This is a genomic window from Streptomyces sp. NPDC026417, assembly GCF_055567695.1.
Genome location: NZ_JBVHPY010000008.1, coordinates 49,452 through 105,900, shown reverse-complemented (window position 1 = coordinate 105,900; position 56,449 = coordinate 49,452). Strand labels below are relative to the sequence as shown.

Below are 56,449 nucleotides of genomic sequence, written 5' to 3'. Positions count from 1 at the left end.
ACGAACTTGAACCAGGTGCTGCTGCGCTGCTGCCGCTGCCCGTCATCGAGCAGCCGCATCCTCCTGAGACTGCCGACGGCGCGCTCGACCGCGGTCTCCGTCCACGGCGGCCCCAACGTCCGCACCAGGTCGGGGTGGTCACGCTCCCCGTCCAGCGCGCGCAGCAGCCGGACCATGTCGGCCCCGACTCGGATGTACTGCTGGGAGCCGCGCTGCACGACCCAGGGGGCGTCGTCCGCGATCGGTTCGTGGAGCTGCACGTCGGTGGCCAGCCGCGGCCGGGCCAGCAGGGCGCTCTCGCGCTCGGGCGTCAGCGTCGCACCGGAGCCCGCCCGGCCGCGCCTCATATGACATCCCGGGTGAGGAACAGCCGGCGGGCGGCATATCCGGCCACGGCCAGCCAGGCGCCGATGACGGCCAGGGCGACAGGTACCGAGAGCAGTTCGGGCTTGCCGTCCCGGTAGACCGAACTCATGGCGATCGTCAGGGTGAACCGGCCCACGGAGGGCAGCAGCCGCAGCAGCGCCTCGTCCACGAAGAGCGTCAGACCGAGCAGGGTCGCCACCGCGGCGGCCTGGTTGCGGATGATGGAGCCGAGCAGCACGCCCCAGGGCGCGCCCAGCACGGTGACCACGAAGACCCCCACCAGAGTCAGCGTCGTCTCATGGGTCCAGGCCGGTTCGAGGTTCGTCCCCGAGGACAGGAACACGACGGGAGACGCGGCGGCCAGGCCCGTGGCCAGCAGGGCGAACAGCACGCCCATGCCGGTGCCCACGAGCAGCTTCGCGCTCAGCAGCCGGCCCCGTCCTCCGCTGAGGAGCACCGATCTGCCGATGGCCCCGGAGTGATACTCCTTGGAGACGAACACCGCGCCGTACAGGGCGGAGAAGAGCAGCAGCATGAACCAGGAGCGCACCACCTGGTCGGTGACGGCCTCGATGGTCGTACGGCCCTGGGTGATGTCCTCCTCGGCCTGTGCGACGAATCCCGTGCTCGCCAGGAACCCCAGGAACACTCCGATGAGGGCCAGCGACCACCAGGCCCGTCCGGTGAACGCCTTCGACCATTCGGCCGCGATGAGGTTACGCATGGGCGACTTCTCCGGTTCCGGTCGTCTCGGTGAGTTCGAAGAAGCGGTCCTCGAGGCGGTGCCGCCCGTCCGAGGTGAGCACGCCGAGGGGTCCGCAGTAGCGCAGGGTCTGCTGCAGGATCACCACGTCGTCCACCGTCTGCTCCACCTCGGCGAGCAGATGGCTGGACAGCAGAATGGTGCGGCCCTCGTCGGCGAGGGACCGCAGGAAGGTGCGCAGCCATCGGATCCCGTCCGGGTCGAGGCCGTTGGCGGGTTCGTCCAGCACCAGCAGCTCGGGGTCGGCGAGGAGGGCGGACGCGAGGGCGTGGCGCTGCTTCATGCCGGTCGAGAAGCCCTTGAGCTGTTTGTCGGCACGGTCGTCGAGGCCGACACGCTCCAGCACCTCGTCGACGCGCCGACCCGGCAGACCGAGCATCCGGGCCCAGATCCTGAGGTCGCGGCGGCCCGAGACCCCCGGCATCGCACCGATGCCGTCCATGCTGACGCCGATCCTGTGGGCGGCGTCGGGCAGTTCGGCGTACGGCCTGCCGAAGACGGTCGCCCCGCCGGAGGTCGGCGCCGTGAGGCCCAGCAGCATCCGCAGGGATGTGGTCTTCCCGGCACCGTTGCGGCCGAGCAGGCCGACGATGCGCCCGGGCGTGACGTCGAAGGTGACGTCCCCGACGGCCGTGAACGCACCGAAGCGCTTGGTCAGGCCCTGGAAACTGGCTACGGCGGCACTGCTCATGGGGTCTCCGTGCGGGTGTTCACAGCGATCCGGCACACACAGGCGGTCAGACTGTGATTTCTTGACATGGCAATTCCTTCTCAGTCATCCCGGTGACATCGATGGCCGGGAACCGGGCCCCGAGCCCCGGAAGGAAATGAGACTTCCTTCCGGGGCCGGGGTTCACCTGTGCGCTGATCTCCGCCGAACGGGGATCAGGTGACGGCGACAGCGGTGGCGACACCGCCGTAGATGGCGCTGGCGGCGACCGAGACGGTCACACCGTCCTTGAAGTTGGACCAGAAGCCCGGGGCCTCCATGGCCTCCAGCTCCTGCATGCCCAGCTCCAGCGCGTCATTGGCGTCCTTCTCGAAGAAGTCCTGCATTGTTCAACACCTCCTCTGCTTCAACTCGTCGGGGACAGCGACCTGTCGACCGCATCCGGTGATCAGGTGGCGATGACGGTCGCGACGATGCTGTACGTGACGGCACCGCCGACACCCGCGCCGCTGACGTAGCCGGTCACGGACCAGAAGCCCGGGGCCTCCATGGCCTCCAGCTCCTGCATGCCCAGCTCCAGCGCCTCGGTGATGTCCTTCTCGGCAGAGTGGTTCTGCATTGTTGTTCCCCCCCTCGTGCATCTCGGATTGCTTTGTTCATCCGCAGTCACCGGGCAATGCGCCAGTGGCTGCGGAAGCTTGGTGGATCCGGTGGTCAGGCCCCGACCGGCGTCGCATCCGCCACCGCTCGGCCCAGCAGGCCCTCGATGTCGGCGGTGTTCAGCCCGTCGAGCATCGGCAGCCCCGCACCCCATGCCCGTACGCTGCGCCGGGCGACGGCGGTGAGTTGGTCCGGTTCCGCGGTGATCCGCCGTTCGACCCCCCAGGAGTCGATCAGCGCGGCGATGCCCGCCGCGGGGTCCTCGGGCAGCAACTGCGCACGCCCCGCGGAGGCCGGGTCCAGAGCGGCCGCCCGTAGCCGCTGCCACAGCGCGTCCAGCCTGCGAGCCGAGCCGAGCCGCGTGTCACCCGCCGCGATGGCGCCCCACAGAGGTGGCAGCAGTGCGGCGACCGCCGTCATCTTGCGCAGGCCGAGACCGGTCGACAGTTCGTTGGCGAGATACCAGCCCTTGCCCGCGTACGGCGACCGGCTCAGAACCACCCAGCCGGCGTGACTCAGGCCGCTGATCTTGGCGATCTCCGTCCGCAGTCCGCCGTCGGCCGCCCCGCCCACCGCACGGCGGGCCCTCAGTTCGTCACCGAGCCGTACCGCGCGTTCGGCCAGCGCCTGAGCCAGTGCGTCCTCGGTCGGCAGATCGTGATGGTCGCCGACGTACAGACCGCAGACCCTGAACAGGACCTCCAGCAGTCCCTCCGCGACGAGCTCCGCGGGCAGCGTCGCGGTCGCCTCCGGGTCGATCACCGCGGCGTCCGGCCGGAGGGCACTGCCCATGATCAGCCGCTTGCCCTGCGGGTACTCCAGGCAGGCGACCGCGCTCAGTTCGGACCCGGTGCCCAGCGTCGTGGGCACGGCGGCCAGCAGGGGTCCGGGGACCTTCGCGGGCGGCAGCAGGATCAGTCCGCTGCGCTGCGGCACCGTGAGCCGGGCGAGGGCGCCGGGACCGGTCCGCAGCACGACGGCCAGCTTGGCCTGGTCGAGCAGCGAGCCCCCGCCGACCGCAACCACGAGGTCCGTTCCGTCCAGCCGCCGGGACAGCTCGGTGATGTCGTGCAGCCGGCCGGTGCCGGTGATCACGATCGTCCGCACGGTCCGGCCACCGCGCTCGATCTGCTCCCGGGCCGAGGCGGCGATCGGGGCGTCGGCGACACCGCTGTCCAGCAGCAGAGCGACGGACCGTTCCGGCCGGGAGCCGAGCCATGCGGTGAGGCCGCCGTCGCCGTACATCATCACCGTGGGGCAGTGCCAGCCGAGGCTCATGCGGCGGCCTCCGCGCGCGCGGAGTTCGCCACGTACTTCGCGATTCCGGCGCGCACGCACTCCAGCAGCTCGGCCAGCTCCTCGTCGGTGTAGGTCAGTGCGGGAAAGAGCTGAATGCCGTTCACCCCCGGATGCACGACGGCGCCGGCCTCGCGGACCGCGGTGACCAGAGCGGGCACCTCGGTCTGCGGCAGCGGGGACCCGTCCGGCGCGGTCAGGCGGATGGAACGGAAGCAGCCCGTTCCGGTGGACCCGGCCACCCGGGGATGGCCGGCGGTCAGCCGAGCCAGCGCCGAGTCCAGCCGAGCGGCCAGCCGCTGCCCCCGGGCGACCGCGTTCAGCCGCCCCATCTCCTCGATGGTGGCGAGGATCGTGGCGCAGGTGACGGGGGTGCCCGCCTGCGTCTCCCCGTGGGAGAGCAGTGCGCCGGCGTCCGTGAAGGCGTCGGCCACCGCATGGGAGGTGACGACGGCTGCCGCGGCACTGGTGCCGTTGGTGAGGCCCTTCGACGTGACCAGCAGGTCCGGCTGCTCGGGCCACCCCTGTGAGGCGAAGAACCTGCCGGTCCGTCCGAAGCCGGTGGCCACCTCGTCGGCGACGAGCAGGAAGCCGTGCTCCTCGCGCAGCCGCAGGAGTTCGGCGATGTACTCCTCGGTGAGCGGGACGGCGCCGGAGCCGAGCACCGGCTCGACGACGACGGCGGCGACCTGCGCACCCTGGCGGGCCAGCAGAGCCCCGATCTCGGCGGGCTCGTTGGGCGTGACGTGCCGGACCAGCCGCTGGTCGACTCCGTACAGCTGCTGTCCCAGGTTGTCGCCCGTCAGTGCGAAGCCGCCGAAGGTCAGTCCGTGGTAACTGCCGCGCAGCCCCACCACTGTCCGGCGCCGCTCCTGGCCGCGCAGGGCGTGGTAGTGGCGGGCGACCTTCATCACGAGGTCGTTGGCGGCGCCCCCGGAGGTGGAGAAGAGCACCCGCTGGTAGTGGCCGGCGCCGCAGACGCCGATCAGGGCCTCCGCCGCGCGGCGGGCGTAGACGTTCTCGTAGCGGAAGACGCTCAGGTAGGAAGCGTCACGCAAGGCCTCTGCCGCCGCCTCGGCGATGGCCCGGTTCCCGTAGCCGATATTGGTGTTCCACAGCCCACTGGTACCGCAGAGCAGCTCCCGGCCGTCGGCGAAGCGGATCCGCACACCCTGCGCCGACACGGCGCACAATCCGTCGTCGCCCTGCTGTCCGGGGGCGAGCAGCGAGGGCCACAGGGCCGCCCCGGGGTTCGTGCCGGTCACGCCGTCACCCCCACTTCGAGCAGGACGTCGCGGTAGCGCCAGGCTCCGGGCAGCGGATGCCGGTTCAGGACCGTCAGGCCCGACCGCCGGAGTTCGGCCTCCAGCCGTTCGGCGGGCAGGACACCGACCGTGGTGGTGCAGACCGTGACAGGCCCCTCGGCGCCTGCATCGGCGGGGAAGATGGTGACGGTGCGGCTGTCGGCCCCGGACGGCCAGTAGTCGTGCATCCGGTACGTGCGCCCGCTGACACCGACCGCCTCGATCACGGCTTCCGGTTCTTCCTCCGCTTCCGCGGCGCTGCCGTGCCCGCTCGTCACGATGTCCACCGTCGAGAGCAGGAACCGGCCGCCCGCCGCCAGGTGTTCACGCACCGCCGCGTACAGGCCCGCCCGGCCTTCGGCGTCGAGAAGCGAGATGGAGGTGGTGCCCAGCACGATCACCTCGAACCGGCGGCCGAGCGCGAAGGAGCTCATGTCGGCCCGCACCGTGAGGCAGCGCTCCCGCAGCCGTGCCGGCGCCTGTGCCAGCCGCTCGTCGAGCAACTCCAGCATGCCGTCCGAGAGTTCCAGGGCGGTCACCGACCGGCCGAGCGCGAGCAGGGGGAGCGTCAGCCGGCCCGACCCGGCGGCGAGTTCGAGGACGTCACCCGGGATCCGGCGGAGCAGACCGACCAGTTCCCGGACCTCGTGCGTGTCCCGTACGGAGACGTCGTGGTAGACCGGTGAGCCGATCTCGTCGTACACGTCGTGCAGTTCGGCCCGCTCGCCGAGTGCGGCCAGCAGTCGGCCGGCCCGGCCCGGAACGTTCAGAGGTGTCAGTGCGACGGCCACGGTCTCACTTCCCCTCGGCGAGGAAGCGGGACGAACGGAGCGCGACGCCGGCGTCGGCGAAGAAGGCTTCCACCCGGCCGAGCCGGTCCCGGTCGGCGTCTGCGGCGCCGATCGAGCCGTGCACCAGCAGCGTCTCGACGAGGCCGCCCGCCTCCAGGCCGACCTGGAAGGTCCGTGCGGTGCCGGGGCTGTGCACATACGCCGCCTCGTCCGTCCACAGCAGCAGCGGAAGTCCGCTGTCGTCGGCGTCCGCGGCGTCGTCCGGGCCGGGCGAGGAAGGTACGAGGCGGTCCCCGAAGCCGGAGACACGTATTCCGTCCAATCCCCGGGCCCGCAGCTCCCGGACGGCCACGACGGCCGCCAAGTAGCGTCCGAGCCAGGTACGTTCGGAGAGCGCGGCGCAGCGCACGTCCTCCGGCACGATCGCACCGAGGGCCACCGGGCAGGGATGCGCGCTCCCCGCGTTGAGGCGGTTCCAGGCGGCGTCCACGGAGGCGAAGGGGTCGCCCAGCGCACCGAGGGGGCTGCCCCCGGGTGCGGTCGACAGTTCGCCTTCGGGCCCGACGTACAGCCGGGTCCCGGTGCCGTCCCCGGCCGGTCCGGCGCCCAGTGCGGAGACATCCGCGAGCTGGACCGCGGGGTCGGTGACGAAGGCCGCGAAGTCGCCCTTGTCGCGGGCCTTGTCGGCGTCGGCGAGGAAGGCTTCGAAGTCCGACTTCTCCGTGACGCGGATCAGAGTCGCACCGATCACGGACATGTAGGCGGAGGTCGCGTAGTCCTGGGACTGCAGGAAGAAGGAGTCGTCGAGGGACAGGTCCCCGCCGGGCTCGCTCAACGAGCCCTCGTAGCCCACGACGAGGGGGCCGCCGGTGCGCCGCTCCTCTGGAGCGGTGCCCGGGCAGAAGACCACCGTGTGCGGGCCGACCAGGTCGGAGCCGAGCAGGGATGCCAGGTGACCGGGGTGCTCCAGGACCACCGTCGCGGCGGCGTCGCACCGCTCCCCCGGCCGCCCTCCGGGACGACCGGGCAGCGCCCGGCCCACGCCCCAGGACATCAAGTGCCGCTTGGCCACGGACATGCGGGTACCGTCCATGTTCCCCACCCCCTTTTGCCTCGAGTCGATGTGTGTGTGCGTCATGAAGCGACCGCCGCGAGAATGCGTTTCAGATCGTCCATGGCAACCTTCGGGCCGTACACGTTGAACACCCCGGTCAGATTCAGGATGATCTCGTCCACTCCGGCACTTCGGTACTCCGCGAGTTGTTCCGCGACGCGGTCGATGTCGCCGTGCACGAAGGCACCGCCCTCGAGCATTCGTTTTGCCGCGGCGGGAAGGTCCTCGCCCGCGATGTCGATTCCGGCCTTTTTCAGCATGTCGATGTAGTGCGGGGCCTGCATGTGGCGGGAATTGCTGGCGATCACCATGTCGGCCGGATCCCGGTCGGCCCGTTCCAGCGCCACGGGAACGATGGCCGTGAGCCGGGGTGTCGCCCTACCCGCCTTTGCGGCGCCCTCTTTCATGGCAGGCAGCACCGTGTCCCTGAGGTAGGCGGGCGGTGTCAGCCAGGTGATGGCGACATCGGCCACCTCGCCGGCCAGCCGCGCCATGCCCGGCCGCAGCACGCCCAGCCCGAGATCGATGTCCGGCGCCACCGCCGGGCCCATCGTGGCGTGGCAGGAGAAGTACTCTCCGTCGACGTCCACCGTCCCGCCCTCGAGGAGTCCCCGGACGATCGTCAGGTACTCACGGGAAGCCGTCAGCGGGCTGGCGTACGGCGTGGCCATGAGGCCCTGCTGGAACGACCGGCCGCCGGGACCGAAGCCCGCGACCACCGACTCGCCCGTGGTGAGGGCCAAGGACCGTGCCTGGTGCGCCGCTTCATAGGGGTGCCGCAGCGGCATCAGCGTGACACCGAGGCCGGTCGGCACCCGGAAGCCGGCACCGGCCGCGGCGGCGAACCCCTGGAAGGGCTCGACCAGCATCGCCTGGCCCTGCCACAACCGGTGCGCGCCGGTCCACTCGACCAGGGCGGCGTACGGCAGCAGCTGTTCCGGCCTGCGCGGCAGGAACGGCATGAGTACCGAATACGCGGTCATGTGTCACTCCGACATCAAACTCGCCCGTTGAGCAGGCGCATTGAATTCCCCCGACAATGTCACGGCGGTTCGGAGAACGAGAACTCGCTGAGTTTCTCGTCGCCTCGGCCGGACAACACAAAGGTATTCGCTCTGCGTCTCCGGCGCCCCCGCCGGAAGGACAGTCTGTTCCCCGTCCCGGGACGGGGAACAGCCGAACTCCGGCTCTCGGACGCGCCCTTCGGCCCATTCCACCTTGAACACCGGGAGGCTGGTCGCCCATACTCCGACGCACCGGACCTTGGAAAGGCCACATCAGCATGCCGCCACGCATCAGCGTCATATGTCCCACATACAACCGCAGCAAAGCCATTCTGCCCACGCTCGAATCCGTACGGGCACAGACGATGCGCGACTGGGAAATGCTGGTGGTGTCCGACGCGAGTGACGACGACACGGATGCGGTGGTCTCTTCCGTCACCGCGCTGGACCGGCGCATCCGGCTGCTGCGGACCCGTCGTTTCGGGTCACAGGGCGGGCCGACGAACATCGCGCTCGGTGAGGCGTCGGGGGAGTTCATCGCCTACATCGACCACGACGACCACTGGGAACCGGATCATCTGCTCCGCCTGTGGGAGGCCTTCGACGACGGGGCCCGTTTCGTGGCCACCCGTACCCGCAAGGCGACCGCGTCGGGCACCGTGACGAGTACGGCGCACCCCCTCTCCCTGTGCTGGCACCCGGAGATCCAGCTGATGAGTCCCCTGTTCGAGAACTCCTGCGCCGGGCATGTCGCCGGACTCGCCGAACAGGTGGGCGGCTGGCGGGAGTCACCGGTCGGCCTGGAGGACTGGGACCTCTGGCTGCGGTTCGCCGACGCCGGCGAGCGGTGCACGACGCTCCTGGACCGCACGGTCACCCTGCTGGACGACCCCGGCACCAGGACCCACAGCCTGCCGCGCGCGTTCACGCACGAGATAGCCCGCTTCGACGACGCCCTGTCCGCGCGCGCGGCCTTCCGGGCACTGGCCGACTCCCGGAACCAGGAGCGGGAGCTGCTCGCCTCCAAGGCGGACTTGATTGCCTGGTACGGAGCGCTGGCCGACCAGGGCCGGCTGGTCCTGCCACGCGGCTGGCGGGGTGGGACAGGGGCCCTGGAGGCCGCGGTGGACTCGCAGCTGAGTGTGAACGGCACGGTGTGGAAGGGCCTGGCCATCGTCGACCGCGGCACGCATGTCTCGCTGTGTGTTCCGCTGTCGACGATGACCGCGGAGCACGCGGACCGCTACACCCGCTACTTCCGGACCACCATGCACCATCAGATGGCCTTCCTCGAGGACGTACTGCCCGACGGGAGCGTGCAGCGGTGACGCCCGGCGTGGCGACCGACCGGGCGGAACTCCTGCGGTGGATCGACGAGGCCGGGGACCGTCTCCACACCCGGACCGAGCAGGTTCCGCTGACCGACCTGGCCGACTGGGACACCGACCCCGCGGCCGGCGCGATCCGGCACCGCAGCGGCCGCTTCTTCTCCATCGAGGGACTGGATGTGCGGCGGCCGGGTCACGCGGTGCCCCAGTGGCAGCAGCCGATCATCCATCAGCCGGAGACCGGGATGCTGGGTCTCCTCGTCCGGCGGATCGACGGTGTGCCGCACTGCCTGGTGCAGCTCAAACCAGAACCGGGCAACTGGGGCGGACTCCAGATCTCACCGACCGTCCAGGCAACCCGCAGCAACTACACGGGGGTGCACCGGGGCGCCGGGGTTCCCTACCTCGACCACTTCCTGGACGCCGCCGCGCGGCACCGGGTCGTCACCGACGTACGGCAGTCCGAACACGGCTCGTGGTTCCTGCGCAAACGCAACCGGAACATGATCGTGGAGGTTGCCCAGGACGTGGCAGCGCTACCCGGCTTCCGCTGGCTGACCTTCGCCGAACTGCGCCGGCTCCTGGCTGTGGACGACCTGGTGAACATGGACACCCGCTCCGTGCTGGCCTGTGTGCCGCGGGCTGCCTCGGGCGGAACCTCCCTGCACACGACGCAGGACCTCCTCGGCTGGATCGCCCGGACCCGGGCCCGCTCCGCCATCACGGTCGAGCGGCGGCCGCTCCACCGGCTCTCCGGCTGGCGGCGCGACGCCGAGCGGATGGCTCACGAGTCCGGCAGATTCTTCGACGTCATCGGCGTCCGGGTGGAGGCCGTGGGCCGTGAGGTCGGCCGCTGGAGCCAGCCGATGATCGCCCCGCACGGAACCGGAATCGTGGCGTTCCTGACGACGCGGATCCATGGCACACCACATGTGCTCGTGCAGGTGCGTGCGGAGCCGGGTTGTGCGGACGGAGCCGAGCTGGCGCCGACCGTGCAGTGCACCCCCGCCAACTACGACCTGCTGCCCGCGACCGCCATGCCGGCGTTCCTCGACAAGGTGCTGCACGCCGATCCGGCGTCGATCAGATTCGACACGACCCTCTCCGACGAAGGGGGCCGCTTCCATCACTCCCGCAGCCGCCATCTCGTCGTCGAACTGGACGAGCGGGCCGAGCGGCCGGAACACCCCGGCTACCGGTGGCTGACCCTCGACCAACTGCACGAACTGCTGCACCGCGGCCGCTACGTGAACATGCAGACACGCAGCCTGCTCGCTTGTCTGCAGAGCCTGGCGCCTTCGACGGGCACCGGCTCATGGTGAGCCGCCCGCTGATCACCGTCCTCGGCGCATCCGGTTTCATCGGCTCCGCCGTCGCCGCCGCACTCGCCCGGCGCCCCGTCCGGCTCCGGCTCGTGGCGCGCCGCCCGGCCCGATGTGTCGTTCCGGGTGACCCCGGCCGAGTCGTGGCGGAGGTGGAGAGCCGCATCGCCGACCTCAGCAGGACCGGTGTCCTCTCGGAGCTGGTGGCCGACTCGGACGCTGTGATCCACCTCGTCGCGCACCTCGGCGGCGCGAGCACCTGGCGGACGGCCGAGGGGGACCCTGCGGCCGAGCGGCTCAACACCGGCCTTGTCCAGGAACTCGTCGACGTCCTGCGCACGGCACGGGACGAGGGCGCACCGCCGGCGACCGTTGTGTTCGCGAGCACTGTGACCGGCCATCAGGCCGCACGACCCGCCGGCGAGGACGCCCGTTCCACGACCCCGTACGAGCGCCAGAAGCTGGCCGCCGAGCGGATGCTCGCCGACGCCACGGCGGCGGGTGTGCTGCGGGGCGTCACGCTGCGGCTGTCCACCGTGTTCGGGCCCGCCGCGGCGCCTACGGCCGTGGACCGCGGCGTCGTGTCCGCCATGGTCGGGCGAGCGCTGGCGAACGAGCCGATCACCATGTGGCACGACGGCACGGTGCGGCGCGACCTGCTCTATGTCCGGGACGCGGCCGAGGCGTTCACAGCGGCCCTCGACCACGCCCCCGCGCTCGCCGGACGCCACTGGCTGGTCGGGAGCGGCCGCAGCATCCCCCTCGGAGAGGTCTTTCGCCGCGTCGCGGCAGCCGTGGCGGGCCACACCGGCCTGCCGCCCGTCCCGGTGGAACGGGTCGAGCCCCCCGCGTTCGCATCGACCGCCGATTTCCACGACGTCTTCTCGGACTGCACACCGTTCCGCTCGGTGACGGGATGGGCCCCGCGGGTCTCTCTCCACACCGCTCTCGCCCACACCGTCACCGCCCTGGCCGGCCCCCATGGAAAGGACCGCCCTCTATGACCACCTTCGTCTGGGACTACCTACGCGAGTACGAGGCCGAACGGGCGGACATCCTCGACGCGGTCGAGACGGTGTTCGGCTCGGGGCAGCTCGTGCTCGGCAAGAGCGTGGACGGCTTCGAGACGGAGTTCGCCGCCCATCACTCGGTCCGGCACTGCGTCGGTCTGGACAACGGCACCAATGCGGTCAAGCTGGCCCTCCAGGCTCTGGGAATCGGTCCCGGCGACGAGGTGATCACGGTCTCCAACACGGCCGCGCCCACGGTGGTCGCGATCGACGCGGTCGGCGCCACGCCGGTGTTCGTCGACGTGCGCGAGGACGACTTCCTCATGGACGTCGACCAGGTCGCCGAGGCGATCACCAGCCGGACGCGCTGCCTGCTGCCGGTCCATCTCTACGGCCAGTGCGCCGACATGGACGCCCTCGGAGCACTCGCCGACGTGCACGGGCTCGCCCTGATCGAAGACTGCGCACAGGCGCACGGTGCCCGTCGGCACGGCCGCCTGGCCGGCACCTTCGGCGACGCCGCGGCCTTCTCCTTCTATCCGACGAAGGTGCTCGGGGCCTACGGCGACGGCGGCGCCGTGCTCACGCCCGACGACCAGGTGGCCCGCCGTCTGCGCCGACTGCGGTACTACGGCATGGAGGAGCGGTACTACGTCGTCGAGACGCCCGGCCACAACAGCCGGCTCGACGAGCTCCAGGCCGAGATCCTGCGCCGCAAACTCGGCCGGCTCGACTCCTACGTCGAGAGCCGCCGTGCCATCGCCCGGCGCTACGACGAGGCCCTCGGCGACACCGCACTGGCCCTCCCCCGCGTCGCGCCGGGCAATGACCACGTGTACTACGTCTACGTGGTGCGCCACCCCCGCCGAGACGCCGTGATCGAGGCGCTGAAGTCCCGGGGCATCTCGCTGAACATCAGTTATCCGTGGCCGGTGCACACCATGTCGGGCTTCGCACACCTCGGATACGGACGCGGGGCACTCCCGGTCACGGAAGCCCTTGCCGGCGAGATCTTCTCGCTGCCGATGTATCCCTCGCTGCAGTCCGAGACGCAGGACACGGTGATCGACGCCCTGCGCGACGTACTGGCGGATCTGTCGTGAGGGCCCGCGCGCTCGCCGTCCCGGGGGCCGTGGAGTTCACTCCCTCCCCCTACCCCGACGACCGGGGCCTGTTCGTGTCCACCTTCGAGGAGAAGGTCTACGCGGAAACCCTCGGCGGGCCTCTTTTCCCGGTCCGACAAGCCAGTCACAGCGTCTCCCGCCGAGGAGTCGTCCGCGGCGTGCACTACACCGCCGTGTCACCGGGCACCGAGAAATACGTCCACTGCCCCCGCGGCGCCGCCCTGGACATCGTCGTGGACCTGCGAGTGGGTTCTCCGGCATTCGGTACCTGGGACTCCGTGCTGCTGGACGCGCGGGACTTCCGCGCCGTCCACCTCCCCGCCGGAGTGGGACACGCCTTCGTGGCCCTCGAGGACGACACCGTCATGTCCTATCTGATGTCGGCCGGCTATGTCGCGGAGCACGAACTCGCCGTGTCCGTACTCGATCCGGAGCTGGGTCTGCCCATCCCCGATCACCTTGCTCCCGTCCTCTCGGAACGGGACCGGTTGGCGATGACCCTCGCGGAAGCCGCCGAGCAGGGCCTGCTTCCTCGCTACGCACCCCCTCAGGAGACCCGATGACCAACTGCCGTGTCTGCGCCGGACCTCTGACCGAGTTCCTCGACCTGGGGGCCCAACCAAATTCCGACGCGTTCCCGAGGCCCGGCGAGATCGACGGTGAGTTCTTCTTCAGACTCGCGGTCGGCCGGTGCGGATCCTGCACGATGGTGCAGCTGATGGAGGAGGTCCCGCGGGAGCGGATGTTCCACCGGGACTACCCGTACCGCTCGTCGGGCTCCTCGGTGATGCGCCGGCACTTCGAGGACACCGCACGGCAGCTGCTCGCCACCGAGGCAGCAGGGGCGGATCCGTTCGTCGTCGAGATCGGCTGCAACGACGGCGTCATGCTGGCGACCGTCGGCCGGGCAGGGGTGCGCCATCTCGGTGTCGATCCGTCCGAAGGCGTCGCCGACACGGCACGCAGCAAGGGTGTCCGGGTGCGTACCGCGTTCTTCGAGGAGGCCACGGCGCTCGACATCGCCTCCACCGAGGGCCGGGCGGACGTCGTCTACGCGGCCAACACCCTCTGCCACATCCCGTATCTGGAATCGATCTTCCGGGGTCTGGACGCCCTGCTGAAGCCGGACGGGACCTTCGTCTTCGAAGACCCGTACCTGGGCGCGATCATCGAGCGCACGGCGTTCGACCAGATATACGACGAGCACTTCTACTTCTTCACGGCCCGCTCGGTGCAGGAACTGGCCCGCCGGCACGGCTTCGAGCTGGTGAACGTCCTGCGCCTGCCGGTGCACGGCGGTGAGGTCCGCTACACCCTCGCGCGGCGTGGCACCCGCGTACCGACGGCGGCGGTAGCCGACCTGCTCGCAGAGGAGGCCGCCGCGGGTCTGGCCGAGCCGGAGACGCTCGAGCGCTTCGCCGTCGCCGTCCGCCGCACCCGCGACGACCTGGTGGGTCTGCTTCAAGGGCTCCGCGCGGACGAGCGGCGGGTGGTCGCGTACGGCGCCACGGCCAAGAGTGCCACCGTCGCCAACTACTGCGGCATCGGCCCCGACCTGGTCTCCTCCGTCTACGACAGCACACCCGCCAAACAGGGCCGGCTGACCCCCGGTTCACACATCCCGGTCCGGCCCTCGGAGGCTTTCGGCGAGCATCTCCCGGACTACGCACTGCTCTTCGCGTGGAATCACGCGGAGGAGATCATGGCCAAGGAGGAGGCGTTCCGTGCCCGGGGCGGCAGGTGGATCCTCTACACCCCGGAGGTCCGCGTGCTCTGAGCGGGCCCGGTGCGGGAGCGCAGCATGCGGTGGACGGTGTCCGTCCGGTCCAGGAGGGTGGTGCGGACCACCGGGGGCGCGTCCTCCGCCGCGGTCCTGGCCGCGTCGAGGAAGGTCTCGTCGACGGCGTACACCGGGAACAGGCGGTGGGTGAAGACCATCGCCGGGGTCATGCCGCCGCGGGCGAAGCCGGGGACCAGCTCCAGGTAGCGGCGGGTGTAGGGGGCCAGGATGCCGTCCTGGCCGGGGCGCCAGAACGCCGCCGCGACCTGGCCGACGGCGGCGAGGGGGACCGCGCGGTCCACGGCCAGCCGCTGCCAGACCTCCGCCTTCGCCGCCGGGTCCGGGCTCGCCGCCCGGACCGTCAGGGCCCGGATCCAGGCATCGGGGTCGGAGTCGCGGTCCAGGAGGTGGGACAGCGCCGCGTCCAGGCCGTCGCCCTTGCCGAAGTCCTCGCTCCCATCGGCCAGTTCCGCCTGGCGGACGAGCAGGCGCCACTGCAGGTCCACGTCCTCCCCGGCCTGCGCCCGCAGCCAGTCCAGGTCCTCGGGGGTCGCCGCGGTGCGGGCCAGTCCGCGCAGGGCGACCCGGCGGCGGCCCGGCTGCCCGGCCAGGTCCCGGCAGGTGGCGGCCACCAGGGCGGTGAGCTCGGGACGGTCCGGGTCCGGGGCCCACAGTTCCGCGATGTCCGCCGCGAGCGCGAGACAGGGTTCGACCACCCCGTCCGAGGTCTCGGCCGCCAGCGCGGCCGTGACGCAGCGGCCCGCCTCGGCGGCGGTGACCTCGCCGGTGACCAGCATGTCCCACACCGCCGCCGTCGCGACACCCCGGGAGATCGGGGTGGGCAGCTCGCCCGCCGACGACAGCAGCGCGGCACGCGTGGCCGGGTCGGGGCGCGTCGTGGCGAAGGTGAGGTCGTCGTCGTTGAGGAGGACCAGGTCGGAGTCCGCGCCCGGAGGCAGGTCGAGGGGGGTGCGCTCGCCGGACACCTCCACCTGCACCTGCGCCCGGCGCCGCAGACGGCCGTCCCGGCGGGTGTACACGCCCACCGCCAGCACATGGGGACGGGGCCGGCCGGCCGGACCGTTCGCCACGAGCACGCACGTGTCGCCGTCCCGCTCCAGCGTGAGGCGGTCGGTGCCGGCCGTCTCCAGCCAGTCCTTCCGCCAGCCGTCGAGGTCGCGGCCGCTCGCCTCGGACAGCGCCCGGATGAGGTCCTGGAGCGTGGTCGTGCCCCAGGCGTGCCGGGCGAAGTACGCCGTCATGCCGGTGACGAAGGCGGCCTCGCCCACGTACGCCATGAGCTGCCGCAGGACGGAGGCGCCCTTGGGATACGTGATCGCGTCGAAGATCGACGCCGCCTGCGCCACGTCGTGGATGGGCTGGTGGATCGGGTGGGAGGTCGGCCCCTGGTCGGCGAGGTACGCCCGCAGCTTGCCGACCGCCAGATGTCCCGCCCAGGCGTCGGCGTACGACGTCGCGCGCTCGGCGGCCCAGTTGCAGGCGAACTCCGCGAACGCCTCGTTCAGCCAGAGGTCGTCCCACCAGCGCATGGTGACGATGTTGCCGAACCACATGTGCGCCAGCTCGTGCAGCAGGACCTTGGCGAGCAGCTCGCGCTCGGCCGGTGTGGGCTCGGCGCGGCGCAGGAAGTCGTCGGACCAGGTGACACAGCCGTAGTTCTCCATCGCGCCGCCGTATTCGGGCACGAAGACCTGGTCGTACTTCCGCTGCGGGAACGGCATCCCGAACGCCTCGGCGTAGAAGGCCAGTCCCTGCGCGGTGAGGGTGAAGATCTCGTCGGCGTCGCGGTCGAGGACCGGGGCCAGCGAGCGGCGGGCGTACAGGCCGAGGTCGTGGCCGCCCGCGTCGCGGCGGATCTCGTGGAAGGGGCCGGCGTTGACGACCGTGTTGTACGACGAGAGCGGCGGGGTGTCCGGGAAGGTCCAGCGGCGTACGGCGCCGGACTCCTCGACGCGCGGGTCCCCCGAGTTGCTCGTGACCGTCCAGGCGTGCGGCGCGGTCACCGTGAACGCGTGCGGGGCCTTGAGGTCGGGCTGGTCGAAGCACGCCCAGACGAAGCGGGCCTCGTCCGGTTCGAAGCTCATCCACACGTAGACCTCGCCGTCCGCGGGGTCGACGGCCCGGTGCACGCCCTCACCCGTGGCGGTGTCCGACTGGACGCTCTCCACGCGGAGGACGTTGTGCGCGGCCAGGTCCGGCAGGGGGATCCGTCCGTCGTCGGAGGGCGGCAGGGCAACGCCGTTCAGCGTGGCGCTCCGCACCTGCGCGGCGCAGTCCACGAACGTCCGCGCTCCGGGTTCGCGGCACGTGAACGTCACCGTGGACACGCACCGCACGTCCGGTCCCTCCGGCAGGGCGGTGAGGTCCACCTCCACGTCGTACCGCTCGACCGCGAGCAGCGCGCTCCGGCCCTCGGCCTCGGCCCGGCTCAGGCTCCGGGTGTTCGTCGGCGCCATGCGTCCTCCTCGGTACGGGTGCGAGCACCTGCGGGCAGAGTGCGGGGTGGGTCCTCGTCCGCAGCGTAGACGGCCGCCGCCCGTGGTGCGGGGCGGCGGCCGTCGGCGTACGCGATCAGGCCACGGCGGCGACCGGTTCACGAACGGCCGGCCTCAACACGGCCGGCTCACCGTCGCGTTCGTGGTCCTCCGCGTCCCGCAGGAGCGCGGCCAGGGCGATGCGGGCGCGCGCCACGCGTGAACGGACCGTTCCGATCGGGCAGTCGGTCATCAGAGCCGCCTCCGCGTAGGGCACACCCAGGAGTTGGGTGAGGACGAATGCCTCGCGCCGCCGGGCGGGCAGGGTGGCCAGCAGCTCCGCGAGGGCGATGCCGTCGTCGAATCCCGGGAGTCCGCGCGGCTGGGCGCGTTCCACGGCGTACTGCCAGTCGTCGGTGTCCGACAGCCGGGGCCGGGCCGCGGCGTGCCGCACGCTGTCGACCACCGCCCGGCGGGCGATCGACAGCAGCCAGGCACGGGCCGAGCAACGGCCCTCGAAACGGTGCAGGCTGCCCAGCGCCCGCAGGAAGGTGTCCTGTGCCAGGTCGTCGGCGGCCTGGGGGTCGGCGCTGAGATGGCCGACGTAGCGGCGGACGTCGCGTTGCAGGGCACGGACGAACTGCTCGACGGCTCGGGGGTCACCGGCCCCGGCGGCCAGCGCCCAGGCCGTTATCGACTGGTCGGTGGGCTCGTCGGACCGCTCGTCGGCCGGTCCGGTCTGCGGCGGGTGCGTCGGTTCGCCGTGCGGTGTGGGCAGGGCAGGAGTGATCACCTGGTGTCCTTCGCGGGTGTTCCGGGGTCCGGGCCCGCGCGCGTTCGGGCGGCGGGCCCGGTCAAGGGAGTCCGGCCGTACGGCGGTCTCGTCGAGGCGGTGTCCGTACGTGCCGTGGCCCGGGCCGGGCGGACGCTCCGCGCGTCGCGGCGGCCTCGGGGAACCGGCTGTTCAGATGACAGCGGTGCCCATGGGCGGACCCCGGGAGGTGAGCGCGTGAACGAGGATCGACTGCCGCGGGACGCGCACCTCGTGGCCGCGGCGGGGCAGCCGCGGCCGGTGCGGGGGCGCGGGCACCCGGAGCGGCACCCGCAGCGGTGCGACGAGGCGGGCCGCGACGGCCCGCAGGATGCGGAACGCGGCACGTTCGCCGTACGCGAGCCACAGGCCGCACACCAGGGCGGCGAGCAGGTGGGCGGCGAGCATGCCGAGCGGGGACATGCCGACGGACATGCCGAGCGGGGAACCACCGGCGGAGGCCGCCTCCCCCATGCCCGCCATGCCGTGCTCCATGGGCCCCATGGACGTCATGGACTCCATGGACGTCATCGAGCCCATGTCGTGGGCCGCGCCCGGCAAGTGGGAGCCGCCCGTCGCCGGCGCTGATCCGCACAGCAGGTACCGCAGCCAGCGGTCCGCGAGGGACGCCCCGTCCGGCGGTGCGGGGTGGGCCGCCGCCTGCGCGAGCGAGTACGAGGAGTGGAGTGCCGCCTGTGCCAGGACCGCGACCGGCACCACCGTGCGAAGTCCGCGTTCCCGCCCGGCCAGGCACCACGCCGAGGCGCCGGTCGCCACGGCGCCCGCCGCCGGCACCCACCAGGGCACGGACGCGCCCGACATGAGCACGTGGCCGAGGGTGGCGAGCAGCACGCAGACGGCCGCGAACACCGCGGCCCGAACCGTGCGAGAACACCACCCAGCAGTCATGGCGGCCTCATCCTCGCATCCGGACCCCCCACGTCGCGGACGTCCGACGCGTCGGATGTGAGTACGGACGTCCTGCCACGTCCGCTCAACGCGGCTTTCGGACCAGGCCTCTTGAGATCCGCACGGCATTTCGGCCACTCCGGCGCCGCGCACGTGGCCCGGCGGCTCGCTCGCCGTGGTGATCTCGTACGGTGACGTCGGCGGCACGGCACCCGCGCACCCCGGTGGCCGCACCGGGGGGCCGAGTCTCGTGGCGTCGCTCGTCGTTCCCCCGCGAAAGGTCGTCCCCGGTGACAGTCAACGCCCCGCGCCGGCAGATACGTTCGGTGGCCGTCGGAGCCGCCGGGGCTCGGCCCTGCACCCTGGTCGTGTGCCGGGGGTGCTGCTGCGGCGACCCGCGCAAGTACCCCGGGATCGACCACGAGTGGCAGGTGGAGCGGCTCCGGGCGGGCGCCGAGGCGTCGGGCGGACGGTTCGCCGTGCGGACGACGGACTGTCTCGGACCGTGCGATCAGGCCAACGTCGTCGTCGTGCAGCCCTCCGCGGCCGGACGTCAGCGGGGCGGCCGGGCGACCTGGGTCGGCTTCGCCATGGGCGACGACTGCACCGAGGAGCTGATCGGCTGGGCCACGGCCGGGGGACCGGGCATCGCCGCGCCGCCCGCGGCGCTGGAGCTGCAGTTCGTCCGGCCACCGGGCGAGACGCGGGCCCGCACCCGTGGACGGTCCCGCCGCTAGGCGGTCCGCCGCCGTACTTCCCCGGGGGGGGTTCCGCGCACCGTCCCCACGGCACCCCCGCACCCCGGCGTGCCGCCCGGGGGCTCCACAACGCCCGCTGTGCCGTGTGCACTTGACCGGTCGGCGGCCGGCCGGTGTGGAACCGGTGGGGCGCGTGCGGCAGTCTTCCTCCTCGTGGGGAGCCTTCCGAGCCAGAGCGAGTCGCCCGAGTCCGCCGCGCCCATGGTGGTGTGCGGCGACGACGGCCTCGCGCACCGGCTGGCCGCCGAACTGCGGGTCGTCTACGGCGAGCAGGTGACCCTCGTCGTGCCGCCCGCCGCCCGGCGCGTGCAGCCGCCCGTGGTGGGCCGGACCCGGGCGCCGGGCCTGTTCGACCGGGTGTCCGCCGCCGTCACCAGGGCCGCGGGCAACGGCGACGCGGGAGCCGCCCGCGCCACGCCCCACCGGGACGCGTCCGCCGCCCATGCGGCGGGGTCCAGGGACACCGGGGCCCGTACCGCGGAACCCACCGGTGCCGAGCGGGTGCTGGAGGCCGCCGAGGCCACCGAGGCCGTGCTCGCCGAGGCCGGCGTGGAGCGGGCCGCCGCCCTGGCGCTCGTGTACGACGACGACGAGACGAACATTAGGGCCGCGCTCACCGCCCGCCGGCTCAACCCGCGCCTGCGGCTGGTGCTGCGGCTCTACAACCGGCGGCTGGGCCAGCACATCGAGGCGCTCCTCGACCAGGCCTCGGCGCTGGCAGCGGCGGGCGCCGAGGGAAGTCCCGAGGGCTTCGACGGCTTCGACGCGTCCACCACCGTCCTCTCCGACGCGGACACGGCCGCACCCGCGCTGGCCGCGACGGCCGTGGCCGGCACCAGCAAGGTCGTCCAGACGGACGGGCTGCTGCTGCGGGCCGCCGAACGCCCGCCCCCGGAACCCGGCCAGGTCGCCGACCCCGGCCTGTGCACGCTCGCGCTGCTGTCCGCGACCGCCAGCGATCCGGCCGGCGCCGACGGCTCCGAGAGCAGCGGCGACCAGGGCCCCCGGCTCCTGCCCGACGAGGCAGCGGTGACCGCGGCGACCGGACGCGGCACCGTCGTGCTGGAGACGGTGTCGTACTCCGGTCCCTCGCTGCCCTCCGGGCGCAGTGTCGTCCCGTTCGCCTCCCTGCTGTCGCGCCGGCTGCGCTGGTCCTTCGCCGGGCTGGTCGCCTGCGTGGTCGCGCTGGCGGTGGCGTCGACGGCGGTCACCGGCGAGGAGCCGCTGCACGCCACCTATCTGACCCTGCTCGACCTGTTCGCGATCAACGATCCGGCCATCGGGAAACCGCTCGGCCGCCAGCTGCTGCAGCTCCTCTCCGGCCTCGTCGGGCTGCTGCTCCTGCCGGTGCTGCTCGCCGCGGTGCTGGAGGCGCTCGGCACGTTCCGCAGCGGGTCCGCGGTGCGCCGGCCGCCCCGGGGGCTGTCCGGGCACGTGGTCCTGCTCGGGCTCGGCAAGATCGGCACGCGGGTGCTGACGCGGCTGCGGGAGCTGCACATTCCCGTCGTGTGCGTCGAGTCCGACCCGGAGGCCCGGGGCCTCGCGACGGCACGGCGGCTGCGGGTGCCCGTGGTGCTGGGCGACGTCACGCAGGAAGGCGTCCTGGAGGCCGCGAAGATCCATCGGGCGCACGCGCTGCTGGCGCTGAGCAGCGTGGACACCACGAACCTGGAAGCGGCCCTCTACGCCCGGTCGCTCCGCCCCGACCTGCGCGTCGTGCTGCGCCTGTACGACGACGACTTCGCGACCGCCGTGTACCGCACCCTGCGGGCCGCGCACCCGGGGGCGCTGACCCGCAGCCGCAGCGTCTCGCATCTCGCGGCGCCCGCGTTCGCCGGGGCGATGATGGGGCGGCAGATCCTCGGGGCGATCCCGGTCGAGCGGCGGGTGCTGCTCTTCGCCGCCCTGAGCGTGGGCGGGCATCCGCAGCTGGCGGGGCGGACGGTGGGCGAGGCGTTCCGGCCCGGCGCGTGGCGGGTGCTCGCCCTGGACACGGCGGCGCCCGGCGAACGCCAGGCCGGCCTGGCGGCGCCGCCGGACGGCTCCCCCGGCGGTGAGCGCCCCTCCGGGCTCGTCTGGGACCTGCCGTCCACGTATGTCCTGCGACCCGAGGACCGGGTGGTGCTGGCGGCCACCCGGCGCGGGCTGGCGGAACTGCTGGGCCGCCGGCCCCGGGAGCGGGCGGAAGCCTGACCGGCCCCACCCGCTCCCTCGGCCCTGCCCCTCCGGCCACACTCCCCCGCCGGCAGGCGCCCGCCGGCATCTACCCCCGTGCGCTCCCCAGATGGCGCTCCGCGAAGTCCAGTTCCAGCCTCACCTGCTTGATGCGTTCGTCCACGACGAGCGATCCGTGGCCCGCGTCGTAGCGGTAGACCTCGTGGACGGCGTCGCGGGCGGCGAGCCGTGCGACGTAGTTGTCGATCTGGCGGATGGGGCAGCGCGGGTCGTTGACCCCGGCGGAGATGTAGACCGGGGCCTTGACCGCGTCGACGTACGTCAGCGGCGAGGAGGCCTCGAAGCGCTCGGGGACCTCCTCGGGGGTGCCGCCGAGCAGCGTGCGGTCCATGGCCTTCAGCGCCTCCATCTCGTCGTGGTACGCCGTCACGTAGTCGGCGACCGGGACGGCGGCGATGCCGAGGGTCCACGCGTCCGGCTGTGTGCCGAGGCCCAGCAGCGTGAGGTAGCCGCCCCAGGAACCGCCGGTGAGGACGAGCCGGGAGGGGTCCGCGAGGCCGGACGACACCGCCCAGGAGCGGACGGCCTCGATGTCCTCCAGCTCGATCAGGCCGACCCGGTGCTTGAGCGCGTCCGTCCACTCACGGCCGTACCCCGTGGAGCCGCGGTAGTTGACCCGGACCACCGCGTACCCGTGGTCCACCCAGGCGGCGGGGCCCGCGGCGAAGGAGTCGCTGTCGTGCCAGGTCGGACCGCCGTGGATGTCGAAGACGGTGGGCAGGGGCCCGGACGCCCCGGCCGGCTTCTGCACCAGGGCGTGGATGCGCCCGCCGGGGCCGTCCACCCAGACGTCCTCCACCGGCACCGAACCCGGGGACTTCATGCCCGGCGGGTCCAGGACCACGGCGCCCGTGGTGGAGCGGACCGCGGACGGCTCGGCGGCCGACGACCACAGGTACTCCACCGTGCCGTCCGGGCGGGCGGTGGCGCCCGAGACCGTGCCGGCCGGCGTGGGCACCGGGGCCAGCTCGCGGGTCGCCAGGTCGTACCTCCACAGCTCGCTGCGCGCCTCGAAGCTGTGCGAGACGAGGAGCGCGGAGCCGTCGGGATACCACTCCGCGCCGACGTCACCCGGCAGATCCAGCGCCAGGTCCGTCTCCTCGCCGGTGGTGACGTCCCACACCAGCGGCTCCCAGCGCCCGCGCCGCTGGTGCCCGATGAGCAGCCGGGTGTCCCCGTCGACCGGGGCGAAGCCGAGCACCTCCAGGCCGAGCTCGACGGTGCCGCCCTTGGTGTCGTCCAGCTCGGCGACCGGGGAGCCGTCGGGCCGCAGCACCCGCAGCGCCGAGTGCATCGCGTCGCCGTGCTCGGTGTGCTCGACGGCGATCAGCGAGCCGTCGTGCGAGAAGTCGCCGACCCCGGCGGACTCGCGGTGCCGATAGATCTCCACGGGGGCCTCGCCGGTCCTGGCGACGTGGATCGTCGAGCCGTCCTCGTCCGTCGAGCGGCCCACGACCGCCGTACGCCCGTCCCTGCCGACGGCCAGGCCCGACGGGTACGACGGCTCCAGGCCCGGGACCGCGGCCTCGTCGGGGCCGCCGCCGAAGGGCTGGCGGCGCCACACCCCGAACTCGTCGCCGTCCTTGTCGTCGAACCACCAGATCCACTCGCCGTCCGGCGAGAGCACTCCGTCCGTCGTGCCGTTCGGCCGGTGGGTGACCTGGCGCTGCTCGCCCGTGTCGCGGTCCCATGCGTACAGCTCGTACGTCCCGGTCGCGTTCGAGACGAACAGCGCGCGGTGCGGGGCGTCCTCCGCCCAGTCCGGCAGGGACACCCGCGGCGCCCGGAAGCGCTTCTCCCAGTCGGGCACGCCCACGCCGGCCGGCCCGGACCCGTGCTCCTGCGTGGTCCCGTTGCTCTCAGTCATGGCCCCATAGTGCCTGGCCCGCACGACAACGCGCCGCCGAGCCCCTCAGCCTGTGGAAAACTCCGCGCCGCCCCAGGAGCGGCCACGGGAGCGACGGACCCCGCGCCCTGCTCCGGCACGGCGGCACCGTACCGTGGACGGCGTGTACCGGTTTCTGCTGACGCCCCGCTGGTGGGGGATCAACGTCTTCGTGCTGTTGGCCATCCCCTTCTGCATCTTCATGGGGTCATGGCAGCTGAGCCGGTTCGAGGACCGGGTGCAGGACCACCGGACGGCGACCGATCAGGCCGCGGCCGCCGAGAAGCAGGCCGCCCGCCCGCTCGACGAGCTGCTGCCCGTGGACCGCAGCACGTCCGGCGCCCGGGCGACCGCCACCGGCCGGTACGGCAGGCAGCTGCTCGTGCCCGGCCGCGAGCTGGACGGCCGACGCGGCTTCTACGTGCTGACGCTGCTGCGCACCGACGGCGGCAAGGCGCTGCCCGTGGTGCGGGGCTGGCTGCCCGGCGAGGCCGACCCCGCGAAGGCTCCCGCGGCGCCCACCGGCGAGGTCACCGTGACCGGCACCCTGCAGGCGTCCGAGAGCCCCGGGTCGAACGGCGTGAGCGCGGCCGGCGGCCTGCCCGCCGGCCAGACCGGCGCGATCAGCACCGCGTCGCTCGTGAACCTCGTGCCGTACGACGTCTACGACGCCTGGATCACCCTCGACGACGCCGCCGGCGGGATGCGGGCGGTCCCCGCGACCGCGGCCCAGGGCACGGGTCTGGACCTGAAGGCGTTCCAGAACCTCGGCTACACCGGCGAATGGTTCGTCTTCGCCGGCTTCGTCGTCTTCATGTGGTTCCGGCTGCTGCGCCGCGAGGCGGAGTTCGCCCGGGACGCGGCGCTCGGCCTGGTCCCGGACGAGGAGCCCGCCGGACGGAACGCTCAGGAACCGGCCAGCAGCCCGGTCCAGTAGACCGTTCCCGAGCAGGCGTTCGACACCGTGGTGGACACGGTGGGAGCGCCGCCCTGCGCGGTGTGCGCCACCACTACGCTTCCGTCGACGGTGTCCTCCCGCACGAGCTGGGACGAGACCCCGGAGTCGGTCGTGGTGCCGCCGCTGCTGTCGCCGGTGCCGCCCGAGGGCGTCGGGTCGGGCGAGGGGTCGCCGCCCCCGCTCGGCGGGCAGGTCGCCGAGGGCACCCAGGCGAACTTGACCACGTACGACCCGCCCGGCTGGAGCACCAGCGAGCCGGCCTCCAGGGACGGGTCGGGCAGCGACGAAGCCGGGTCACCCGCGGCGTGCCGCACCGCCGCGATCTTGGACTGGTCCGTGGCGCCCAGTGCCGACACGCCCACGCTGCCGGGTCCGGTGACGGTGCAGCCGGTGGCGGAGACGTTCGAGACGGAGAAGCTGCCGTAGACCGCGCCGGTCGAGTCCGGGGAGCCCGCCGAGCCCACGGCACTGCCGAGCTGCGCGGCCGTGCAGGCCGCCGCGTCGGCCACCGAGGCGCTCGGACCGGCGCCGGCCGAGGCCCCGCTGTCGGCGCCCTTGTCCTTGTCCTGCTTGCCGTCGCCCTTCTTGCCCTTGTCCTTGGACGTGCCACCGGAGCCGGCCGTTCCGCCGCCGTCCTCGCCCTTGCCCTGGTTCACGCCGCCCTGCGTCGCCTCGGAGTGGCCCACCATGGACGGGTTGGCGTTCGAACCGTTGGAGTTCGAGACGTGCACCAGGGCCGGTACGGCGGTGCCGATGAAGAGCGCGGCAGCCGCCATGCCGACCACCGCCTGGCGCTTGCGGGCGCGCCGGGCGGGCACCGCCCGGCGCAGGTGATCCAGGGTGCCGTCGGTCGGTTCGATCTCCTCGACGGCGCTGTGCAGCAGCCTGCGCAGCGCCAGTTCGTCGGAGCCGAGCCCTTCGGGGCCCTGTTCTTCGGGGCCGTGAGTCACAGTTCCGTTCCCAGCGTGCGATTGCGTGTGATCGTGCTCGGGGCGGGGCTCGTCGGGCCGCCGCCGCTCCTCGTGCTCGCTCATGCCGGTGCCTCCATGGCGACGCGCAGCGCGGCGATGCCGCGCGAGCCGTACGCCTTGACGGACCCCAGCGATATCCCCAGCGTGTCGGCGACCTGCGCCTCGGTCATGTCCGCGAAGTAGCGCAGCACCAGCACCTCGCGCTGCCTGCGCTGGAGACCCTTCATCGCCTTGATCAGGGCGTCCCGCTCCAGCTGGTCGTACGCACCCTCCTCGGCGCTCGCCATGTCCGGCATGGGCTTGGAGAGCAGCTTCAGACCGAGGATGCGCCGCCGCAGCGCGGACCGCGAGAGGTTCACGACGGTCTGACGCAGATAGGCCAGCGTCTTCTCCGGGTCGCGGACGCGTTTGCGTGCCGAGTGCACCCGGATGAAGGCCTCCTGGACGACGTCCTCGCAGGACGCGGTGTCGTCGAGGAGGAGCGCCGCGAGACCCAGCAGCGACCGGTAGTGGGCGCGATAGGTCTCGGTCAGATGGTCGACGGTCGTGCCTGCCGCAGGACTGTCCTCAGCGCCGTCGCGCTGGTTCGGTATGCGGGCCGGCCGCGCTGCGGGCATGGGGGCGATCACCGGCATGCCGCCGGGCGCGCCGGGGCTGCGGGGTCGGCGGGGTGGACGCAGGGCGGTGCCCCTCGTCTGTACCGCGGTGAAATCGAGTACCTCTGCCACGCCAGTTGGACACGTCTGCCCCCGTCAGGGTTGTACGCGTCAGGCATCGCATTTGCGTCAGGCACCCCGTTTGACATGGTGTCAAATGCCCACATGCGTACCAGCTCTTCCCTCGTGCCCCGTTTGCCGTGAAGTTCGGACGCCCCCGAAGTGCGTCCGCAAAGACGCTCCCCGCCCTCCGCGCGGTTGCGGAGAACGGGGAGAAGAATCTTCGAACGCCGGAGCGGTCCGATTCAAGTGGTCCGGACCATTAACCCAGACACAGTTCCGGCACGATCTCCAGAGATCCTACAAACGAATCCCCCACCGGCCGGCGAATTTTGCGGCGACAGGGCGTCCGGGGCGCGGACTTACGCCCCCGTGATCTCCGCCGCCACCAGCTCCGCGATCTGCGCCGTGTTCAGGGCGGCACCCTTGCGCAGGTTGTCGCCGCAGACGAACAGTTCGAGTGCCGTGGAATCGTCGAGCGCTCGGCGCACCCGCCCGACCCAGGTCGGGTCCGTGCCCACCACGTCGGCGGGGGTGGGGAACTCACCGGCGGCCGGGTTGTCGAAGAGGACGACTCCGGGGGCGGTGGCGAGGATCTCGCGGGCCTTGTCCACGGTGACCTCGCCCTCGAAGCGGGCGTGGACGGTCAGCGAGTGCGTGGTCACGACGGGGACGCGGACGCACGTCACGGCGACCTTCAGGGCGGGCAGCCCGAGGATCTTGCGGGACTCGTTGCGGACCTTCATCTCCTCGGAGGACCAGCCGTCCTCCGCCAGGGAGCCCGCCCACGGCACCACGTTCAGCGCCACGGGCTCCGGGAACGGTCCGGTGTTCTCCCCCACGGCCCGCCGTACGTCGCCGGGCTGGGTCCCCAGATCGGTGCCCGCGACGAGCGCGAGCTGCTGCCGGAGCGTGTCGACCCCGGACCGCCCGGCGCCGCTCACCGCCTGGTAGCTGGAGACGACGAGCTCGCGCAGACCGAACTCGGCGTGCAGCGCGCCCAGGGCGACGATCATGGAGAGGGTCGTGCAGTTCGGGTTGGAGATGATCCCGCGCGGCCGGCGCCGCACCGCGTGCGGGTTCACCTCGGGCACGACGAGGGGCACCTCGGGGTCCATCCGGAAGGCACCGGAGTTGTCGACCACGATCACGCCCCTGGACGCGGCGACCGGCGCCCACTGGGCGGCCACCTCGTCGGGCACGTCGAACATGGCGACGTCGACCCCGTCGAAGGCGGCCTCGGTGAGCGCCACGACCTCGACCTCCTCGCCGCGCACGGCCAGCTTGCGGCCGGCCGAGCGCGGCGAGGCGATCAGGCGGATCTCGCCCCAGATGTCCGCGTGCTGGGACAGGATCTGGAGCATGACGGTGCCGACGGATCCGGTCGCTCCCACGACCGCGAGCGTCGGCCGCCCGCTCCGCGACCCTGACGGGGACATCAGCGGCCCGTGCCTCCGTAGACGACGGCCTCGTCGCTGTCGGAGTCGAGACCGAAGGCGGTGTGCACGGCGCGCACGGCCTCGTTCACGTCGTCGGCGCGGGTGACGACCGAGATGCGGATCTCGGAGGTCGAGATCAGCTCGATGTTCACGTTGGCCTGCGACAGGGCCTCGAAGAAGCCCGCGGTGACACCCGGGTTGGTCTTCATGCCGGCGCCGACGAGCGAGATCTTGCCGATCTGGTCGTCGTAGCGCAGCGAGTCGAAGCCGATCACCGACTTCGCCTTCTCCAGGGCGTCGATGGCCTTGCGGCCCTCGGTCTTGGGGAGGGTGAAGGAGATGTCCGTCAGACCGGTGGACGCGGCGGACACGTTCTGCACGACCATGTCGATGTTGATCTCGGCGTCGGCGATCGCGCGGAAGATCGAGGCGGCCTCGCCCGGCTTGTCCGGTACGCCGACGACCGTGACCTTGGCCTCGGAGGTGTCGTGAGCGACACCGGAGATGATGGCCTGCTCCACCTTCTGGTCCCCTTGCTTCGGCTCGTTGCTGACCCAGGTGCCCTGCAGCCCCGAGAAGGACGAGCGCACGTGGATCGGGATGTTGTAGCGGCGGGCGTACTCCACACAGCGGTGGAGGAGCACCTTGGAGCCGGAGGCGGCGAGCTCCAGCATGTCTTCGAAGGAGATCCAGTCGATCTTCTTCGCCTTCTTCACCACGCGCGGGTCGGCGGTGAAGACGCCGTCCACGTCGGTGTAGATCTCGCAGACCTCGGCGTCCAGCGCCGCGGCGAGCGCGACGGCCGTGGTGTCGGAGCCACCGCGCCCGAGGGTGGTGATGTCCTTCTTGTCCTGCGAGACGCCCTGGAACCCGGCGACGATGGCGATGTTGCCCTCGTCGAGCGCCGTCCGGATGCGGCCCGGCGTGACGTCGATGATCCGCGCCTTGTTGTGGACCGAGTCGGTGATGACACCGGCCTGGCTGCCCGTGAACGACTGGGCGCTGTGGCCCAGGTTTTTGATCGCCATCGCCAGCAGGGCCATGGAGATCCGCTCCCCGGCGGTCAGCAGCATGTCGAACTCTCGCCCGCTGGGCATCGGAGATACCTGCTCGGCGAGATCGATCAGCTCGTCCGTCGTGTCGCCCATCGCGGAAACGACCACGACCACCTGGTGGCCGTTCTTCTTCGCTTCCACGATTCGCTTGGCGACGCGCTTGATGCCCTCGGCATCGGCTACGGAGGAGCCTCCGTACTTCTGCACGACAAGGCCCACGTGCGCTCCTCGCTCAATCCGTCTCTGCACCGCACAACTGCGGTCGGCTCAGTTTAACGAGCGGCCGGTTTTCCCCGCCCCGGTATCGCATGGTGAGATGTCCCGCTCACCACACGACCACCGGATCGGCCGGGCGGCCCGGCCGCTCCAGGACGGCACCTGCCCGATGCCGGGCAGGTCACTCGCAAAGTGCGCCGTGTCACAAGTGGCGGCGGCGACGGGGGCGGCCCGCGCCCGCGGCGGACGCGCCGCGGGCGCGGGCACCACCGCTCACTTGACCTCGCGCAGCCCCAGCGGTCCCGCGATCTCCTCGGCCATGACCCGGCCGGCCTCCTCGGCCAGGGCGTCCTCGCTGAGGTCCTGGTCGGTGTCGAGGCCGTCCAGCTCCTGCAGGGGCTGGTTCAGCCGCACGTGGGCCACCAGGGACTGCAGCGCGCGCAGCGTCGCCGACGCGGTGGAACCCCAGTTGGAGAAGTAGGAGAACTGCCACCACCAGAGCGCCTCGGTGGTGCGGCCGGCCCGGTAGTGGGCCATGCCGTGCCGGAGGTCCGCCATCACGTCGGCCAGGTCGTCCGAGATACGCGCGGGGACCGGGGCCTTGCGCGGCTCGTACGGATCGAAGACCTCGGAGTAGACGTCGACCGGGTCGAGCATGGCCGCGAGCCGCTCGCGCAGCTCGTCCACGTCCGGCTCCGGGCCCATGTCCGGCTCGTAGCGCTCGTCGGGGAGGATGTCCTCGTGCGCGCCGAGACGGCCGCCGGCCAGCAGCAGCTGGGAGACCTCCAGCAGGAGGAAGGGCACGGCCGAGTCCGGCTCGTCCCCCTTGGCGACCTCGGTCACGGCGACGAGGAAGCTCTCGATCTGGTCCGCGATCTGAACCGCGAAGTCACCGGGATCGGGGGTCGTCGCATGCAGCGTGGCGTCAGACATCTAGGAGTCGTCTCCCCTCGAAGGCGCGGCCGAGGGTGACCTCGTCCGCGTATTCCAGGTCGCCACCCACAGGGAGGCCGCTGGCCAGGCGGGTGACCTTGAGGCCCATGGGCTTGATCATGCGGGCGAGATACGTGGCCGTGGCCTCGCCCTCCAGGTTCGGGTCCGTGGCCAGGATCAGCTCGGTCACCGTGCCGTCGGCCAGCCGGGCCAGCAGCTCCCTTATCCGCAGGTCGTCCGGGCCGACGCCCTCGATCGGGCTGATCGCGCCGCCCAGGACGTGGTACTTGCCCCGGAACTCACGCGTCCGCTCGATCGCTACGACGTCCTTGGGCTCCTCGACCACGCAGATGACGGAGAGGTCGCGGCGCGGGTCACGGCAGATGTTGCACAGCTCCTCCTGCGCGACGTTGCCGCAGGTGGCGCAGAAGCGGACCTTCGCCTTGACCTCCATGAGGCACTGCGCGAGCCGGCGGACGTCCGTCGGCTCGGCCTGCAGGATGTGGAAGGCGATCCGCTGCGCGCTCTTGGGACCGACGCCGGGCAGCCGCCCGAGCTCGTCGATGAGGTCCTGGACCACGCCTTCGTACAACGGACTGCCTTTCCTGTGCTTCGTCGGTACGCATCAGTGTCCTGGTACGTACGGTAGTTGGCCGCCGCCGGTCTCCGATAGGCGGGCCGGGCTCCGAAACGCGCCCTGCCCGCCCGGTCGTCAGAAGGGGAGACCGGGGATGCCGCTGCCGCCGCCACCGAGACCCTGGGCGAGCGGGCCGAGCTTCTGCTGCTGGAGCGCCTGCGCGTTCTCGTTGGCCGCCTGGACGGCCGCGACGACCAGGTCCGCGAGGGTCTCCGTGTCCTCGGGGTCCACCGCCTTCGGGTCGATCCGCAGCGCCCTGAGCTCGCCGGAGCCCGTCACGGTCGCCTTCACCAGACCGCCGCCCGCCTGGCCTTCGACCTCGGTGCGCGCCAGTTCCTCCTGCGCGGTCGCGAGGTCCTGCTGCATCTTCTGGGCCTGCTGGAGCAGCTGCTGCATATTGGGCTGGCCACCACCGGGAATCACGATCAGCTCCTGGTTTCGTACGGCTGTTTGGGCGGGGGTTTCCCGCTAGCACGAGCCTACGTGGTCGGGGAGGCGCCCGCCCCAGCACTCTTTCGAGTGAGGCGACCCGAAAGCCTATACCTGATCAAGGACCTCTTCCGGGCGGAAAAGCCCTGAAACCCGGTCCATCGCCACCCATTGGGCGGTAGGAAAGGGTCGGCGCTCCAGCATCAGCCGTCACAGGCGTCGAGCAGCCGTCACGCAATGTCATCAGTAGGGAGTGCCGGGTGAGCCAGCCGGAGATGCAGCCCGAGGGGCCGCCCCGGGACGAACGTGGCGAGGGCGCCGCGGGACCCCGGCCGGGCGACCTCGCCGGACGGCCGTTTCCGCTCGGCGACTGGGGAGAGCCCGCGGAACGGCTCCACGAGCTGTACCGGTGGGTGGAGCGGGGCGCGCTGGACACGGTGTCCTGGTATCTCGCGGACCGCGTCTGGAAGCGGCGCGGGGCCCGGACGCTGCGGACCGGGGCCGCGGCGGGGGCGGTCACCGGCGCCGCGCTGCCGCTGCTCGACCTCGCCGGGGCGGTGCGCGGGATCGCCGCCTGGGGATATCTGGCGCTGCTGCTCGCGCTCGCCTGCCTGGCCGGTGACCGGTTCTTCGGGGTCACCTCCGGCTGGATGCGGGACGTGGCGACCGCCCAGGCCGTGCAGCGGCGGCTCCAGGTGCTGCAGTTCGACTGGGCGTCGGAGAGCGTGCGCGAGGTGCTCGGACCGGCCGAGGGGACGGCCGGGGAGGCGGCGGAGCGGTGCCTCGGGGTGCTGCGGCGCTTCTCCGAGGACGTGACCGAGCTGGTCCGGGCCGAGACGGCGGACTGGATGGTGGAGTTCCGGACGGGTGCGGCGCCGCTGGGGCTGCAGACGTCCGCGGTCGGACCGCCCCGGGTGGACGGGGCGTCGCAGAACCGGTTCCCCCTGCCGCCGGGGGCCCGGCCGAACATGCCACGGCAGCGCCCGCCCGAGCCGAGGTGACGCACGCCGGACGCGGGTCCGCGCCGGACCCCGCTCGCGTTCGCGCCGTCCGGGTCAGTCCGCACCGCAGATCCGCAGTCCCACCGGGGTCCCGCACGGCAGGTGGCCATGGGTGCGGACGACGTCCTGCCCGCCGCCGCGGCTGACGTAGGCCAGGAAGCTGGAGGCGAGGGAGTCGGCGGGCGGTCGGCCGTAGGTGTAGGCGTACTCGATCTCGCGGTAGGGGTAGGCACCGACGCCCTGCTCCAGCTCCTCGACGGACGGGTCGTGGCCGTCGAGGGCGAGGCGGTGCAGGCCGCCGTGGCCGGTGGCGAGGTTGAGCTCGCTGTAGCCGATCGCCCCGGGCAGCCGGGCGACCGTGTGCAGGACCTGGTCGGTGGAGTCGAGTTCACAGCGGACCACGGGTGCCGTGGTGTCGTCCTTGTGGACGCAGTCGAGTGAGGAGTTGGCGATCTCGCCGCGTCCCAGCACCCGGCGCTGGAAGACCTGCCGGGTCCCGGAGTTGGCGTCCCGGCTGACCAGGACGACCGGCCGGTCCGGTCCGCCGAGCTGCCTCCAGTTCCCGATCTCCCCGCGGTAGATCCGGCGTACGTCGCCGCGGGACAGGCTCTTGAGGGGGATGTCCTCGTGCACGACCAGCGTGAACACGGAGACCGCGACCCGGCTCTCGCGCAGCTGGGGGAGTCCGTTCGGCTTCCGCCCGTCGGAGAGGGCCACCACGGCCGGCGAGCCGCTCCCGGATCCGGCCCCGGCGGCCTCCAGCTCGCGCACCCCGGCGGTGCTGCCGTGCGCGTCCACGGTGATGACGGAGCCCGCGCAGTCCTTCTCGTACTTGTCGGCGAGCTCCCGCATCACCGGGGCGAACGCGGTCGACCCGGTCACGGTCAGGGTGCCGCGCGCACAGCCGATCGGCGGCGGGGTGTCGTCCCGGACGACGACGATGGCCGCGAGCGTCACCACGCACACCGTGAGCAGGACGGTGATCAGCCGGGCCGCGCGGCTGAACAGCGGCGGCTGGTCGTCCGGGGTCGTGCTGCGGTTGGGGCTCACCACGCCGTCCCGGATCCCGCCGATGAGCCGTATCGGCCGCCCGACGTCACCGCCCGACAGCAGCACCAGCAGCTTGTAGTGCTCGCCCCGGTTGAGCGGGACGCGCGGGATGCGCAGGGTGCCGTCCTCGTAGCCGAGGCCGGCGGCCGGGCTGAAGTGGTCCATGAGGTGCTCGGTGCCGGGCGGCTGGGTCACGGAGACGCCCCGGATGGTGCGGTCGGTGAACACCGCGGTGAGGCCGTGCCGTTCCCGGCCCGTGTAGTCGTTGTCGGCGATGCTCTGCGAGCCGTCGTTCTCGATCCGCAGCAGGACGAGCGTCGCGTCGGCCATGCCCGGCACCTCGTCGAACAGCCCGAGCCGTACGTTCGCGATCCCCGACCGCACGTCGTCGCCGATCGGGTTGTCCATCTGGACCCGGTACCCGATCTGCTTGCTCCGCGGCACCCGGCGCTCGTACCAGACCATCCCCGCCGACGTCACGATGCCGACCACGGCGGTCGCCACCGCCACCACGTTCTCCGCGCTCAGCCACTCCACCTGGCCACTCCCCCGGGCCGCGCGCGGGCCCCGAGCCGCACGGTGCGGTCACGGTACGGCCCGAACGGGGAACACCCGGGGTACGGCAGGTGAAGTTCACCGGCGATTCAGGAGCGGCGGCTCCGAACTGCCCTGCTGCCGTGGGCGGTTGGCGGTCAGCCGCCCTTCGTGTACGTCAGTTCCTGGCCCGACTCGGTGATCACGCGGCGCAGCCGCCCGTCCGGCAGGAGGGAGACCTCGGAGCTGCCGCCGGGGGTGCAGGAGGAGGCCGGCTCGCCGACGACGACCTCCGACGGGCCGATCTTCAGGGAGCCGTCGGAGGTCGGCGTCTCGGACAGCTCGGCCCGGAACACGCAGTGGTAGGTGCCGCTGCCGGCCGGTCCGTCGGCGGTGAGCGAGAGGACGGTGTCCCCCGCCTTGCCCTGCTGGATCACCAGCCGCCGGGTGTTGTGCCCCGTCGCGTTGTCGATGCTGCCGTTCCAGGTGCCGAGGTACTTCTCCGGGATCCCGCCGTCCTTCGGCGCCTCGGAGGCGGGCGACTCGGACCCGGGGGTGGAGGGCCGCGAGGTGTCCGGACCCGGAGTGGTGGGCGCGGTGGAGGACGAGGCGGCGGACTTGCCGTCGTCGCCGCCGTCGGAGCCCTTCATCAGGGCGTACACGGAACCGCCGGCGCCCAGGGCGACCACGAGGGCGACCGCGACGAGCGCCGCCGTGGAACGGCCGCTCCCGCGCTCGGGCTCCGGTTGCCGCGGGACGGCGCCGGGGCCGTAGGGCGGGGTGGCCCCCGGCCCGTACGGCGGGGTCGAGCCCGGTCCGTACGGCGGGGTCGAGCCCGGGGCGACGGGCGGCCCGAACCCGGCGGCCGGCCCGGCGCCCCAGCCGCTCTGCGGATAGCCGTACGCGGAGGGCTGGGGGTGCTGCTGGGGATATCCGTAGCCGGGCGGGGCGGCCGGCGGGGGCGCCACGCCCGGTCCGGAGACCATCGTGGGCAGGTGGTCCAGCGGGGCCGGACTGCCGGGCGGCGGCGGGGTGGGGCCGCCCGGGACCTCGGCGGCGGAGGCGTGCTCGGGCGCCACCTCGGCGGCGGGGATCCCGGCCGGCCCGGCCGGGGCCGGCGCGGCACCGGGGTCCGCGGCCGGGGACCCGGCGGCGGGAGAGGCGTCAGCGGCGGCGGGAGAGGCCGCCGCGGCTGACGCGGAGGCGGCGGCCGCGGCGCCCGGCGCCGTTGCGGCGCCGCCCCCCGGCTCGTCCGGGTTCTCCGTGTCGAGGAGCTGCACGGCGTGGCGGCCGAGCTGGGCCACCAGCGAACCCGGCAGCCACGGGTCGCGGGCCCGGCCGTCGGAGACGGTGTCCTCCGCTCCCGTGCGCTCCAGGATCCGGTCGAGCGTGGGCCGCGCCGCGGGGTCCTTGCGCAGGCAGTCCCGCACGAGATCCGACAGGGTCTCCGGCAGGCCCGACAGGTCGGGCTCCTCCTGCGCGATGCGGAACATCAGCGCGTGCACCCCGCTGTCGGTGCCGCCGAAGGGCTGGGCGCCCGTCGCGGCGTACGCGAGGACGGACCCGAGGCAGAAGACGTCGCACGCCGGGGTGATCCGGTCGCCGCGGACCTGCTCCGGCGCCATGAACCCCGGTGAGCCGACGAGGGCGCCGGTCCGGGTGAGTCCGCCGTCGGTGACGGTCTCCAGGGCGCGGGCGATCCCGAAGTCGATGACGCGCGGCCCGTCGATGGTGACGAGCACGTTCGACGGCTTGAGGTCCCGGTGGATCAGACCGGCGGCGTGGATGTCCTGCAGCGCGTGCGCGAGACCGGCGGCGAGGATGCGCACCGACCGCTCGGGAAGGGGCCCGTGGTCCTGGCCCACCACCGTCTGCAGGGTGGGTCCCGCCACGTACCCGGTGGCGACCCACGGAATGGCGGCCTCGGTGTCCGCGTCGAGCACCGGCGCCGTCCAGTGTCCGCCGACGCGGCCCGCGGCCTGGACCTCCTGCCGGAAGCGGGCCCGGAACTCCTCCTGCTCCGCGAGTTCCTGGCGTACGAGCTTCACGGCGACCGTCCGGCCGCGGCCGGACCGTGCGAGATAGACCTGGCCCATCCCGCCGGCACCCAGCCGCGCGAGCAGCCGGTACCCCCCGATCCGCTGCGGCTCCCCAGCCCCCAGCTTCTCCATCGCTGCGCCACCTTCCCCCGTACGTACGCAACAGACCGAGGATAGTGCGACGGTACGGAGTGGTGGGCGAGGCGGTCTCTACGGTTCCGTAACGGCGGCGGGCGGCCGGGGGCCCGACAACCTGTCGCGGAAAGGCTCCGAGCGCAGACAGGACGCCGATGTCGCGTCCGTACCGTGGACATTTACGCTCGCGGCATGACCCCTCAGCCCAACCCCCAGGCCGGCGCCGCCGTGAAGGCCGCGGACCGTGCGCACGTCTTCCACTCCTGGTCCGCGCAGGAGCTCATCGACCCGCTCGCCGTCGCCGGCGCGGAGGGGTCCTACTTCTGGGACTACGACGGCAAGCGGTATCTGGACTTCACCAGCGGGCTCGTCTTCACCAACATCGGCTACCAGCACCCCAAGGTCGTCGCCGCGATCCAGGAACAGGCCGCAACCCTGTCCACGTTCGCGCCCGCCTTCGCCGTCGAGGCCCGTTCGGAGGCCGCGCGGCTCATAGCCGAGCGGACGCCGGGCGACCTGGACAAGATCTTCTTCACCAACGGCGGGGCCGAGGCCGTCGAGAACGCGACGCGTATGGCCCGGCTGCACACCGGCCGCCCCAAGGTGCTGTCCGCCTACCGCTCCTACCACGGCGCCACCTCCACCGCGATCAACCTGACCGGCGACCCGCGCCGCTGGCCGAACGACAGCGGCGCCGCCGGGGTGGTCCACTTCTGGGCGCCGTTCCTCTACCGCTCCCCCTTCCACTCCGACAGCGAGCGGCAGGAGTGCGAGCGGGCGCTCCAGCACCTGGAGGACACCATCGCCTTCGAGGGACCCGCGACCGTCGCGGCCGTCATCCTCGAAACCATCCCCGGTACCGCGGGCATCATGCCCCCGCCGCCGGGATACCTCGCCGGGGTCCGTGAGATCTGCGACCGGTACGGCATCGTCTTCGTCCTCGACGAGGTGATGGCCGGCTTCGGGCGCACCGGCGCCTGGTTCGCGGCGGACCACTACGACGTGACGCCGGACCTGCTGACCTTCGCCAAGGGTGTGAACTCGGGATACGTGCCGCTCGGCGGTGTGGCGATCTCCGGCGCGATCGCGGAGACCTTCGCCCGGCGTCCCTACCCCGGGGGTCTCACCTACTCCGGGCACCCGCTGGCCTGCGCCGCCGCGGTCGCCACCATCAACGTGATGGAGGAGGAGGACATCGTCGGGCAGGCGGCCCGGACCGGCGAGAGCGTGATCGGTCCCGCCCTGCACGAGCTGGCCGAGCGGCACCCGAGCATCGGCGAGGTGCGCGGGACGGGCGTCTTCTGGGCCCTGGAGCTCGTGCGGAACCGGGAGACCCGGGAGCCGCTGGTGCCGTACAACGCGGCCGGGGAGGCCAACGCGCCGATGGCGGCGTTCGGGGCGGCGGCGAAGGCCCACGGGCTGTGGCCCTTCGTCAACATGAACCGCACGCACGTCGTGCCGCCGTGCAACGTCAGCGAGGCGGAGGCCAAGGAGGGTCTCGCGGCGCTGGACGCGGCACTGTCCGTGGCGGACGAGCACACCGTGTGACCCGGTCCCGGGCCGTGCCCCGCACGGCCCGGACGAGGGCGTTCGGGCCGACTCTCCTGTCCCTGCAACCCCACCGCGTAAGGTGACGTGCTCGTAAGTACAGACGAGCGACGACCACGTACCCGTACGCGATGGGGGAGCCAGACACCATGCCCGGCACCGGCGGCAGCGGCGCCGTCACCCGTAGCACCCTGCGGCAGCAGATCGCGGACGCGCTCCGCGACGAGGTGCTGGCCGGCCGGCTGCAGCCGGGGCAGGAGTTCACGGTGAAGGAGATCGCCGAGCAGTACGGCGTCTCCGCGACCCCCGTCCGCGAGGCCCTCGTCGACCTGTCGGCGCAGGGCCTCCTGGACGCGGACCAGCACCGCGGGTTCCGGGTCCACGAATACTCCCTGGACGACTACCGGGGCATGATCGAGGCCCGGATCCTGATCACGGACGGCATCTTCCGCGCCCTGGCCGAGGGCTCCGCGAAGGACGAGGAGAGGCAGCGCGCCCTCGCCGCGCTGGCCGGGGTGCGCCGCCGCGGCGAGGAGGCGGCGCGGGCGGCCGTCGCCGGCGACCTGAACATCCTCATCGGCTACGACCTGCGCTTCTGGCGCGAGCTGAGCGGGCTGTTCGGCAACCCGTACCTCGCCGACTTCCTGCACCGCATGCGCGTCCAGTCCTGGGTCTGCACGGTGCAGCACCTGCGCCGGCTGACCGACCTCAAGGGGCACCTGTGGTCGGGGCACACGGAACTCGTGGACGCGCTGGCGCGCCGCGAGCCCGAGCAGGCGCACGCGATCGTCGCCGCGTACAACGCGCACTGCCTCGCCCTCGCCGAGCGGCTGGCCGCCGAATGAGCGCCCCGCAGTGCACGGACGTCGTCGAGGACAGGCCGGCCGCGGACGTGGACCTGACGGTCGTCGTGCCCGCGTACAACGAGGAGCGGCGGCTCGGGCCGACCCTCGACGCGATCGTCGCGCACCTGAGCGAGCACGAGGGCCGCTTCGGGGAGTGGGAGCTGATCGTCGCCGACGACGGCTCCACCGACGCCACCAAGGACATCGTCACCGAGGTCGCCGCCCGTGACCGCCGGGTCCGGTTCGTCGCCGGCCCCCGCAACCGCGGCAAGGGACACGCGCTGCGCCTCGGGGTCGCCGCGTCCCGCGGGCGGCGCGTACTGGTCACCGACGCCGACCTGGCGGCGCCGATCGAGGAGCTGGAGCACCTCGACAAGGCGCTCGCCGACGGGCAGGCCGCGGCGATCGGATCGCGGGCCACACCGGGCGCGACGATCGAGACCCATCAGCACCGGCTGCGCGAACTGCTCGGCCGGGGCGGCAACTTCCTCATACGCCGGGTCGCGGTGCCCGGCATACGCGACACCCAGTGCGGCTTCAAGCTCTTCGACGGGGACCGCGCCCGCGAGGCGTTCGCCGCCTCCCGGCTCAACGGCTGGGGGATAGACGTCGAGATACTCCAGCACTTCCGCCGCTCCGGCTGGCCGGTGGCCGAGGTCCCGGTGCGCTGGGCGCACCAGTCGGGCTCGAAGGTGCGGCCCCTCGACTACGGCCGGGTCCTCGCCGAGCTGTCCCTTCTCAAGCTCCGCTCCCTCCGCCCGGCGGACGTACTGGCCGCGGCCCTCTTCCTCCTCATGTCGGTGGCCCTGTACTCCGGCCGCTGGACGAACCCGGACGACCGGTACCTCGTCGACTCGCTGCAGGACCAGAACCAGTGGGAGTGGTTCTTCGCGGTCACCGCCGACAACGTCCGCCACCTCCACAACCCCCTGTTCACGACCCTCCAGGGGTTTCCGGACGGCGTGAACCTGATGGCCAACACGGTCATGCTGGGCCTGTCCGTGCCGTTCACCCCGGTCACCCTGCTGCTCGGCCCCGCGGTCACGCTCAACCTGGTGATGACCCTCGGCCTGGCCGCCACCGCCGCCGCCTGGTACCGGCTGATCGTCAAGCGGGTCGTACGGCAGCGGGGGGCGGCCTTCCTCGGCGCCGCGCTGGCCGCCTTCGCCCCGCCGATGGTCAGCCACGCCAACGCCCACCCGAACTTCGTGATCCTGCTGATGATCCCGCTGATCATCGACCGGGCGCTGCGGCTGTGCGCGGGGACCCGGGTGGTCCGCGACGGTGTCGTCCTCGGGCTGATGGCGACGTACCAGATCTTCCTCGGCGAGGAACCGCTGCTGCTCGCGTCGATGGGGATGGCGCTGTTCGCGCTGGCCTACGCGGCCCTGCGGCGGGACGTCGCGAAGGAGTCCTGGCGCCCGCTGCTCAAGGGCCTGGGCGTGGCGGCGGCCGTCTGCCTGCCGCTGGTCGCCTTCCCGCTGTACTGGCAGTTCGCCGGGCCGCAGAGCTACAAGAGCGTGCTGCACGGCGACAACTCGGGCAACAGTCCGCTCGCGCTGCTGTCCTTCGCGGAGCGCTCCCTGGTGGCGGGGGACGCGGAGACCGCGAACGCGCTGTCCCCGAACCCGACCGAGCAGAACGCCTTCTACGGCTGGCCGCTGGCCGCCCTGGCCTTCGCGATCGTGGTACGGCTGTGGGACCGGGCGCTCGTCAAGGCGCTCGCCTTCACCGTGCTGGCGGCGGCAGCGCTGTCCCTCGGCCCGAAATTCCGCATCCCGCTGACGGACGTGGTGCTGCCCGGACCCTGGGCGGCGCTGGCGGGCAGGCCGCTCTTCGAGTCGGTCATCGAGGGGCGGGTGGCGATGATCTGCGCGCCCGCGCTGGGCATGCTGGTCGCCCTCGCCTTCGACCGGCTGGTGCGCACCCGCTCCCTCGGCACGCAGTACCTGGGCATGGTGGCCGTCGCCGCCGCGCTGCTCCCCCTCGTCCCGGCCCCGCTGAAGTCGGTGGACCGCGCGGACGTCCCCGCCTTCGTCGCCGACGGGACCTGGTCGTCGTACGTCGGCGAGGGCGAATCGCTCGTGCCGGTGCCGCTGCCGGACCCGGTCAACGCGGACGCGCTGCACTGGCAGACCACCGCGGACCTCGGCTTCCGTCTGCCGGGCGGCTACTTCAACGGTCCCTTCGGCGAGGAGCGCGTCGGCATCTACGGCGCCGCCCCCCGCTACACCTCCAACCTGCTGCGGGAGATCGCCAACACGGGGGACGTGCCGGTGATCGGCAAGAACTGGCGGGCGCAGGCGCGCTACGACCTCGCCTACTGGAAGGCGGGGGTGCTGGTGCTGGGCCCGCAGGCCCACCAGGACGCCCTGCGGGACGCGGTGGACAAGCTGGTGGGGCACCCCGGCACGTTCGTGGGCGGGGCCTGGGTGTGGGACCTGGACGGGTCCGGAGGGTTCACCTCCTCCTAGGCCGGGGCCGGTCCGGGAGGCCCGGTCCGGCGCGGGAGTTTGAGGTCCGGTCCCGCGGGCGATCGGGGGTGTGGGGGCGCCGCCTCCCGGCGGGGGCCGCGGACGGAGCGGCACCCCCGCTCCGGGACGGATGCGAGCCGAACGGATATGAGCCGGACTTGCGCACCGGTGGTCACCCGGGCCGCCGCGCGCATTACGCTTCCCTGACCATCGTCGTGCCGCTGCCGCGCAAGGAACCAGAGGAGTCGTCTGTTGGCCTGTGACCTGTGGCTGGTCCCGCTCGTCGACGTGTTGTGCCACACCCCCGACAACCCCTTCGCCGAGGAGCTCGCGCTCTACGACAAGGTGCTGGGCGAGGCAGGGCTCCCACCGGTCCCGGTCTACGCGTACATGCCCGGGCTGACCGGTGAGGTCGCCCCGGTCGCGGGCTTCGACTACGACGCGCTGCACTTCCTGCGGCGGGCGTACCTGCTGCAGATGTGCGGTCTCGCGGTGACCCCGGTGGACGAACTGGGCGGTGACTACGAGCAGCTGCTGGAGATGTTCGAGACGAACGCCCAGCAGTCGCACCTGGTGTGGCACTACGACCACGCGGGCGCCTATGTGCCCGTGGACTTCCCGCACCCGCTGTCCAGCGACGAACTCCTCGCGGGCGGCGGCCCGCTGGGATCGTCCCACGGTCTGCTGCGGGAGCTGGAGTTCGTCGGCCCCTCCATCGGGATCGACCCGGGCAACCCGCCCGTGCCGCCGGAACCGCCCCGAGCGCCGACGGAGTTGGAGGAGCCGGCCGCGCCCGCGCCCTACGACGCGAGCCCCTTCGCCCGGGAACGGCACGTCTGGCTGGGGCTGCACGCGGCGGCCACCCGCAGCCTCGCCCAGGGTTCGATGATCATCTTCAGCTGAGGGGCACGTGCGCCTCCCTCAGTGCAGCTGGGAGAGACCCTTCTGCAGGTCGTCCGCGTTCATGATGGGGAAGACCTCGACCTTGGCGTTGAGCTGGGTGAAGAACGGTTCGCCCACGGGCGGCAGGTCGGAACTGTCCTGCATGTCGAAGACGAGGTAGCAGGTCCGCCGGCCGCCTTCGGGACCGAAGTAGGCGGCCTCCGGCCTGAGATGCTCCATCGTCTCCTTGATGAGCTGCGGCATCTTGCCGCTCGTCAAGGCCTCGTTGGCCTTGTCCGTGTCCATCGTGGCTTTGAGCATGACGCGCATCGCACTCACCTTCTCCTGGCTGACGCACGCACTCGTACACCTTCAGCGTATGCCCGGTTCATCCCCTTCGCCCCAGCAGAAAGGGCGCCCCGCGGGGCGCCCTTTCCGTGGTCACCGGACCGGCTCAGATGAACGAGTTGATCTCGATCGTCTCGTCACGGCCGGGGCCGACTCCGATGGCGGAGATGGGCGCTCCGGACATGTCCTCCAGCGCCTTGACGTAGTCCTGCGCGTTCTTCGGCAGGTCCGCGAAGGTCTTGGCCTTGGTGATGTCCTCGGACCAGCCCGGCAGGGTCTCGTAGATGGGCTTCGCGTGGTGGAAGTCCGTCTGCGAGTACGGGAGTTCCTCGACCCGCTTGCCGTCGATCTCGTACGCCACGCAGACCGGGATCTCCTCCCAGCCGGTCAGCACGTCCAGCTTGGTGAGGAAGAAGTCGGTCAGACCGTTCACCCGCGTCGCGTACCGGGCGATGACCGCGTCGAACCAGCCGCAGCGCCGGTCACGGCCGGTGGTGACGCCCCGCTCGCCGCCGATGCGGCGCAGCGCCTCGCCGTCCTCGTCGAACAGCTCGGTGGGGAACGGACCCGAACCGACACGGGTCGTGTACGCCTTGAGGATGCCGATGACCCGGCTGATCTTCGTGGGTCCGACGCCCGCGCCGGTGCAGGCACCACCGGCGGTCGGGTTGCTGGACGTCACGAAGGGGTACGTGCCGTGGTCGATGTCGAGGAGCGTGCCCTGGCCGCCCTCGAAGAGCACGACCTTGTCCTGCTCCAGGGCCTGGTTCAGGATCAGGACCGTGTCCGCGACGTACGGCTTGAGCCGGTCCGCGTAGCCCAGCAGCTCCTCGACGACCTGGCCGGCCTCGATGGCGCGGCGGTTGTAGAGCTTGGTGAGCAGCTGGTTCTTGACCTCGAGGGCCGCTTCGACCTTCTGCGTCAGGATCGACTCGTCGTACAGGTCCTGGATGCGGATGCCGACGCGGTTGATCTTGTCCGCGTACGTCGGGCCGATGCCGCGACCGGTGGTGCCGATCTTGCGCTTGCCGAGGAAGCGCTCGGTCACCTTGTCGACGGTGACGTTGTACGGCGTGATGATGTGGGCGTTGCCGCTGATCAGAAGCTTGGAGGTGTCGACGCCGCGCTCGTTGAGCCCGTTCAGCTCGGAGAACAGGACCGAGGGGTCGACGACGACTCCGTTACCGATCACCGGCGTGCACTCAGGTGTGAGGATTCCGGAAGGGAGGAGGTGGAGGGCGTACTTCTGATCGCCCACGACTACCGTATGGCCGGCGTTGTTGCCGCCCTGGTAGCGCACCACATAGTCCACGGATCCACCGAGCAGGTCGGTGGCCTTTCCCTTGCCTTCGTCACCCCACTGAGCACCGAGCAGCACAAGTGCGGGCACAGGCGTACACCCCTTCCGGGCGGGGCATGTCCAAGGTCGGGGACGTACGCTGCTGTCTCGTTGTACGGCTGCGTGCGCCGGCGACCACCTTTGGCCGCGACCGTCGGACCGGATGCCCCGGAATAGACGAAGCCCCTGGCGCAATAGCGCAAGGGGCTCTTGCACAAAGATGCTACCCGAGGAAGCGAGGCATGACCGAGGTGGCGGCTTCCGACCAGCTTCTGGTGGTCATCGACCCGGTCGCCCGTCGTACCGACGGGGAGTCGGTACGGATCGCGAAAGACGTGCTCAGCGCGGGTGCGGCCACCAAGGTGTGCCTCCCGGACGGGCCCGAGGAATTCGCCCGGGCACTGGCCCGAAGGGGTTCCCGGCGGCCCGTGGTGATCGGCGACGACCGCGCCCTGCTGCGCGCCGTCTCCCATCTGCACCGGCAGCGGGAGCTCACGGCGTGCGCCCTGTCCCTGGTGCCCGTGGGCGGCGGGCTCGCGCTCGCCCGCGCCCTGGGGGTGCCGACGGGTGCGGTGGCGGCGGCCCGCGCCGTGCTGGACGGCGGTGTCCGCCGCCTGGACCTGCTGGTGGACGACAGCGACGGCGTGGTGGTCGGCGGGCTGCGGATCCCCTCCCTGCCGCCATCCGTCGGCTCCTCCTCCGCCGACGACGCCTCCGCCCATCCCTGGCTGCGGACCTGCCAGTCCCTCGTCCGCACGCTGGCGCCCCGGCCCTCCCGGGTGGCGTCCGTGACCGGCCCCGGCCCCAGCAGGCTGCGCATCGAGGTGGACGGCGTGACGCTCGTCGATCTCGACCAGCCCGTGGAGGCGGTGTCGGTGACGCCCTGTGCGGGCGGGACCGCCGAGGTGGAGGTGCGGCGGCCGTCGGTGGGCGCGGAGGCGTCGCCGCTGCGGGCGGTGGGCCGACGCGTGACCGTGTCCGGCGCGGACTTCCGCTATCGCGCCGACTCGGTGATCGCGGGCCCGGTACGGACCCGCACCTGGACGGTCCGGGAGAACGCCTGGGGCCTGACCCTCCCGGGCTGAGCGTTCAGGCGCACCGTCCAGCCAAATTCAGCCCTCCGGCAATGAATCCAGCCGCGCCGGCCGCCCGTCCAGCCCCTCCCACCACGACTCCACCATCCGGCGGCGGATCCAGCCGCTCGGGCCACCCGTCCAGCCCCTCCGGCAACGAATCCACCTTCCGGCGGTGGATCCAGCCGCTCGGGCCGTCCGTCCAGCCCCTCCGGCGTTTGAGGAGCGGGGTCCGGGGCGGAGCCCCGTGTCGGGACGGGAAGGGGCGGAGGGGGCGAAAGAAGCTCTGCCCGAACGGCCCGGCGAACCGGCCGTGAGGCCCGGCGCACCGGTCGGCCGAGCCCACGGAGCGAACGCAGCGAACCCGCGGAGCGAACCCGCGGAGCCGACCGGCGGTCAGCCCTCCCCGAAGAGCCGCTCCCGGTGGACCCGCCACCGGGACATCATCGCGCCCAGCTCCCCCTCGACGAACTCGAAGAACGCCAGTGTCTCGACGAGCCGGTGCCCGGCGGGACTGTCGGCACCCAGCCGGTCGACCCCGTCCAGCAGCGCGGACTGCCACCGCTTCAGCACCGCGTCCCGGCTCGTCAGCGCCTCGTACCACTGGTCGCTGTGCACCCGGTAGCGCTCCCGCCGCGACCCGGGCTCCCGCTCGCGCGAGACCATGTGCTGCTGTGCGAGATACCGCACCGCACCCGACACGGCCGCCGCACTCACCCGCAGCCGCTCACCCAGTTCGGCGGACGTGAGCGCACCGGAGTCGGAGGCGAGCAGCGCCGCGAAGACCCGGGCCGGCATGCGCGGCATCCCGGCCTCGACGAGCTGCGCCGCGAACCCCTCGACGAACGCGGAGACCGACTCCTCGTCCCGTCCGGCGCCGTCACCGACGCGTCCGGACCCGCTCGACTCCGTCATCTGTGAACCCTCTCCCCGCCGTCCTGCCTGCTGCGCACCACCCCCGAGTGTATCCAGCATTTCCACCCTTCCTTAACTTCACAAATTTCTGAAGGAAGCGTACGTTCAGCGTCATGACGAAGGCAATCACCGTCTCCGGGCTGCACAAGTCGTTCGGGACGACGCATGCGCTGGACGGCCTCGACCTGGAGGTCACCGCCGGCGAGGTCCACGGCTTCCTCGGTCCGAACGGCGCCGGGAAGTCCACCGCCATCCGTGTCCTGCTCGGCCTGCTGCGCGCCGACTCGGGCGCCGCGCAGGTGCTCGGCCGGGACCCGTGGGCGGACGCCGTGGAGCTGCACCGCCGGGTCGCCTATGTGCCCGGTGACGTCACCCTCTGGCGCAACCTGTCGGGCGGCGAGGTCATCGACCTGCTCGGACGGCTGCGCGGCGGCCTCGACCGGGCGCGCCGTGCCGACCTGATCGAGCGGTTCGAGCTGGACCCGGCCAAGAAGGGGCGCGCCTACTCCAAGGGCAACCGCCAGAAGGTCGCCCTCGTCGCCGCCTTCGCCTCGGACGTCGACCTGCTGATCCTGGACGAGCCGACCTCCGGCCTCGACCCGCTGATGGAGGAGGTCTTCCAGCGGTGCGTCGAGGAGGAGCGCGACCGGGGCCGGACCGTCCTGCTGTCCTCGCACATCCTCAGCGAGGTGGAGGAGCTGTGCGACCGGGTCAGCATCATCCGCAAGGGCGTCACCGTCGAGAGCGGCACGCTCGCCGACCTGCGCCATCTGACCCGCACCGCCGTCACCGCCGAACTCGCCGGCCCGCCCGACGGACTGGCGGGGCTGCCCGGCGTGCACGAACTCGACGTACAGGCCGCGGACGCCGGCCGGGACGACGTCTGGGGCAGGGTCCGGCTCCAGGTCGACCCCGACCGGCTGGACGCCGTACTGCGGGCGCTCACCGCCTCCGGCGTGCGGTCGCTGACGTCCTCGCCGCCCACCCTGGAGGAACTGTTCCTGCGCCACTACCAGGACGACGGGCGGGCTCTCGGCGCACCGGAGGCGATGGCACGATGAGCGCCGTCACCGCCCGGAGCCGCGTCGCCGTCCGGCCCCGGGCGTCGCACCGGCTCGCCGGGACGGGCACCCTCCTGCGGTTCGCCCTGCGCCGAGACCGGCTGATGATCCCGCTGTGGGTGCTGGTCGTCGGCACGACGGTGCTCTCCCTGCCGGGCGCCCTGGAGAGCGTGTACGCCACCGCCGCCGACCGGGCCGGCGTCGCGGCGCAGGTACGCGCGAACGGCTCGCTGCGCGCCATGTACGGGCCGGTGTTCGGCGACTCGCTCGGGGGCCTGGTGGCCTGGCGCATCGGGGGCTTCGCGGGGGTCCTCGCCGCCGTCATGAGCCTGCTGGTCGTCGTGCGGCACACCCGGGACGAGGAGGAGAGCGGACGCCAGGAGCTGATCTCGTCGGCGATGGTGGGGCGGCGTGCCCCGCTGACCGCCGCGCTGCTGGCGGCGTTCACCGCGAACGCCGCGCTCGCGCTGCTCGTCACGGCCGGGCTCGCCGGACAGGGCGTCCGGGGAGCACTCGCCCTCGGGCTGGGCACCGCCGCGGTCGGGGCGGTCTTCGCCACGACGGCCGCCGTGGTCGCCCAGTTCACGGAGAGCGCACGGTCGGCGAAGGGCCTCACGGGCGGTCTGCTCGGTGCGGCGTTCGTCCTGCGGGCGGCCGGCGACTCCGCGACGGACGACGGCTCCTCGGTACTGACGTGGCTCTCTCCGGTCGGCTGGCTGGAGAACCTGCGCCCCTTCGCCGGCGAACGGTGGTGGGTGCTCGCGCTCCCCGCCGCCGCCGTCGTAGTCCAGGGCGCCGCCGCCTACGTCCTGGCAGACCGCCGCGACGTCGGGACGGGCTTCCTGCCTGCCCGGCCCGGACCCGCCACCGGCCGGCTCGGGACGGCCGCGGGACTGGCCCGGCGGCTCCAGCGCGGCAGCGTGACCGGCTGGAGTCTGGGGTTCCTGGCCGCCGGAGCCGCCTTCGGCGGGATGACCCAGGGGGCCGCGGACCTGGTCGGCGACAACGCGCGTACCCGGGAGATCATCGAGCGGATGGGCGGGCGTTCCGGGATCACGGACGCGTTCCTCGCCACGATGGCCGGCATGCTCGGCATGGTCGCCGCGCTCTACATCGTCCAGTCCGTCCTGCGGCTGCACGCCGAGGAGACCTCGGGGCGGGCCGAGCCCGTCCTCGCGGGACCGGTCGGCCGGCTCCGCTGGGCCGGCGGCCACCTGGCCGTCGCCTTCGCCGGAGCCGCCCTGGTCATGACGGCCGGCGGCCTGGGTCTCGCCGCGGGCTACGGCCACGAGTCCGGCCCGGTGATCGGCGCGTGCCTGGTCCAGCTGCCCGCGGTCTGGCTCGTCGGCGGGGTCGCCGTCCTGATGTACGGGCTCTCGCCGCGTCTCGCCCCGGCCGCCTGGGCGGTGGCGGGCGGGGTCCTCCTCCTCGGCTGGATCGGTCCGGCGCTGGGGGTCCCGCGGTCGGTCCTGGACGTCTCCCCCTTCGGCCGTCTGCCGAAGCTGCCGGGCGACGCCATGACGTGGACGCCGGTGCTCGTCCTCACCGCGCTCGCGGCGGCCCTCACCGGGGCGGGCCTGGTGGCACTCGGACGCCGCGACATGAGCACCTGAGCGGCCCGGCGGCACCCGGAGCCCCGCCGCCGGACGCCCGTCATCCGGCGGCGGGCACGCGCCGCGGCGTCCTTCGTCCGCCGAAGTGCCGGGGTCGCCGGTCGCCCCGGTCGCCCCGGTCGCCGGTCATCGCGGTTGCCGGTCATCGCGGTTGCCGGTCGCCCCGGTCGCCGAGGTGCCGTCAGACCTCCACGTCCAGCCCGCGCAGCCCGCGGATCACGAAGTTCGGCGTGCGCTCCGGTTCGGACGCCGGACGCAGGGCGGGCGCCTGGACCAGCAACGCGTCGAGGGAGGCGGCCAGTTCCAGCCGGGCGAGGGGTGCTCCGATGCAGTAGTGGATGCCCGCGCTGAAGGAGATGTGCGGGTTCTCCCGGCGCGCGAGGTCCAGCCTCTCCGGCGCGCTGAAGACGGCCGGGTCGTGATTGGCCGAACCGAAGAGCATCGCGATCTCCGCCCCGCGCGGGATGGTCGTCCCGTCGATCTCGATGTCGTCCAGGACCCAGCGCTCGAAGAGCTGGAGCGGGGTGTCGTACCGCATCAGCTCCTCCACCGCGGTGGGGACGAGCGAGCGGTCGGCGCGCAGGGCCGCCAGCTGGCCGGGGTTGCGGAACAGCGACCACCAGCCGTTCACCGTGGCGTTGACCGTCGCCTCGTGGCCCGCGTTCAGCAGCAGGACGCAGGTGGAGATCATCTCCTGCTCGGTCAGCCGGTCGCCCTCGTCGTGCGCCGCGATCAGTCCGGAGATCAGGTCGTCGCCGGGCTCCTTGCGGCGGGCCCCGATCAGGTCCCGCAGGTACTCGGTGAACTCGACCGAGGCCCGTACCGCCTTCACGGCCGTCTCCGGGGACGGCTTCAGCTCGTACATGCCGCAGATGTCCGCCGACCACGGCCGCAGCGGCGCCCGGTCGGACTCGGGGATGCCGAGCATCTCGGCGATGACGGCCACCGGGAGCGGCTCGGCGACATCGCTCAGCAGATCACCGCCGCCCGCCTCCACCAGCCCGGCCACCAGCTCCGACGCCAGCCGGTGCACGTACGGCCGCAGCCGCTCCACCGTGCGCGGCGTGAACGCCTTCGACACCAGCCGCCGGATCCGGGTGTGGTCCGGCGGCTCCAGGTCGAGCATGCCGTGGTCGTTCAGCACGTGGAACGGCTCGTGCTCCGGCGGCGGCGCCGTGCGCCCGAAGTCCTCGTGCGTGAACCGGTGCCGGTACGTACGGCCGAGGCGCCGGTCCCGCAGCAGCGCCGAGACGTCCGCGTGGTGCGGCACCAGCCACTGCCCGGTCGGCTCGAAGAAGTGCACGCGGCCCTGGGCACGCAGCTCGGCATACGCGGGGTAGGGGTCGGCGAGGAACGCCGGGTCCCAGGGGTCGAAGGCAGTCATGTCCGGACGCTAGCCCCCCGCACCCCCGCCTGACCAGGGCTGTCCGCCCTCCTCGCCCGCGTGGCCCGCGGGCGGCGGGTCACCCCGGCTGCACCAGCCGCGCCTCGTACGCGAACACCGCCGCCTGGGTGCGGTCGCGCAGGCCGAGCTTGACGAGGATGCGGCTGACATGGGTCTTGATGGTCGACTCGGCGACGACCAGGCGGGCCGCGATCTCCGCGTTCGACAGGCCCTGCGCGATCAGTACCAGGACCTCCGTCTCGCGCTCGGTCAGCTCCCCGTACGCCGCCTGGGCGCCGGCCGGGAACCGGGGCGTCTGGGCGAGCTTGGCGAACTCCGTGATGAGCCGCCTGGTCACCGAGGGGGCGAGCAGCGCCTCTCCGGACGCGACCACCCTTACCCCGTCGGCCAGTTGGCGAGCCGAGGCGTCCTTGAGGAGGAAGCCGGAGGCTCCGGCGCGCAGCGCCTGGTACACGTACTCGTCGAGGTCGAAGGTGGTCAGCACCAGCACCTTCGCGGAGCCGTCCGCGGCGACGATCTCCCGGGTCGCCTCGATGCCGTTCAGCTCGGGCATGCGGATGTCCATCAGGACCACGTCCGGGGCGAGTTCGCGGACCCGCTGGACGGCATCACGGCCGTTCACCGCCTCGCCGACCACCTCGATGTCCGGCATCGCGCCGAGCAGTACGGAGAACCCCTCGCGGACCATCACCTGGTCGTCGGCGATCAGGACGCGGATCGTGCCGGAGGCCCCGGGCGCCCCGCCCGCGCCGCCGGTCACGCGGACTCCCCGGCGGCGGGCACGGGCAGGAAGACCGTGACCTCGTATCCGCCGTCGCCGGTGGCGCCCGCGGTCATCTCGCCGTTCAGCATGGAGACGCGCTCGCGCATGCCGGTGATGCCGTGCCCGGCTCCGTGCGGGGACTTCTCCGGGGTCGGCCGCGGCGGAGGACCGTTGACTATGCGCAGGCCCAGTCCGCCGAGCACGTAACCGATCTCGACGCGGGCCGTCGCGCCGGGCGCGTGCCGCAGGGTGTTGCTGAGCGCCTCCTGCACGATCCGGTACGCCGACAGCTCGACGCCCTGCGGCAGTTCGCGCACCGCGCCCGTGACCGCCCTGTCCACCGGCAGGCCCGCGTCCCGCACGTTGGCGAGGAGTGCGTCGAGGTCGGAGAGGGTGGGCTGCGGGGCGTCGGGCGCCTCGTAGTCCTCGGCCCGTACGACGCCGAGGACGCGGCGCAGCTCGGTCAGCGCGGCGACCGCGTTCTCCCGGATCGTGGCGAAGGCCTGCTCCAGCTCGGGGGGCGGGTTCTCGACGCGGTAGGGGGCGGCCTCGGCCTGGATGGCGACCACCGACATGTGGTGGGCGACGACGTCGTGCAGTTCGCGGGCGATGGTGGTGCGCTCCTCCAGGAGCGTGCGCCGGGACCGCTCGTGGGCGGTGACCGACTGCTGGGCGGTCACCTCCTGCTCGGCCTGGCGGCGCACCTGGCGGACGGTGACGACGAGCAGGGCCAGCGCGGAGACGAAGAGGAACGGCACGCTGTTGCTCGCGTAGTGGCCGGCGCCCAGGAGGGCCTCGGCGAAGAAGCCGTACGCCGCCGTCAGCACCCACATCCAGGCCGCGGTGCGCGGGCGGGTACGGGCGGCGACGACCGTCAGCACGACCAGGTGGGCGGCGAAGCTCGCGGGCGCCCAGGGCCAGTCGGTCCACTGGCTGCCGAACGCGGCGACGACCGGGGTGGCCGCCATGGAGAGCCAGAAGGCGCCGACCGGCCTGACCAGGGTGAGCAGGACCGGACTCACCGCGAGGATCACCGTCAGCAGATCGGGTACTCCGCTGCCGACCTCGCTGGAGGCGGCGGCGATGAGCAGCACCACCAGGGCGGCGGCCACCACCAGCGCGTGCGGGGTCCAGGCCGCGCGCCGCCGGGCCCCCTCGGGCAGGCGCCGGGTCAGCGGGCCCACCGTGCGCATGGGCGGCATGGGGCGATAGGCGAAGGCGTCGTGGAACAGGTCCTGGCGCAGCCTCTGCAGGGCGTCCATGGCCAGCCGGAACTCGGGGCTGCGCGGTTCGGCGCCGCCCAGCGGCATCGTCTTCGTCTGGGTCGTCTCGGTCACGTACAGAACGGTAGGGCGCGGGCGGGGTGGCGGTCGTCCCCAGTGAGGGGGTCCTTCGGGATCCGTCTCAGGTACTACGGGCGGGCGCGGCCCGGGCCCCGGAACGGAACGCCGGGACCGCCCGGACCATCGGAACCGCCGGGAACACCGGGGCCACGGGGACCGCCGGGAGCCGTCCCCGGGCACCGCGACCGGGTCACCAGGCCAGCTGGGCGATCTCCTCCGCCACCACGGCGCAGGCGTCCGCCGCGGGGTCGATGAGCGGGAAGTGGCCGACGCCCTCCAGGAGCGTCAGGCCGACCACCTCACCGGCCTTCGCCGCCGCGTCCGCGTAGGACTCGGCGACGGCCTGCGGCACCACGATGTCGTCCCGCCCCTGGACCAGGGTGGTGGCGATGCCGGTCGGCAGCAGGAGCGCCGGGTCTGCATACGGCCGCCGCTCGGCGAACTTGGCCTCACCGCCGAGTAGTTGGGTCGCGGCGCCGGAGCAGACGTCCAGTTTCCCGGCGACCTCGAAGTCGGCGATCGGGGCGAGCGCGACGACGCCGCGGAGCGGCGCGGGGCGGTCGAGGTACCAGGGGGCGTCGGCCGGGAGGAGGTGGCGGGCCGCCGCCCACAGGGCCAGGTGTCCGCCCGCGGAGTGTCCGGCGACGACGATACGGCGCGGGTCGGCCTGCGGCAGCGCCTCCCGGGCGAGGCCGGGCAGCGCGTCGAGGGCCGCCGCAACGTCGTCGAAGGTGTCGGGCCAGCGGCCCGCGACCGGGCCCGTGCCGCCCTGCGCCGGGATGGCGCTGCCCCGCCGGTACTCGGCGTTGGCCACGGCGAATCCCCGGCGGGCCAGGAAGTCCGCGAACGGCGTCACGTGCCGGCGGTCGTAGGGGGCACGCCAGGCGCCGCCGTGCAGCACGACGACGAGCGGGGCGGGGACCGACGTCTCGGGGCCGCGCGGGGCGTAGAAGTCGATCACCTGGTCGGGGTGGTCGCCGTAGGCGGCGGTGGAGTCGGGGTCGACGGGCGGGTGGGAGAAGGCGGACGCCTCTTCGGCGGCGTCACGGGCGATGTCGTCACGGCCTTCGGCATCGCGGGGGACGGCGTCGTCCGGCATGCTCCAACCTCTCAGCGGCGAAACGGAATCGGACAGGGAGACGGCGGGCGGCCCGGTGGTGGATCGGCCGTTGGCGGGGACGGTACCAGGCCGGTGACGTGCGCGGACAGACGGATGTCACGCTGGGTGAGGGTTAAACGGTTCTGCTGTTTCGTTACGCTGGGGCGGCCGCACGCTCCTCGTGCGCCGTACCCCTCCAGGAGGCCCCATGCCCGCCGAGCCCGGCACCGTACGTCCCGGGGGCCGCACCGCACGGGTCCGGGCCGCCGTCCTGCGCGCGGCCGGCGACGTGCTGGCCGAGCAGGGATTCGCGCACCTCGACCTGGCGGACGTGGCCCGGCGCGCGGAGGTGGGCAAGACGACGGTGTACCGCCGCTGGGGGTCCGTGACGGGACTGGTCGCGGACCTGCTCGCGGACATGGCCGAGCAGTCGCTGCGGCACGCCGACACCGGATCGGTGCTGGAGGACCTGCGGGCCAACGCGGAACTGGTGCGGCGGACACTGGCCGACCCCCGGCAGGGCGCGCTCTTCCGCGCGGTCATCGCGGCCGCCACCTGCGACGCGCGCACCGCGCAGGCGTTGGCGCGCTTCTACGAGGTGCGGGTGGCGGAGTGGGTGCCGTGCGTCGAACGGGCGGTGGAACGCGGGGAGTTGCCGCCGGAGACCGACCCGGCGCAGGTGGTGCGCGCCGTGTCCGCCCCCCTCTACTACACCCTGCTGACCACCGGGACGGCCCCCGAGCCGGCGGCCGCGGACCGCGCGGCACGGGCGGCGGTGGCCGCGGCGGCGGCCGGGGTGTACACCTCCGGTAGGTGAGCGGGCGGGGGCACCGGCCCCCGCCCGCCCCACGGCCCCCGCCGCGGCTCCGCCCCTTAAGCCAGCGTCTCCGCGAGCACCCGGGCCGCCCGCTCGACGTCCGCGAACCCGACGTACAGGGGAGTGACCCCGAAGCGCAGGACGTCCGGGTGCCGGAAGTCGCCGACGACCCCCTGCTCGATGAGCCGCTTCATGACCGCGCCGGCGTCCGGGCAGCGCAGCGCCACCTGGCTGCCCCGCTCGGCGTGCGCGACCGGGGTCAGCGACTCCAGGCGCCCCTCGGGCACGTACGCGGCGACGCACTCCAGGAAGAAGTCCGTCAGGGCGAGGGACTTGGCGCGCACCGCCTCGACGGTGACCCCGTCCCACACCTCCAGGGCCGCCTCCAGGGCGAGCATGGAGAGGATGTCCGGGGTGCCGACCCGGCCGCGCAGGGCCCCCGGCGCCGGCTCGAACTCGCGCCGCATGCCGAAGGGCTGAGCGTGCGAGGTCCAGCCGGGCAGCGGCGAGTCGAAGCGCTCCTGCAGATCGGAGCGGACGTACAGGTACGCGGGTGAACCCGGCCCGCCGTTCAGGTACTTGTACGTGCAGCCGACCGCGAGGTCGACCCCGTGCGCGTCGAGCCCGACCGGCAGGGCGCCCGCGCTGTGGCACAGGTCCCAGACCGTGTACGCACCCGCCTCGTGCACCGCGGCCGTCAGCGCGGGCAGGTCGTGCAGCCGGCCCGTGCGGTAGTCGACGTGGTTGAGGAGCACCGCCGCCGTACGGGGACCGAGCGCCGCGGGCACCTCGTCGGGGGCCACCGGGCGCAGGGTGCAGCCGGTCATCCGGGCCGCCGACTCGGCGATGTACCCGTCCGAGGGGAAGGTGGTGGCGTCGACCAGGATCTCGTCACGCCCCTCCCCCGCCAGACGCACGGCACCGACGACCGCCTTGAACACGTTGACGCTCGTCGAGTCGCCGACGACCGTCTGGCCGGGGGCGGCACCCACCAGCGGGGCGATGCGGTCGCCTATCCGCTCCGGCGCGGTCCACCAGCCGCTCTCGTCCCAGGACCGGATGCGCAGTTCGCCCCACTGCCGGCGGACGACGTCGTCCACGCGGCCGGGGACCACCGCGGGCAGCGCGCCCAGCGAGTTGCCGTCCAGGTAGACGGTGTCGTCGAGGACGAAGCGGTCGCGCAGCGCGGCGAGTTCGTCGGCCGAGTCCAGCTCCTTGGCCCGGGCGCGCGGCTCAGACACGGGACCTCGCCGTCCACAGCTCGGGGAACACGTTCTTCTGCGCCCGCTTCTCCAGCCAGGCCACTCCGGCGGAGCCGCCCGTACCCGTCTTGGCGCCCATGGCACGGCGCGTGGCGACGAGATGGTCGTTGCGCCAGCGCCACACGAGCTCGGCCACGTCGGTCAACGCCTCGCCCAGACGGGCGAGTTCGCCGCTCTCGTCACCGGCGTACAGCTCGGTCCAGACCGCCTCGACCTCGGTCGAGGGCTCGTACTTCCGCGCGACGTCGCGCTCCAGCACGGCGGCCGGGATCGCGTACCCGCGCCGGGCGAGCAGCCGCAGCACCTCGTCGTAGAGGCTCGGCTCGTGCAGCGCCTTCTCCAGCTCGGCGTGGACCCGCGGGGCGCCGCGGTGCGGGACGAGCATGGACGCGGACTTCTCGCCGAGCAGGAACTCCATGCGGCGGTACATCGCGGACTGGAAGCCGGATCCCTCGCCGAGGGCGCTGCGGTACGAGTTGAACTGGGCCGGGGTGAGCTGCCCGAGCGGCCGCCAGGAGGCGTTCAGCGCCTCCAGCTCGCGCACGGAGCGCTTCAGCGCGGCGACGGCCGTGGGCAGGTCCTCGCGGCGCAGGGCACCGGCCGCGGTCTCCCACTCGTGGACGATGACGGTGAACCACAGCTCCATGACCTGGGTGGTCACCAGGAAGACCATCTCGCCGGGGTCGTCGGAGAGGGTGTGCTGGAGGTGGGTCAGGACATCGGCCTGCACGTAGTCCTCGTACGGCGTGGTGCCCTGGAAGTCGAGATGCGGGGTCTCGGGCTCCTGAGCCTCTGCGGGCTGAGTCTGATGAGCCTGTTGGGACATCGCTGTCTCCTGTTGCGTACTCCGGGTAGCGGTCCGCCCCTGCCGTTACCGGCACGGGGGCCCCGGTCCCCATGCGCATCCTCCGCAATGGTCCCCCGAAACCGCAAGGCCCGCCTGGTCACACCGGGCGGGCCCCGTGATCACGACGTGCGGCTAGCCCAGTGTCTGGGCGGCCGACGGGGAGGAGTCCTTCAGGAACTGGCTGCAGCGCTCGTACTCCTCCTGCTCGCCGATCGCCTGCGCGGCGCGGGCGAGGGCGTGCAGGGCGCGCAGGAAGCCGCGGTTCGGCTCGTGCTCCCACGGCACCGGGCCGTGGCCCTTCCAGCCGCTGCGGCGCAGGGCGTCCAGGCCGCGGTGGTAGCCCGTACGGGCGTAGGCGTACGACTCCACGACGCTGGCGCGCTCGAAGGCGTCGTCGGCCAGCTGGGCCCAGGCGAGCGAGGAGGTGGGGTACTTCGCGGCGACGTCGGCCGGGGGTGTGCCCTTCGCGAGGAGCTCGCGGGGCTCCGGGTCGTCGGGCAGTTCGGTCGGGGGCGGTCCCCCGAGGAGGTTCTCGTGAAGGCTCATGCCTCCAGTCTGCGCCATCCCCTCCCCCCGCCGACCGGCGAACCCCACCCCACCGGCGACCGGCCCGCACCAGCCCACTCCCCCTCGCGCCTCAGCCCCCTGATCCCGCCCCCCGCCGGGGCTGGGACATCGAACCCGGCACCAACGGGGCACCGCCCGGGCGGGCCCACTCCCCGCGCCCACCAGCACCCCGTGTCCCGGCCGACGCAAGAGGCGGAACGACGAACCCGGCGTCAACGGGGCACCGCCTGCGCCCACCCGTGCCGCCCCTTGCGGCACGCCTGCCCGCAGCCAGGGCCGACCGGGCCCCACCCCGCACCGCCTGCCCGCGCCGCCTGCCCGCAGCCAGGGCGGCCGACCGGGCGCCGACCCATGCCCGGCACGCCTGCCCGCAGCCAGGGCCGACCGAGCCCCACCCCGCACCGCCTGCCCGCACCGCCTGCCCGCAGCCAGGGCGGCCGACCGGGCGCCGACCCATGCCCGGCACGCCTGCCCGCAGCCAGGGCCGACCGAGCCCCACCCCGCACCGCA

The 56,449-nt window shown here is 72.8% G+C and carries 51 protein-coding genes (1 of these 51 running past the window's edge); 18 read left to right on the top strand and 33 right to left on the bottom strand.

The genetic code is table 11. The annotated features are described in order from the left end of the window. From mpaP to ACZ4NT_RS15125, 10 genes are all read right to left on the bottom strand, one after another. Positions 1–347 carry the 5' portion of a daptide biosynthesis intramembrane metalloprotease gene (gene mpaP / locus ACZ4NT_RS15170; RefSeq protein WP_121405198.1) on the bottom strand. Its footprint begins 1,327 nt before the window's first position, so 347 of the gene's 1,674 nt are visible here — the first part of the coding sequence; its start codon is at positions 345–347; its stop codon lies beyond the left edge, outside the window. After that, positions 344–1,090, bottom strand: coding sequence for an ABC transporter permease (locus tag ACZ4NT_RS15165; RefSeq protein WP_121405197.1), 747 nt, complete (start codon positions 1,088–1,090; stop codon positions 344–346). The genes mpaP and ACZ4NT_RS15165 overlap by 4 nt, the downstream gene beginning before the upstream one ends. Beyond that, positions 1,083–1,820: an ABC transporter ATP-binding protein gene (locus tag ACZ4NT_RS15160; RefSeq protein ID WP_467725619.1), complete on the bottom strand. Its 738-nt coding sequence runs from the start codon at positions 1,818–1,820 to the stop codon at positions 1,083–1,085. The genes ACZ4NT_RS15165 and ACZ4NT_RS15160 overlap by 8 nt, the downstream gene beginning before the upstream one ends. A 194-nt stretch (positions 1,821–2,014) precedes the next feature. Further along, positions 2,015–2,185 carry a daptide-type RiPP gene (locus tag ACZ4NT_RS15155; RefSeq protein WP_183116967.1) on the bottom strand — a complete coding sequence of 57 codons (171 nt, stop codon included), beginning with the start codon at positions 2,183–2,185 and terminating at the stop codon, positions 2,015–2,017. A gap of 62 nt (positions 2,186–2,247) precedes the next feature. After that, complete coding sequence (locus ACZ4NT_RS15150; RefSeq protein ID WP_183116966.1) at positions 2,248–2,418, bottom strand: daptide-type RiPP; 171 nt, start codon at positions 2,416–2,418, stop codon at positions 2,248–2,250. A 95-nt stretch (positions 2,419–2,513) separates the two neighbouring features. Continuing rightward, a complete protein-coding gene (mpaC, locus tag ACZ4NT_RS15145; RefSeq protein WP_467725616.1) occupies positions 2,514–3,737 on the bottom strand; it encodes a daptide-type RiPP biosynthesis dehydogenase in 1,224 nt (407 codons plus the stop codon). Beyond that, the gene (mpaD, locus tag ACZ4NT_RS15140; RefSeq protein WP_467725614.1) at positions 3,734–5,020 is read right to left on the bottom strand and encodes a daptide-type RiPP biosynthesis aminotransferase; all 1,287 of its coding nucleotides are present in this window, start codon (positions 5,018–5,020) and stop codon (positions 3,734–3,736) included. Before mpaD ends, mpaC begins: the two co-directional genes overlap by 4 nt. Beyond that, positions 5,017–5,850, bottom strand: coding sequence for a daptide-type RiPP biosynthesis methyltransferase (gene mpaM, locus ACZ4NT_RS15135; RefSeq protein WP_467725612.1), 834 nt, complete (start codon positions 5,848–5,850; stop codon positions 5,017–5,019). Before mpaM ends, mpaD begins: the two co-directional genes overlap by 4 nt. 4 nt (positions 5,851–5,854) lie before the next feature. After that, on the bottom strand, positions 5,855–6,943 hold the full coding sequence (mpaB, locus tag ACZ4NT_RS15130; protein ID WP_467725611.1) for a daptide biosynthesis RiPP recognition protein: 1,089 nt from the start codon (positions 6,941–6,943) through the stop codon (positions 5,855–5,857). A gap of 41 nt (positions 6,944–6,984) precedes the next feature. Beyond that, a complete protein-coding gene (locus ACZ4NT_RS15125) occupies positions 6,985–7,947 on the bottom strand; it encodes an LLM class flavin-dependent oxidoreductase (protein WP_467725609.1) in 963 nt (320 codons plus the stop codon). A 299-nt stretch (positions 7,948–8,246) separates the two neighbouring features. Here ACZ4NT_RS15125 and ACZ4NT_RS15120 point away from each other — a divergent pair, with 299 nt between their 5' ends. The 6 genes from ACZ4NT_RS15120 to ACZ4NT_RS15095 are packed head-to-tail and all read left to right on the top strand — an operon-like array spanning position 8,247 to position 14,529. Then, a complete protein-coding gene (locus tag ACZ4NT_RS15120) occupies positions 8,247–9,296 on the top strand; it encodes a glycosyltransferase (RefSeq protein ID WP_121405192.1) in 1,050 nt (349 codons plus the stop codon). Beyond that, entirely contained in the window at positions 9,293–10,618 is a 1,326-nt protein-coding gene (locus ACZ4NT_RS15115) for an NDP-hexose 2,3-dehydratase family protein (protein ID WP_467725607.1), read from the top strand. The genes ACZ4NT_RS15120 and ACZ4NT_RS15115 overlap by 4 nt, the downstream gene beginning before the upstream one ends. Next, positions 10,573–11,622: an NAD-dependent epimerase/dehydratase family protein gene (locus tag ACZ4NT_RS15110; RefSeq protein ID WP_467725605.1), complete on the top strand. Its 1,050-nt coding sequence runs from the start codon at positions 10,573–10,575 to the stop codon at positions 11,620–11,622. The genes ACZ4NT_RS15115 and ACZ4NT_RS15110 overlap by 46 nt, the downstream gene beginning before the upstream one ends. Then, on the top strand, positions 11,619–12,731 hold the full coding sequence (locus ACZ4NT_RS15105; RefSeq protein ID WP_467725603.1) for a DegT/DnrJ/EryC1/StrS family aminotransferase: 1,113 nt from the start codon (positions 11,619–11,621) through the stop codon (positions 12,729–12,731). Before ACZ4NT_RS15110 ends, ACZ4NT_RS15105 begins: the two co-directional genes overlap by 4 nt. Then, positions 12,728–13,315, top strand: coding sequence for a dTDP-4-dehydrorhamnose 3,5-epimerase family protein (locus tag ACZ4NT_RS15100; protein WP_467725601.1), 588 nt, complete (start codon positions 12,728–12,730; stop codon positions 13,313–13,315). Before ACZ4NT_RS15105 ends, ACZ4NT_RS15100 begins: the two co-directional genes overlap by 4 nt. Next, complete coding sequence (locus tag ACZ4NT_RS15095) at positions 13,312–14,529, top strand: class I SAM-dependent methyltransferase (protein WP_121405187.1); 1,218 nt, start codon at positions 13,312–13,314, stop codon at positions 14,527–14,529. Before ACZ4NT_RS15100 ends, ACZ4NT_RS15095 begins: the two co-directional genes overlap by 4 nt. Here ACZ4NT_RS15095 and pepN read toward each other — a convergent pair. The 3 genes from pepN to ACZ4NT_RS15080 all read right to left on the bottom strand — a co-directional run bounded on the left by pepN (position 14,502) and on the right by ACZ4NT_RS15080 (position 18,747). Next, the gene (pepN, locus tag ACZ4NT_RS15090) at positions 14,502–17,009 is read right to left on the bottom strand and encodes an aminopeptidase N (RefSeq protein WP_467725599.1); all 2,508 of its coding nucleotides are present in this window, start codon (positions 17,007–17,009) and stop codon (positions 14,502–14,504) included. The two genes, ACZ4NT_RS15095 and pepN, sit on opposite strands and share 28 nt — an antisense overlap. A 115-nt stretch (positions 17,010–17,124) precedes the next feature. Continuing rightward, the gene (locus ACZ4NT_RS15085) at positions 17,125–17,820 is read right to left on the bottom strand and encodes a sigma-70 family RNA polymerase sigma factor (protein WP_467725597.1); all 696 of its coding nucleotides are present in this window, start codon (positions 17,818–17,820) and stop codon (positions 17,125–17,127) included. Positions 17,821–17,991: 171 nt separating this feature from the next. Continuing rightward, a complete protein-coding gene (locus ACZ4NT_RS15080) occupies positions 17,992–18,747 on the bottom strand; it encodes a hypothetical protein (RefSeq protein ID WP_121405184.1) in 756 nt (251 codons plus the stop codon). A gap of 290 nt (positions 18,748–19,037) precedes the next feature. Between ACZ4NT_RS15080 and ACZ4NT_RS15075 the strand changes: the two genes are divergently transcribed. Together ACZ4NT_RS15075 and ACZ4NT_RS15070 are read left to right on the top strand one after the other, a co-directional pair. Next, the gene (locus ACZ4NT_RS15075) at positions 19,038–19,484 is read left to right on the top strand and encodes a thioredoxin domain-containing protein (protein WP_467725594.1); all 447 of its coding nucleotides are present in this window, start codon (positions 19,038–19,040) and stop codon (positions 19,482–19,484) included. 222 nt (positions 19,485–19,706) lie between these two features. Next, a complete protein-coding gene (locus ACZ4NT_RS15070; RefSeq protein ID WP_467725829.1) occupies positions 19,707–21,698 on the top strand; it encodes an NAD-binding protein in 1,992 nt (663 codons plus the stop codon). A gap of 70 nt (positions 21,699–21,768) precedes the next feature. On the opposite strand, the gene ACZ4NT_RS15065 is transcribed toward ACZ4NT_RS15070, so the two are convergent. Next, positions 21,769–23,607, bottom strand: coding sequence for a S9 family peptidase (locus ACZ4NT_RS15065; protein WP_467725592.1), 1,839 nt, complete (start codon positions 23,605–23,607; stop codon positions 21,769–21,771). A 142-nt stretch (positions 23,608–23,749) separates the two neighbouring features. Here ACZ4NT_RS15065 and ACZ4NT_RS15060 point away from each other — a divergent pair, with 142 nt between their 5' ends. Then, positions 23,750–24,562: an SURF1 family protein gene (locus ACZ4NT_RS15060; RefSeq protein ID WP_467725590.1), complete on the top strand. Its 813-nt coding sequence runs from the start codon at positions 23,750–23,752 to the stop codon at positions 24,560–24,562. Here the strand turns inward: ACZ4NT_RS15060 and ACZ4NT_RS15055 are convergent. The 7 genes from ACZ4NT_RS15055 to ACZ4NT_RS15025 form a co-directional block, all read right to left on the bottom strand. Beyond that, positions 24,532–25,533, bottom strand: coding sequence for a hypothetical protein (locus tag ACZ4NT_RS15055; RefSeq protein WP_121405180.1), 1,002 nt, complete (start codon positions 25,531–25,533; stop codon positions 24,532–24,534). The genes ACZ4NT_RS15060 and ACZ4NT_RS15055 overlap by 31 nt on opposite strands. Positions 25,534–25,613: 80 nt before the next feature. Continuing rightward, positions 25,614–26,189, bottom strand: coding sequence for a SigE family RNA polymerase sigma factor (locus tag ACZ4NT_RS15050; RefSeq protein WP_121405179.1), 576 nt, complete (start codon positions 26,187–26,189; stop codon positions 25,614–25,616). A gap of 443 nt (positions 26,190–26,632) precedes the next feature. Further along, positions 26,633–27,709 (bottom strand): aspartate-semialdehyde dehydrogenase, encoded by a 1,077-nt coding sequence (locus ACZ4NT_RS15045; protein WP_467725588.1) that lies wholly within the window; start codon positions 27,707–27,709, stop codon positions 26,633–26,635. Next, a complete protein-coding gene (locus ACZ4NT_RS15040) occupies positions 27,709–28,983 on the bottom strand; it encodes an aspartate kinase (RefSeq protein WP_121405177.1) in 1,275 nt (424 codons plus the stop codon). Before ACZ4NT_RS15040 ends, ACZ4NT_RS15045 begins: the two co-directional genes overlap by 1 nt. A 270-nt stretch (positions 28,984–29,253) precedes the next feature. After that, positions 29,254–29,913, bottom strand: a complete 660-nt coding sequence (locus ACZ4NT_RS15035) for a DUF5063 domain-containing protein (RefSeq protein ID WP_121405176.1) — start codon at positions 29,911–29,913, stop codon at positions 29,254–29,256. Continuing rightward, entirely contained in the window at positions 29,906–30,505 is a 600-nt protein-coding gene (recR, locus tag ACZ4NT_RS15030; protein ID WP_007383602.1) for a recombination mediator RecR, read from the bottom strand. Before recR ends, ACZ4NT_RS15035 begins: the two co-directional genes overlap by 8 nt. Before the next feature lie 120 nt (positions 30,506–30,625). Continuing rightward, on the bottom strand, positions 30,626–30,973 hold the full coding sequence (locus ACZ4NT_RS15025) for a YbaB/EbfC family nucleoid-associated protein (RefSeq protein WP_121405175.1): 348 nt from the start codon (positions 30,971–30,973) through the stop codon (positions 30,626–30,628). A gap of 266 nt (positions 30,974–31,239) precedes the next feature. Between ACZ4NT_RS15025 and ACZ4NT_RS15020 the strand changes: the two genes are divergently transcribed. Continuing rightward, positions 31,240–31,980 (top strand): SLATT domain-containing protein, encoded by a 741-nt coding sequence (locus ACZ4NT_RS15020; protein WP_121405174.1) that lies wholly within the window; start codon positions 31,240–31,242, stop codon positions 31,978–31,980. Between the two features lie 54 nt (positions 31,981–32,034). Here the strand turns inward: ACZ4NT_RS15020 and ACZ4NT_RS15015 are convergent, their stop codons facing one another. Beyond that, on the bottom strand, positions 32,035–33,567 hold the full coding sequence (locus ACZ4NT_RS15015; protein WP_467725585.1) for a substrate-binding domain-containing protein: 1,533 nt from the start codon (positions 33,565–33,567) through the stop codon (positions 32,035–32,037). A gap of 155 nt (positions 33,568–33,722) precedes the next feature. Beyond that, a complete protein-coding gene (locus ACZ4NT_RS15010) occupies positions 33,723–35,735 on the bottom strand; it encodes a serine/threonine-protein kinase (protein ID WP_467725583.1) in 2,013 nt (670 codons plus the stop codon). Between the two features lie 195 nt (positions 35,736–35,930). On the opposite strand from ACZ4NT_RS15010, the gene ACZ4NT_RS15005 reads away from it, so the two are divergent. From ACZ4NT_RS15005 to ACZ4NT_RS14990, 4 genes are all read left to right on the top strand, one after another. After that, positions 35,931–37,286, top strand: coding sequence for an aminotransferase class III-fold pyridoxal phosphate-dependent enzyme (locus ACZ4NT_RS15005; protein ID WP_467725581.1), 1,356 nt, complete (start codon positions 35,931–35,933; stop codon positions 37,284–37,286). Positions 37,287–37,435: 149 nt separating this feature from the next. After that, on the top strand, positions 37,436–38,131 hold the full coding sequence (locus tag ACZ4NT_RS15000) for a GntR family transcriptional regulator (RefSeq protein WP_121405170.1): 696 nt from the start codon (positions 37,436–37,438) through the stop codon (positions 38,129–38,131). Beyond that, on the top strand, positions 38,128–40,605 hold the full coding sequence (locus tag ACZ4NT_RS14995) for a dolichyl-phosphate beta-glucosyltransferase (protein WP_121405169.1): 2,478 nt from the start codon (positions 38,128–38,130) through the stop codon (positions 40,603–40,605). Before ACZ4NT_RS15000 ends, ACZ4NT_RS14995 begins: the two co-directional genes overlap by 4 nt. 252 nt (positions 40,606–40,857) lie before the next feature. Further along, a complete protein-coding gene (locus ACZ4NT_RS14990) occupies positions 40,858–41,508 on the top strand; it encodes a hypothetical protein (protein WP_121405168.1) in 651 nt (216 codons plus the stop codon). A gap of 18 nt (positions 41,509–41,526) precedes the next feature. On the opposite strand, the gene ACZ4NT_RS14985 is transcribed toward ACZ4NT_RS14990, so the two are convergent. Both ACZ4NT_RS14985 and ACZ4NT_RS14980 read right to left on the bottom strand, forming a co-directional pair. Beyond that, positions 41,527–41,817 carry a DUF3303 family protein gene (locus ACZ4NT_RS14985; protein ID WP_121405167.1) on the bottom strand — a complete coding sequence of 97 codons (291 nt, stop codon included), beginning with the start codon at positions 41,815–41,817 and terminating at the stop codon, positions 41,527–41,529. 124 nt (positions 41,818–41,941) lie between these two features. Beyond that, positions 41,942–43,225 (bottom strand): adenylosuccinate synthase, encoded by a 1,284-nt coding sequence (locus tag ACZ4NT_RS14980; RefSeq protein WP_121405166.1) that lies wholly within the window; start codon positions 43,223–43,225, stop codon positions 41,942–41,944. A 191-nt stretch (positions 43,226–43,416) separates the two neighbouring features. On the opposite strand from ACZ4NT_RS14980, the gene ACZ4NT_RS14975 reads away from it, so the two are divergent. Further along, positions 43,417–44,259, top strand: a complete 843-nt coding sequence (locus ACZ4NT_RS14975; protein ID WP_467725578.1) for a diacylglycerol kinase family protein — start codon at positions 43,417–43,419, stop codon at positions 44,257–44,259. Between the two features lie 384 nt (positions 44,260–44,643). Here the strand turns inward: ACZ4NT_RS14975 and ACZ4NT_RS14970 are convergent, their stop codons facing one another. Continuing rightward, positions 44,644–45,162, bottom strand: coding sequence for a GbsR/MarR family transcriptional regulator (locus ACZ4NT_RS14970; RefSeq protein ID WP_467725576.1), 519 nt, complete (start codon positions 45,160–45,162; stop codon positions 44,644–44,646). 113 nt (positions 45,163–45,275) lie between these two features. Here ACZ4NT_RS14970 and ACZ4NT_RS14965 point away from each other — a divergent pair, with 113 nt between their 5' ends. After that, positions 45,276–46,223 (top strand): ABC transporter ATP-binding protein, encoded by a 948-nt coding sequence (locus ACZ4NT_RS14965; protein WP_467725574.1) that lies wholly within the window; start codon positions 45,276–45,278, stop codon positions 46,221–46,223. Next, entirely contained in the window at positions 46,220–47,836 is a 1,617-nt protein-coding gene (locus tag ACZ4NT_RS14960) for an ABC transporter permease (protein WP_467725572.1), read from the top strand. Before ACZ4NT_RS14965 ends, ACZ4NT_RS14960 begins: the two co-directional genes overlap by 4 nt. 181 nt (positions 47,837–48,017) lie before the next feature. Here the strand turns inward: ACZ4NT_RS14960 and ACZ4NT_RS14955 are convergent, their stop codons facing one another. The 4 genes from ACZ4NT_RS14955 to ACZ4NT_RS14940 all read right to left on the bottom strand — a co-directional run bounded on the left by ACZ4NT_RS14955 (position 48,018) and on the right by ACZ4NT_RS14940 (position 52,446). After that, positions 48,018–49,220, bottom strand: a complete 1,203-nt coding sequence (locus tag ACZ4NT_RS14955; RefSeq protein ID WP_467725570.1) for a cytochrome P450 — start codon at positions 49,218–49,220, stop codon at positions 48,018–48,020. A gap of 79 nt (positions 49,221–49,299) precedes the next feature. Further along, the gene (locus ACZ4NT_RS14950; protein WP_467725569.1) at positions 49,300–50,001 is read right to left on the bottom strand and encodes a response regulator; all 702 of its coding nucleotides are present in this window, start codon (positions 49,999–50,001) and stop codon (positions 49,300–49,302) included. Continuing rightward, positions 49,998–51,341: a sensor histidine kinase gene (locus tag ACZ4NT_RS14945; RefSeq protein ID WP_467725567.1), complete on the bottom strand. Its 1,344-nt coding sequence runs from the start codon at positions 51,339–51,341 to the stop codon at positions 49,998–50,000. The genes ACZ4NT_RS14950 and ACZ4NT_RS14945 overlap by 4 nt, the downstream gene beginning before the upstream one ends. 196 nt (positions 51,342–51,537) lie before the next feature. After that, a complete protein-coding gene (locus ACZ4NT_RS14940) occupies positions 51,538–52,446 on the bottom strand; it encodes an alpha/beta hydrolase (protein ID WP_467725566.1) in 909 nt (302 codons plus the stop codon). 208 nt (positions 52,447–52,654) lie between these two features. Between ACZ4NT_RS14940 and ACZ4NT_RS14935 the strand changes: the two genes are divergently transcribed. Beyond that, a complete protein-coding gene (locus ACZ4NT_RS14935; RefSeq protein ID WP_121405157.1) occupies positions 52,655–53,263 on the top strand; it encodes a TetR/AcrR family transcriptional regulator in 609 nt (202 codons plus the stop codon). A gap of 56 nt (positions 53,264–53,319) precedes the next feature. Here the strand turns inward: ACZ4NT_RS14935 and kynU are convergent, their stop codons facing one another. From kynU to ACZ4NT_RS14920, 3 genes are all read right to left on the bottom strand, one after another. Further along, positions 53,320–54,504 carry a kynureninase gene (kynU, locus tag ACZ4NT_RS14930; protein ID WP_121405156.1) on the bottom strand — a complete coding sequence of 395 codons (1,185 nt, stop codon included), beginning with the start codon at positions 54,502–54,504 and terminating at the stop codon, positions 53,320–53,322. After that, on the bottom strand, positions 54,497–55,351 hold the full coding sequence (locus tag ACZ4NT_RS14925; RefSeq protein WP_467725563.1) for a tryptophan 2,3-dioxygenase family protein: 855 nt from the start codon (positions 55,349–55,351) through the stop codon (positions 54,497–54,499). The genes kynU and ACZ4NT_RS14925 overlap by 8 nt, the downstream gene beginning before the upstream one ends. A 153-nt stretch (positions 55,352–55,504) precedes the next feature. Next, positions 55,505–55,918 (bottom strand): DUF3151 domain-containing protein, encoded by a 414-nt coding sequence (locus tag ACZ4NT_RS14920; protein ID WP_121405154.1) that lies wholly within the window; start codon positions 55,916–55,918, stop codon positions 55,505–55,507. Positions 55,919–56,449 lie beyond the last annotated feature (531 nt).

Excerpts from the sequence above, each read along its gene's own strand:
- ACZ4NT_RS15165 (WP_121405197.1), bottom strand. The coding sequence starts at position 1,090 with ATGCGTAACCTCATCGCGGCCGAATGGTCGAAGGCGTTCACCGGACGG.
- ACZ4NT_RS15160 (WP_467725619.1), bottom strand. The coding sequence starts at position 1,820 with ATGAGCAGTGCCGCCGTAGCCAGTTTCCAGGGCCTGACCAAGCGCTTC.
- ACZ4NT_RS15155 (WP_183116967.1), bottom strand. The coding sequence starts at position 2,185 with ATGCAGGACTTCTTCGAGAAGGACGCCAATGACGCGCTGGAGCTGGGC.
- ACZ4NT_RS15150 (WP_183116966.1), bottom strand. The coding sequence starts at position 2,418 with ATGCAGAACCACTCTGCCGAGAAGGACATCACCGAGGCGCTGGAGCTG.
- mpaC (WP_467725616.1), bottom strand. The coding sequence starts at position 3,737 with ATGAGCCTCGGCTGGCACTGCCCCACGGTGATGATGTACGGCGACGGC.
- mpaB (WP_467725611.1), bottom strand. The coding sequence starts at position 6,943 with ATGGACGGTACCCGCATGTCCGTGGCCAAGCGGCACTTGATGTCCTGG.
- ACZ4NT_RS15125 (WP_467725609.1), bottom strand. The coding sequence starts at position 7,947 with ATGACCGCGTATTCGGTACTCATGCCGTTCCTGCCGCGCAGGCCGGAA.
- ACZ4NT_RS15120 (WP_121405192.1), top strand. The coding sequence starts at position 8,247 with ATGCCGCCACGCATCAGCGTCATATGTCCCACATACAACCGCAGCAAA.
- ACZ4NT_RS15105 (WP_467725603.1), top strand. The coding sequence starts at position 11,619 with ATGACCACCTTCGTCTGGGACTACCTACGCGAGTACGAGGCCGAACGG.
- ACZ4NT_RS15095 (WP_121405187.1), top strand. The coding sequence starts at position 13,312 with ATGACCAACTGCCGTGTCTGCGCCGGACCTCTGACCGAGTTCCTCGAC.
- pepN (WP_467725599.1), bottom strand. The coding sequence starts at position 17,009 with ATGGCGCCGACGAACACCCGGAGCCTGAGCCGGGCCGAGGCCGAGGGC.
- ACZ4NT_RS15080 (WP_121405184.1), bottom strand. The coding sequence starts at position 18,747 with ATGACTGCTGGGTGGTGTTCTCGCACGGTTCGGGCCGCGGTGTTCGCG.
- ACZ4NT_RS15070 (WP_467725829.1), top strand. The coding sequence starts at position 19,707 with ATGGTGGTGTGCGGCGACGACGGCCTCGCGCACCGGCTGGCCGCCGAA.
- ACZ4NT_RS15065 (WP_467725592.1), bottom strand. The coding sequence starts at position 23,607 with ATGACTGAGAGCAACGGGACCACGCAGGAGCACGGGTCCGGGCCGGCC.
- ACZ4NT_RS15050 (WP_121405179.1), bottom strand. The coding sequence starts at position 26,189 with ATGCCGGTGATCGCCCCCATGCCCGCAGCGCGGCCGGCCCGCATACCG.
- ACZ4NT_RS15045 (WP_467725588.1), bottom strand. The coding sequence starts at position 27,709 with ATGTCCCCGTCAGGGTCGCGGAGCGGGCGGCCGACGCTCGCGGTCGTG.
- ACZ4NT_RS15035 (WP_121405176.1), bottom strand. The coding sequence starts at position 29,913 with ATGTCTGACGCCACGCTGCATGCGACGACCCCCGATCCCGGTGACTTC.
- ACZ4NT_RS15010 (WP_467725583.1), bottom strand. The coding sequence starts at position 35,735 with ATGGAGAAGCTGGGGGCTGGGGAGCCGCAGCGGATCGGGGGGTACCGG.
- ACZ4NT_RS15005 (WP_467725581.1), top strand. The coding sequence starts at position 35,931 with ATGACCCCTCAGCCCAACCCCCAGGCCGGCGCCGCCGTGAAGGCCGCG.
- ACZ4NT_RS15000 (WP_121405170.1), top strand. The coding sequence starts at position 37,436 with ATGCCCGGCACCGGCGGCAGCGGCGCCGTCACCCGTAGCACCCTGCGG.
- ACZ4NT_RS14995 (WP_121405169.1), top strand. The coding sequence starts at position 38,128 with ATGAGCGCCCCGCAGTGCACGGACGTCGTCGAGGACAGGCCGGCCGCG.
- ACZ4NT_RS14985 (WP_121405167.1), bottom strand. The coding sequence starts at position 41,817 with ATGCGCGTCATGCTCAAAGCCACGATGGACACGGACAAGGCCAACGAG.
- ACZ4NT_RS14975 (WP_467725578.1), top strand. The coding sequence starts at position 43,417 with ATGACCGAGGTGGCGGCTTCCGACCAGCTTCTGGTGGTCATCGACCCG.
- ACZ4NT_RS14970 (WP_467725576.1), bottom strand. The coding sequence starts at position 45,162 with ATGACGGAGTCGAGCGGGTCCGGACGCGTCGGTGACGGCGCCGGACGG.
- ACZ4NT_RS14965 (WP_467725574.1), top strand. The coding sequence starts at position 45,276 with ATGACGAAGGCAATCACCGTCTCCGGGCTGCACAAGTCGTTCGGGACG.
- ACZ4NT_RS14960 (WP_467725572.1), top strand. The coding sequence starts at position 46,220 with ATGAGCGCCGTCACCGCCCGGAGCCGCGTCGCCGTCCGGCCCCGGGCG.
- ACZ4NT_RS14955 (WP_467725570.1), bottom strand. The coding sequence starts at position 49,220 with ATGACTGCCTTCGACCCCTGGGACCCGGCGTTCCTCGCCGACCCCTAC.
- ACZ4NT_RS14940 (WP_467725566.1), bottom strand. The coding sequence starts at position 52,446 with ATGCCGGACGACGCCGTCCCCCGCGATGCCGAAGGCCGTGACGACATC.
- ACZ4NT_RS14935 (WP_121405157.1), top strand. The coding sequence starts at position 52,655 with ATGCCCGCCGAGCCCGGCACCGTACGTCCCGGGGGCCGCACCGCACGG.
- ACZ4NT_RS14925 (WP_467725563.1), bottom strand. The coding sequence starts at position 55,351 with ATGTCCCAACAGGCTCATCAGACTCAGCCCGCAGAGGCTCAGGAGCCC.
- ACZ4NT_RS14920 (WP_121405154.1), bottom strand. The coding sequence starts at position 55,918 with ATGAGCCTTCACGAGAACCTCCTCGGGGGACCGCCCCCGACCGAACTG.